This is a genomic window from Limnohabitans lacus (genome assembly GCF_030053395.1).
Lineage (GTDB): Bacteria > Pseudomonadota > Gammaproteobacteria > Burkholderiales > Burkholderiaceae_C > Limnohabitans_A > Limnohabitans_A lacus.
Genome location: NZ_JASGBH010000009.1, coordinates 52,255 through 107,129 on the forward strand (window position 1 = coordinate 52,255; position 54,875 = coordinate 107,129).

At 58.2% G+C, this 54,875-nt stretch carries 59 protein-coding genes, 1 tRNA gene, 2 pseudogenes and 1 riboswitch (2 of these 63 only partly in view); of the genes and pseudogenes, 30 read left to right on the top strand and 32 right to left on the bottom strand.

Features of this window, described 5'->3' with window-relative positions; translation table 11 throughout:
* Nucleotides 1-507, top strand: the 3' portion of a protein-coding gene (locus QLQ16_RS12360; RefSeq protein WP_283224968.1) for a hypothetical protein. It extends 447 nt beyond the left edge of the window; the window shows 507 of its 954 coding nt (coding positions 448-954); the start codon falls outside the window, past its left edge; its stop codon occupies nt 505-507.
* Between the two features lie 380 nt (nt 508-887).
* On the opposite strand, the gene QLQ16_RS12365 is transcribed toward QLQ16_RS12360, so the two are convergent.
* Nucleotides 888-1,679, bottom strand: coding sequence for a 4Fe-4S dicluster domain-containing protein (locus tag QLQ16_RS12365; protein ID WP_283224969.1), 792 nt, complete (start codon nt 1,677-1,679; stop codon nt 888-890).
* A 234-nt stretch (nt 1,680-1,913) separates the two neighbouring features.
* Between QLQ16_RS12365 and QLQ16_RS12370 the strand changes: the two genes are divergently transcribed.
* The 3 genes from QLQ16_RS12370 to QLQ16_RS12380 are packed head-to-tail and all read left to right on the top strand — an operon-like array spanning nt 1,914 to nt 4,465.
* A complete protein-coding gene (locus QLQ16_RS12370; RefSeq protein WP_283224970.1) occupies nt 1,914-2,291 on the top strand; it encodes a CidA/LrgA family protein in 378 nt (125 codons plus the stop codon).
* A complete protein-coding gene (locus tag QLQ16_RS12375; protein ID WP_283224971.1) occupies nt 2,284-2,970 on the top strand; it encodes an LrgB family protein in 687 nt (228 codons plus the stop codon). Before QLQ16_RS12370 ends, QLQ16_RS12375 begins: the two co-directional genes overlap by 8 nt.
* Nucleotides 2,971-3,022: 52 nt before the next feature.
* A complete protein-coding gene (locus QLQ16_RS12380; RefSeq protein ID WP_283224972.1) occupies nt 3,023-4,465 on the top strand; it encodes an aminotransferase-like domain-containing protein in 1,443 nt (480 codons plus the stop codon).
* A gap of 31 nt (nt 4,466-4,496) precedes the next feature.
* Here QLQ16_RS12380 and QLQ16_RS12385 read toward each other — a convergent pair whose 3' ends face one another.
* Both QLQ16_RS12385 and QLQ16_RS12390 read right to left on the bottom strand, forming a co-directional pair.
* Nucleotides 4,497-4,877, bottom strand: coding sequence for a c-type cytochrome (locus QLQ16_RS12385; protein ID WP_283224973.1), 381 nt, complete (start codon nt 4,875-4,877; stop codon nt 4,497-4,499).
* Between the two features lie 58 nt (nt 4,878-4,935).
* The gene (locus QLQ16_RS12390; RefSeq protein WP_283224974.1) at nt 4,936-7,158 is read right to left on the bottom strand and encodes a heavy metal translocating P-type ATPase; all 2,223 of its coding nucleotides are present in this window, start codon (nt 7,156-7,158) and stop codon (nt 4,936-4,938) included.
* A gap of 153 nt (nt 7,159-7,311) precedes the next feature.
* On the opposite strand from QLQ16_RS12390, the gene QLQ16_RS12395 reads away from it, so the two are divergent.
* From QLQ16_RS12395 to bioB, 6 genes are all read left to right on the top strand, one after another.
* On the top strand, nt 7,312-7,509 hold the full coding sequence (locus tag QLQ16_RS12395) for a heavy-metal-associated domain-containing protein (protein ID WP_283224975.1): 198 nt from the start codon (nt 7,312-7,314) through the stop codon (nt 7,507-7,509).
* Nucleotides 7,493-7,996 (top strand): Cu(I)-responsive transcriptional regulator, encoded by a 504-nt coding sequence (gene cueR / locus QLQ16_RS12400; protein WP_283224976.1) that lies wholly within the window; start codon nt 7,493-7,495, stop codon nt 7,994-7,996. The genes QLQ16_RS12395 and cueR overlap by 17 nt, the downstream gene beginning before the upstream one ends.
* Nucleotides 7,997-8,302: 306 nt before the next feature.
* Nucleotides 8,303-8,525, top strand: a riboswitch (cobalamin riboswitch).
* A gap of 67 nt (nt 8,526-8,592) precedes the next feature.
* Complete coding sequence (bioA, locus tag QLQ16_RS12405) at nt 8,593-9,912, top strand: adenosylmethionine--8-amino-7-oxononanoate transaminase (protein ID WP_283224977.1); 1,320 nt, start codon at nt 8,593-8,595, stop codon at nt 9,910-9,912.
* Nucleotides 9,902-11,125, top strand: coding sequence for an aminotransferase class I/II-fold pyridoxal phosphate-dependent enzyme (locus QLQ16_RS12410; RefSeq protein ID WP_283224978.1), 1,224 nt, complete (start codon nt 9,902-9,904; stop codon nt 11,123-11,125). The genes bioA and QLQ16_RS12410 overlap by 11 nt, the downstream gene beginning before the upstream one ends.
* Complete coding sequence (gene bioD, locus QLQ16_RS12415; RefSeq protein ID WP_283224979.1) at nt 11,122-11,814, top strand: dethiobiotin synthase; 693 nt, start codon at nt 11,122-11,124, stop codon at nt 11,812-11,814. Before QLQ16_RS12410 ends, bioD begins: the two co-directional genes overlap by 4 nt.
* On the top strand, nt 11,811-12,833 hold the full coding sequence (gene bioB, locus QLQ16_RS12420; protein ID WP_283224980.1) for a biotin synthase BioB: 1,023 nt from the start codon (nt 11,811-11,813) through the stop codon (nt 12,831-12,833). Before bioD ends, bioB begins: the two co-directional genes overlap by 4 nt.
* A gap of 322 nt (nt 12,834-13,155) precedes the next feature.
* Here the strand turns inward: bioB and QLQ16_RS12425 are convergent.
* Nucleotides 13,156-13,308, bottom strand: a pseudogene (locus tag QLQ16_RS12425) (IS5/IS1182 family transposase); the annotation flags it as partial.
* On the opposite strand from QLQ16_RS12425, the gene QLQ16_RS12430 reads away from it, so the two are divergent.
* From QLQ16_RS12430 to QLQ16_RS12445, 4 genes are all read left to right on the top strand, one after another.
* On the top strand, nt 13,303-15,573 hold the full coding sequence (locus QLQ16_RS12430) for a phage/plasmid primase, P4 family (RefSeq protein WP_431310416.1): 2,271 nt from the start codon (nt 13,303-13,305) through the stop codon (nt 15,571-15,573). The pseudogene QLQ16_RS12425 and the gene QLQ16_RS12430 sit on opposite strands and share 6 nt — an antisense overlap.
* A gap of 172 nt (nt 15,574-15,745) precedes the next feature.
* Nucleotides 15,746-16,219, top strand: coding sequence for a crossover junction endodeoxyribonuclease RuvC (locus QLQ16_RS12435; RefSeq protein WP_283224982.1), 474 nt, complete (start codon nt 15,746-15,748; stop codon nt 16,217-16,219).
* 1 nt (nt 16,220) lies between these two features.
* The gene (locus QLQ16_RS12440; protein ID WP_283224983.1) at nt 16,221-16,436 is read left to right on the top strand and encodes a hypothetical protein; all 216 of its coding nucleotides are present in this window, start codon (nt 16,221-16,223) and stop codon (nt 16,434-16,436) included.
* Nucleotides 16,429-16,803 (top strand): DUF6362 family protein, encoded by a 375-nt coding sequence (locus tag QLQ16_RS12445; protein ID WP_283224984.1) that lies wholly within the window; start codon nt 16,429-16,431, stop codon nt 16,801-16,803. Before QLQ16_RS12440 ends, QLQ16_RS12445 begins: the two co-directional genes overlap by 8 nt.
* 181 nt (nt 16,804-16,984) lie before the next feature.
* Here QLQ16_RS12445 and QLQ16_RS12450 read toward each other — a convergent pair whose 3' ends face one another.
* Complete coding sequence (locus QLQ16_RS12450) at nt 16,985-17,335, bottom strand: hypothetical protein (protein ID WP_283225093.1); 351 nt, start codon at nt 17,333-17,335, stop codon at nt 16,985-16,987.
* On the opposite strand from QLQ16_RS12450, the pseudogene QLQ16_RS15820 reads away from it, so the two are divergent.
* Nucleotides 17,240-17,437, top strand: a pseudogene (locus QLQ16_RS15820) (ParB N-terminal domain-containing protein); the annotation flags it as partial. The gene QLQ16_RS12450 and the pseudogene QLQ16_RS15820 overlap by 96 nt on opposite strands.
* Before the next feature lie 337 nt (nt 17,438-17,774).
* Here the strand turns inward: QLQ16_RS15820 and QLQ16_RS12460 are convergent.
* The 4 genes from QLQ16_RS12460 to QLQ16_RS12475 are packed head-to-tail and all read right to left on the bottom strand — an operon-like array spanning nt 17,775 to nt 20,072.
* Entirely contained in the window at nt 17,775-18,989 is a 1,215-nt protein-coding gene (locus QLQ16_RS12460; protein WP_108418391.1) for a site-specific integrase, read from the bottom strand.
* Nucleotides 18,990-19,036: 47 nt separating this feature from the next.
* Entirely contained in the window at nt 19,037-19,456 is a 420-nt protein-coding gene (locus QLQ16_RS12465; RefSeq protein WP_283224985.1) for a DUF3489 domain-containing protein, read from the bottom strand.
* Nucleotides 19,453-19,632 carry a DUF6900 domain-containing protein gene (locus QLQ16_RS15825; RefSeq protein ID WP_283225088.1) on the bottom strand — a complete coding sequence of 60 codons (180 nt, stop codon included), beginning with the start codon at nt 19,630-19,632 and terminating at the stop codon, nt 19,453-19,455. The genes QLQ16_RS12465 and QLQ16_RS15825 overlap by 4 nt, the downstream gene beginning before the upstream one ends.
* Nucleotides 19,596-20,072, bottom strand: coding sequence for a hypothetical protein (locus QLQ16_RS12475; protein ID WP_283224986.1), 477 nt, complete (start codon nt 20,070-20,072; stop codon nt 19,596-19,598). Before QLQ16_RS12475 ends, QLQ16_RS15825 begins: the two co-directional genes overlap by 37 nt.
* Nucleotides 20,073-20,090: 18 nt before the next feature.
* On the opposite strand from QLQ16_RS12475, the gene QLQ16_RS12480 reads away from it, so the two are divergent.
* The 5 genes from QLQ16_RS12480 (at nt 20,091) to QLQ16_RS12500 (ending at nt 23,004) form a co-directional block, all read left to right on the top strand.
* Complete coding sequence (locus tag QLQ16_RS12480; protein ID WP_283224987.1) at nt 20,091-20,351, top strand: hypothetical protein; 261 nt, start codon at nt 20,091-20,093, stop codon at nt 20,349-20,351.
* Nucleotides 20,344-20,877: an HK97-gp10 family putative phage morphogenesis protein gene (locus QLQ16_RS12485; protein WP_283224988.1), complete on the top strand. Its 534-nt coding sequence runs from the start codon at nt 20,344-20,346 to the stop codon at nt 20,875-20,877. The genes QLQ16_RS12480 and QLQ16_RS12485 overlap by 8 nt, the downstream gene beginning before the upstream one ends.
* A gap of 144 nt (nt 20,878-21,021) precedes the next feature.
* Nucleotides 21,022-21,432, top strand: a complete 411-nt coding sequence (locus QLQ16_RS12490; RefSeq protein WP_104801492.1) for a phage tail tube protein — start codon at nt 21,022-21,024, stop codon at nt 21,430-21,432.
* Between the two features lie 12 nt (nt 21,433-21,444).
* A complete protein-coding gene (locus QLQ16_RS12495; protein WP_283224989.1) occupies nt 21,445-22,491 on the top strand; it encodes a Fic family protein in 1,047 nt (348 codons plus the stop codon).
* A gap of 15 nt (nt 22,492-22,506) precedes the next feature.
* On the top strand, nt 22,507-23,004 hold the full coding sequence (locus QLQ16_RS12500; protein WP_283224990.1) for a DUF6933 domain-containing protein: 498 nt from the start codon (nt 22,507-22,509) through the stop codon (nt 23,002-23,004).
* Between the two features lie 194 nt (nt 23,005-23,198).
* Here the strand turns inward: QLQ16_RS12500 and QLQ16_RS12505 are convergent, their stop codons facing one another.
* The 5 genes from QLQ16_RS12505 to QLQ16_RS12525 form a co-directional block, all read right to left on the bottom strand.
* Entirely contained in the window at nt 23,199-24,542 is a 1,344-nt protein-coding gene (locus tag QLQ16_RS12505; protein WP_283224991.1) for a DUF3987 domain-containing protein, read from the bottom strand.
* The gene (locus tag QLQ16_RS12510; protein WP_283224992.1) at nt 24,539-25,417 is read right to left on the bottom strand and encodes a plasmid partitioning protein RepB C-terminal domain-containing protein; all 879 of its coding nucleotides are present in this window, start codon (nt 25,415-25,417) and stop codon (nt 24,539-24,541) included. Before QLQ16_RS12510 ends, QLQ16_RS12505 begins: the two co-directional genes overlap by 4 nt.
* Entirely contained in the window at nt 25,414-26,319 is a 906-nt protein-coding gene (locus QLQ16_RS12515) for a plasmid partitioning protein RepB C-terminal domain-containing protein (protein WP_283224993.1), read from the bottom strand. Before QLQ16_RS12515 ends, QLQ16_RS12510 begins: the two co-directional genes overlap by 4 nt.
* Nucleotides 26,316-27,875, bottom strand: a complete 1,560-nt coding sequence (locus tag QLQ16_RS12520) for a recombinase family protein (RefSeq protein ID WP_283224994.1) — start codon at nt 27,873-27,875, stop codon at nt 26,316-26,318. Before QLQ16_RS12520 ends, QLQ16_RS12515 begins: the two co-directional genes overlap by 4 nt.
* 134 nt (nt 27,876-28,009) lie before the next feature.
* A complete protein-coding gene (locus QLQ16_RS12525; protein WP_283224995.1) occupies nt 28,010-28,477 on the bottom strand; it encodes a hypothetical protein in 468 nt (155 codons plus the stop codon).
* Nucleotides 28,478-28,632: 155 nt separating this feature from the next.
* Between QLQ16_RS12525 and QLQ16_RS12530 the strand changes: the two genes are divergently transcribed.
* Both QLQ16_RS12530 and QLQ16_RS12535 read left to right on the top strand, forming a co-directional pair.
* A complete protein-coding gene (locus QLQ16_RS12530) occupies nt 28,633-29,811 on the top strand; it encodes a Fic family protein (RefSeq protein ID WP_283224996.1) in 1,179 nt (392 codons plus the stop codon).
* A 23-nt stretch (nt 29,812-29,834) separates the two neighbouring features.
* Complete coding sequence (locus QLQ16_RS12535) at nt 29,835-30,164, top strand: hypothetical protein (RefSeq protein ID WP_283224997.1); 330 nt, start codon at nt 29,835-29,837, stop codon at nt 30,162-30,164.
* A gap of 211 nt (nt 30,165-30,375) precedes the next feature.
* Here QLQ16_RS12535 and QLQ16_RS12540 read toward each other — a convergent pair whose 3' ends face one another.
* Nucleotides 30,376-31,575, bottom strand: a complete 1,200-nt coding sequence (locus tag QLQ16_RS12540) for an efflux RND transporter periplasmic adaptor subunit (RefSeq protein WP_283224998.1) — start codon at nt 31,573-31,575, stop codon at nt 30,376-30,378.
* Nucleotides 31,576-31,789: 214 nt separating this feature from the next.
* Nucleotides 31,790-32,167: a hypothetical protein gene (locus QLQ16_RS12545; protein ID WP_283225094.1), complete on the bottom strand. Its 378-nt coding sequence runs from the start codon at nt 32,165-32,167 to the stop codon at nt 31,790-31,792.
* Nucleotides 32,168-32,197: 30 nt separating this feature from the next.
* On the opposite strand from QLQ16_RS12545, the gene QLQ16_RS12550 reads away from it, so the two are divergent.
* From QLQ16_RS12550 to QLQ16_RS12570, 5 genes are all read left to right on the top strand, one after another.
* Entirely contained in the window at nt 32,198-33,757 is a 1,560-nt protein-coding gene (locus tag QLQ16_RS12550) for a S8 family peptidase (RefSeq protein WP_348534220.1), read from the top strand.
* Nucleotides 33,758-33,835: 78 nt separating this feature from the next.
* Nucleotides 33,836-35,923 (top strand): flagellar biosynthesis protein FlhA, encoded by a 2,088-nt coding sequence (gene flhA / locus QLQ16_RS12555; RefSeq protein WP_283224999.1) that lies wholly within the window; start codon nt 33,836-33,838, stop codon nt 35,921-35,923.
* A gap of 14 nt (nt 35,924-35,937) precedes the next feature.
* Nucleotides 35,938-37,236, top strand: coding sequence for a flagellar biosynthesis GTPase FlhF (flhF, locus tag QLQ16_RS12560; protein ID WP_283225000.1), 1,299 nt, complete (start codon nt 35,938-35,940; stop codon nt 37,234-37,236).
* Nucleotides 37,236-37,991 (top strand): hypothetical protein, encoded by a 756-nt coding sequence (locus tag QLQ16_RS12565; protein WP_283225001.1) that lies wholly within the window; start codon nt 37,236-37,238, stop codon nt 37,989-37,991. The genes flhF and QLQ16_RS12565 overlap by 1 nt, the downstream gene beginning before the upstream one ends.
* 1 nt (nt 37,992) lies before the next feature.
* Nucleotides 37,993-38,682, top strand: a complete 690-nt coding sequence (locus QLQ16_RS12570; RefSeq protein WP_283225002.1) for a FliA/WhiG family RNA polymerase sigma factor — start codon at nt 37,993-37,995, stop codon at nt 38,680-38,682.
* Between the two features lie 7 nt (nt 38,683-38,689).
* On the opposite strand, the gene QLQ16_RS12575 is transcribed toward QLQ16_RS12570, so the two are convergent.
* Genes QLQ16_RS12575 through QLQ16_RS12595 form a run of 5 tightly spaced genes read right to left on the bottom strand, consistent with a single transcriptional unit; the run spans nt 38,690 to nt 42,729 of the window.
* Nucleotides 38,690-39,079, bottom strand: coding sequence for a hypothetical protein (locus QLQ16_RS12575; RefSeq protein WP_283225003.1), 390 nt, complete (start codon nt 39,077-39,079; stop codon nt 38,690-38,692).
* A gap of 12 nt (nt 39,080-39,091) precedes the next feature.
* Nucleotides 39,092-39,406 carry a flagellar biosynthesis anti-sigma factor FlgM gene (gene flgM / locus QLQ16_RS12580; RefSeq protein WP_283225004.1) on the bottom strand — a complete coding sequence of 105 codons (315 nt, stop codon included), beginning with the start codon at nt 39,404-39,406 and terminating at the stop codon, nt 39,092-39,094.
* A gap of 8 nt (nt 39,407-39,414) precedes the next feature.
* Nucleotides 39,415-40,104, bottom strand: a complete 690-nt coding sequence (gene flgA / locus QLQ16_RS12585) for a flagellar basal body P-ring formation chaperone FlgA (RefSeq protein WP_283225005.1) — start codon at nt 40,102-40,104, stop codon at nt 39,415-39,417.
* Nucleotides 40,101-41,318, bottom strand: a complete 1,218-nt coding sequence (locus QLQ16_RS12590; protein ID WP_283225006.1) for a hypothetical protein — start codon at nt 41,316-41,318, stop codon at nt 40,101-40,103. Before QLQ16_RS12590 ends, flgA begins: the two co-directional genes overlap by 4 nt.
* Nucleotides 41,299-42,729, bottom strand: a complete 1,431-nt coding sequence (locus QLQ16_RS12595) for a hypothetical protein (RefSeq protein ID WP_283225007.1) — start codon at nt 42,727-42,729, stop codon at nt 41,299-41,301. Before QLQ16_RS12595 ends, QLQ16_RS12590 begins: the two co-directional genes overlap by 20 nt.
* Nucleotides 42,730-42,937: 208 nt before the next feature.
* On the opposite strand from QLQ16_RS12595, the gene QLQ16_RS12600 reads away from it, so the two are divergent.
* Nucleotides 42,938-43,264 carry a hypothetical protein gene (locus tag QLQ16_RS12600; protein WP_283225008.1) on the top strand — a complete coding sequence of 109 codons (327 nt, stop codon included), beginning with the start codon at nt 42,938-42,940 and terminating at the stop codon, nt 43,262-43,264.
* A 204-nt stretch (nt 43,265-43,468) separates the two neighbouring features.
* Here the strand turns inward: QLQ16_RS12600 and hemC are convergent, their stop codons facing one another.
* The 4 genes from hemC to QLQ16_RS12620 are packed head-to-tail and all read right to left on the bottom strand — an operon-like array spanning nt 43,469 to nt 47,592.
* Nucleotides 43,469-44,398 carry a hydroxymethylbilane synthase gene (hemC, locus tag QLQ16_RS12605; protein ID WP_283225009.1) on the bottom strand — a complete coding sequence of 310 codons (930 nt, stop codon included), beginning with the start codon at nt 44,396-44,398 and terminating at the stop codon, nt 43,469-43,471.
* A gap of 6 nt (nt 44,399-44,404) precedes the next feature.
* Entirely contained in the window at nt 44,405-45,415 is a 1,011-nt protein-coding gene (gene hemB, locus QLQ16_RS12610; RefSeq protein ID WP_283225010.1) for a porphobilinogen synthase, read from the bottom strand.
* Nucleotides 45,416-45,451: 36 nt separating this feature from the next.
* Nucleotides 45,452-46,360 (bottom strand): oxygen-dependent coproporphyrinogen oxidase, encoded by a 909-nt coding sequence (gene hemF / locus QLQ16_RS12615; RefSeq protein ID WP_283225011.1) that lies wholly within the window; start codon nt 46,358-46,360, stop codon nt 45,452-45,454.
* Nucleotides 46,361-46,398: 38 nt separating this feature from the next.
* Complete coding sequence (locus QLQ16_RS12620; protein ID WP_348534219.1) at nt 46,399-47,592, bottom strand: DUF3422 family protein; 1,194 nt, start codon at nt 47,590-47,592, stop codon at nt 46,399-46,401.
* Here QLQ16_RS12620 and QLQ16_RS12625 point away from each other — a divergent pair.
* Both QLQ16_RS12625 and QLQ16_RS12630 read left to right on the top strand, forming a co-directional pair.
* Nucleotides 47,583-47,900 carry a DUF1153 domain-containing protein gene (locus QLQ16_RS12625; protein WP_283225013.1) on the top strand — a complete coding sequence of 106 codons (318 nt, stop codon included), beginning with the start codon at nt 47,583-47,585 and terminating at the stop codon, nt 47,898-47,900. The two genes, QLQ16_RS12620 and QLQ16_RS12625, sit on opposite strands and share 10 nt — an antisense overlap.
* The gene (locus QLQ16_RS12630) at nt 47,897-48,718 is read left to right on the top strand and encodes an IS3 family transposase (RefSeq protein WP_283225014.1); all 822 of its coding nucleotides are present in this window, start codon (nt 47,897-47,899) and stop codon (nt 48,716-48,718) included. The genes QLQ16_RS12625 and QLQ16_RS12630 overlap by 4 nt, the downstream gene beginning before the upstream one ends.
* Nucleotides 48,719-48,849: 131 nt before the next feature.
* Here QLQ16_RS12630 and metK read toward each other — a convergent pair whose 3' ends face one another.
* From metK to QLQ16_RS12665, 7 genes are all read right to left on the bottom strand, one after another.
* A complete protein-coding gene (gene metK, locus QLQ16_RS12635) occupies nt 48,850-50,031 on the bottom strand; it encodes a methionine adenosyltransferase (protein ID WP_283225015.1) in 1,182 nt (393 codons plus the stop codon).
* Nucleotides 50,032-50,233: 202 nt separating this feature from the next.
* A complete protein-coding gene (locus QLQ16_RS12640; protein WP_283225016.1) occupies nt 50,234-50,860 on the bottom strand; it encodes a 50S ribosomal protein L25/general stress protein Ctc in 627 nt (208 codons plus the stop codon).
* Between the two features lie 100 nt (nt 50,861-50,960).
* A complete protein-coding gene (locus QLQ16_RS12645; RefSeq protein ID WP_431310417.1) occupies nt 50,961-51,938 on the bottom strand; it encodes a ribose-phosphate pyrophosphokinase in 978 nt (325 codons plus the stop codon).
* 42 nt (nt 51,939-51,980) lie between these two features.
* A tRNA-Gln gene (locus tag QLQ16_RS12650) sits at nt 51,981-52,057 on the bottom strand.
* Between the two features lie 27 nt (nt 52,058-52,084).
* On the bottom strand, nt 52,085-52,936 hold the full coding sequence (gene ispE / locus QLQ16_RS12655; RefSeq protein ID WP_283225018.1) for a 4-(cytidine 5'-diphospho)-2-C-methyl-D-erythritol kinase: 852 nt from the start codon (nt 52,934-52,936) through the stop codon (nt 52,085-52,087).
* 28 nt (nt 52,937-52,964) lie between these two features.
* A complete protein-coding gene (locus QLQ16_RS12660; RefSeq protein WP_283225019.1) occupies nt 52,965-53,435 on the bottom strand; it encodes a lipoprotein insertase outer membrane protein LolB in 471 nt (156 codons plus the stop codon).
* On the bottom strand, nt 53,432-54,875 hold the 3' portion of the coding sequence (locus QLQ16_RS12665; protein ID WP_283225020.1) for a tetratricopeptide repeat protein. The gene runs 293 nt beyond the window's last position; the window shows 1,444 of its 1,737 coding nt (coding positions 294-1,737); the start codon falls outside the window, past its right edge; its stop codon occupies nt 53,432-53,434. Before QLQ16_RS12665 ends, QLQ16_RS12660 begins: the two co-directional genes overlap by 4 nt.

Below are 54,875 nucleotides of genomic sequence, written 5' to 3' on the forward strand. Positions count from 1 at the left end.
CCCGCAGTGGCAGACAGGCTTCGTGAGCAGATTCGCCTGGAAAAAACCACCGAGTCCAGCGTCGTGCTCACCAGCACCGATTTGCCGCTGCCAGCGGCATCACCCATCGAGGGCTTTGATGTTCGCTTTCTGGGCATGGCCGCGCGCATCAGTCAGAGCCGGTTCGAGTTCTTTGGTGAGAGCGCGAGCACGGCCACACAGGTCATGGAGGAGGCGACGCCCACGACCACCCTGAAATACGTCGAGTCGCAATCGTGCGTCTGGATGGATGGCGAGCGCCATGAGCTCGAGCCCCGGCAGCGGCTCATCATCCTCGCGCTTTTGGAGGACCTGGACCACGAGCTGGACAAGGACGCCCTGCAGCGCAAGTGCGGCTCCCAGTCGCAAAGCTTCTCACCCAGCAAGGAGTTCGAGCGCAACAAATCGGTCTACAAGCGATTCATCCGCTACCTCCGGGACGATGAGCGCTACCAGTTGCTGATCCCGCTGGAGGATCAGCCCCACTGATTTCCATTGGTTTGCAGTTGCCAATGTTTCACCCGGTTCAGACACCCGTCTGGCCGGGTTATTTATTTATTGATTTTGATGACACTGGCAGTTGAAGAAAATGGCAGCAAACGACCCATTGCCGCCGCTGGGAACGTCCGCTATCTACATTACCGGGAGGCTTTTATCCGGACGCTTACAGGCGCGGTATCAGAAAGGTTGAAGGTTCGACTGTTGACGGCTCACCGGTATCACCTTCAAGTACCGCAACAAATTTGATGGGCAGGACTTCTCCTGCGCGTTGTAAGGCCTGCATGCCTGGCATGCGCACGGTCACCGTGAGGGTGGTGGCCTTCGCTGGCTCTAGTCTCGCTTTAACAGGCTGAATCAGGTCAAGCAAGTCAGCTGGAAGTACATTGATGGTGACCTTCCTTCGCAAGCCGGCGGTCATTTTCAACTGTTCCGCGCCGCGGCTCACCCCGCCGGTGATCGTAGGCCACGTTCAAGGTGTGCGCATCCATGAGTGACCCCTGAAATCGTCCGTAGGGACACATGTGCAGACACACCTTTTCGCGCAACAAGCCCGCATTCAGATAAGTGAACAAGCCATAGAACAAAATCCAGAATGTGGTCCATGGGCTGACTGTCATCGACAGGGCATCGGCCATCAGTGGGCGCATGGCAGTGAAGTAGCCAACAAAGGTGAAGCCTGTCCACAGACCAAAAACGACCCATGCCAAGTTTTTTCCACCCCGACGAAGCAGCTTCTCTGCTGTCCATCTGGTCTTATCCAAACGCTTGCGGTTCTGATGACTGCCTTCGCACTTATTCTCGACCCACATGAAGATGGCGGTGTAGACAGTTTGTGGGCAGGCAAAGCCGCACCAGACGCGCCCAACCACGGCAGTTGCAAAAAACAGCAGCAACGCACTGACGACCAACAAACTGGCCAAGTAGATGAGATCCTGCGGAAACAACACGGCACCAAACAGGTAAAAGCGCTTGGCCTCAAGGTCAAACAGCACGGCCTGACGCGAGCTCCAGTTCAGCCATGGAACGCCATAAAAGAAGGCTTGGGTCAGCCAGACCATGATCCAACGCCATCTTGAGAAAATTCCATCAATAGAGCGGGCATGAATTTTGTCGCTCGCAGCCACAGCGTCGACGGAATGGATAGGGATGATTTTCTGCATGATGGCCTCACGGGTTATTCGCATGCCCCCCATTCCGCGAAAGGCAAATGGTTTCGAGGCAGCGCGCCCGGACGAGGCTGTCGACCAGGCATGTGCCAATGTTGCCGTCGACCCTTCTGATGCGCAGGATTCAGATATGCAGAAAATTGACCGTATCAGATGAATACTGATCCGACCAGTTATGCGGGCGTCTGATACGCCTCCATCTCACGAAATGCTTGGACACTGCATCAGATGAAACGCAATTTTTCGATTCTTGTTGGTTTACTCGCCCTCGTTGGCCTCAAGCTACTGGGTGATGCTCTGTCCCAGCGGCTCGGGGTTCGTGTGCCAGGCAATTTCTGGGGCTTCCTGGCCCTGTGGGTGTTTCTCCATTTCAGGCAGGTGGCGCCTACAGCGCTTGCGGGTGCCAGTGCCTTCTTGTTGAATCACCTGACGCTGTTCCTCTTGCCCTCGCTGGTAGCTGCAGTCGTGGGCTTACGATGGGCGCCACGCGAGATGGCGTTGTTGCTGGTGGGCGGATTGCCCGTCACCTTGTTCATGGCCGCGGCTTGCGGACTTCTCATCGCAACACTGCAATGTACACCCCGAAAGAGCAACCACGATGCTTGAGCAAATTGCTGCACTGGTGCTTGCCGGCGTGTGTTATTGGGCATCCAAAGGTGTGTTCCGTCTGAGCCAACGTCATGTGCTCGCCTTACCGGTATTCGTATCCGTTTTCCTGGTCCTATGTGCTTGCGCCGTGTTCGGCTTGAACCCTTCCGATTTTTCCGAACGGATCCATCCACTGCGCACTGCCATGGATGCGGCCGTTGTGGCGATGGCGATTCCCCTTCATCAGGTCTGCCGAAAACTCGGCCCCCTACTTCCCCACTTGCTCCTTGGTCTGCTTTTGGCATCGGTGATTTCGGTGGCAGGGGTGCTGGTTGCCGGATGGATGCTGGACGCACCTTGGCTCATCACCGCTGCTGTGGCACCCAAGGCAGCCACCATGCCCGTGGCACTGTCCCTGGCGAAAAGCGTTGGTGCCGACCAGACCATTGTCGTAACCGCTGTTTTGCTCACTGGGGTAGTGGGCACCTTGCTGACGCCACCCCTGCTGCGTTGGCTGGGGGTACGGGATAAAAGGGTTCAAGCCTTTGCATTGGGTGTGAGTGCGCACGCCATAGGTCTCGTTCGCGCGCAAGCCGAATATCCAGACCACTTGGACCTGGCAGTGGCGGGCATGTGTGGGAATGCTCTGGTCACGACAATTCTGTGTTCATTCTTGCTGTTTTGGACCCATGGCTGAATTTTCATTGACTGGTATAGCATCAAGGCCTTCACTGGAGATTCTGGAAGACATGTTTGCTGTCCGCCTGACGCGTTACCAGCAGCTAGCCGATGAACTGGCGGCCAGCATCCGATCAGGGGCGCTACGCCCCGGGGATCGCCTGCCTTCGGTGCGTGATTTGCGAAGACAGCGTGGTGTGAGTCCATCGACGATCTTTCAGGCCTACGCACAATTGGAGTTACAGGGTTTAGTAGAGGCCAGGGTCCGATCGGGCTACTTTGTGCGGGCGCGGCATCATCTGACCAGATTGCCGCCCGATGCAGCGCTGCCCAACGGGCGTATCACACCGGTAGCCATCAGCGAGTTGGTCTTTGAATTACTGGGCTCCACGCGCGATGTCGATGTGGTACCGCTGGGTTCAGCTTTTCCTGCGGCGCAGTTGTTCCCCTTCGAAGAACTGGCCCGAAGTGGTGCCCGTGCCATGCGGCGTCTGGGGCCGGCTCAAATATCCGGAGCATTGACGGCCGGAGACGAGTCTCTGCGTGCTCAGATCGGACGGCGTTATGCCCTTAATGGAGTCCCCACGCGTGGGGACGAAATCATCGTGACCAACGGTGCCATGGAGGCGCTCAACCTTTGCCTGCAAGCTGTCACGCAGCCCGGTGATGTGGTGGTGGTCGAATCTCCCACTTTTTATGCAGCATTGCAGGCCCTGGAACGCCTGCACTTGAAAGCCGTTGAGGTCGAGACCGATCCTGCGGAGGGGGTCCGACTGGAGGCTCTGGAGGCCTTGCTCAAGCAGCAGAAGGTGGCAGCCTGCTGGTTCATGCCCACATTCCAGAATCCTCTTGGGGCTTTGATGCCCAATGCCAAAAAGCAGGCATTGGTGCAATTGCTGGCACGCTACGGCGTACCCCTCATCGAGGACGATGTCTATGCAGAATTGCATTTCGGCGCACGCCGGCCTTTGCCAGCCAAGGCCTTTGACCAAGAGGGTCTGGTGCTGCATTGCTCCTCGTTTTCCAAATCTCTGGCACCGGGGTATCGGGTCGGCTGGGCAGCAGCCGGGCGCTATGCCAAGGATGTTGAACGCCTGAAGATGATGACCTCGCTGGCTTCGCCGATACCACCGCAGCTGGCGATCGCCGAGTACCTCGTGCAGGGCGGATTTGATCGGCATCTGCGCCATCTGCGAGGCGCATTGCAAACCCAGCACACTGCGGCAAGAACACTAATCGAGCGCTGCTTTCCCAAGGGCACCCGGATGACCGAACCCCAAGGGGGCTACTTTGTCTGGCTGGAGTTGCCTGGGGGAGTGAACACCCTGGAAATTCACCACCAGGCCATGGCCCAGTCCATCAGCACGGCGCCTGGGGTATTGTTCTCGGCCGACCGGCGCTTCACGCGCCATTTGCGGCTGAATCTGGGGCATCCCGTGACCCCACAGATCAAGGCGGCCCTGAAGCTGCTGGGCACCTTGGCCAAGGCACAAGCACACCGCAACGCCCAGTGAGACGGATACAGCCCCGTCTCTGCAACAGGCTCTAACGAATACCCACCTTGCGCTGCTGCTGACGCACGTAGGCCGTGATGTGGACCACATCGTCCGCCGACAGCCCGGACACTGGCGGCATGTCGCCAAACTTCCAGTGGTGCGCCCGGCTGCCGTAGCGCACAGCCGCCTGAAAAGCAGCATCGCTGTGATGCGAAGGTTCATAGACCGGGTGCAGCAACGGTGGCCCCCGGTCAGAACCCTTCAAGTCCAAGCCGTGGCAGGCGGCGCAATGCTGCGCGAACAGCCGCTGGCCTTGGGCAGGCTGAGGCATCAGCCCCGGTGCAGGCTGGGGCAGCGGCAGGGTTTGCGCCAGCGCCATGTTCGCCGCCAAACTCAGCCAGAGGGTAAAGGTCTTGTGTGTGAAGTGCATGTTAAACAGGTTAGGATCAAAAGCGGCACGGCACGGCACGGTGGGGGGCCGTGGCCTTTCAGGGCCGCCAGCGCCGCAGCAGTAGGGCATTGCTCATCACGCTGACCGAACTCATGGCCATGGCCGCCCCTGCGATCACCGGATTGAGGTAACCCAGCGCTGCCAGCGGGATGCCGGCCACGTTGTAAATGAAGGCCCAGAACAGGTTCTGCCGGATCTTGGCCACGGTACGGCGCGACACCTCGAGCGCCGCAGCCACCAGGCGCGGGTCACCCCGCATCAGGGTGATGCCGGCTGCATGCATGGCCACATCGGTACCATTACCCATGGCCAGGCCGACGTCGGCTGCTGCCAACGCCGGCGCGTCGTTGACACCGTCGCCAACCATGGCTACCACGCGGCCGCCCTGCTTGAGAGCCGCCACCTGCGCCGCCTTGTCGCCCGGCAGCACCTCGGCCAGCACCTCACCCTCTTCCGGACGCAGACCCAGGCGTCGCGCCATGGCCTCGGCCGCGCCACGGTTGTCGCCCGAGATCATCAGGGTGCGGATGCCGCGCGCTCGCAGCGCCGCCAGCGCCTCCTGCGCGCCAGGCTTGGGTTCATCGCCAAAGGCCAGTAAGGCACAGGGGGTCAGCCCGGCAGTGGTTCGCTGCACCAACAGCGACAGGGTGGCGCCCTGCTGTTGCAGCGCTGCCGCGCGCGGCGCCAGTGGGCCCAGCGCCACACCCAGTTCGTCCATCCAGCGCAGGCTGCCGATCAGGTAGCTGGCCACGCCCACCTCGCCCTCGCTGCCGCGCCCGGGCACGGCGCGCACATTGTCCGGCACCTGCACGGCCAGCCCACGCGCCTGCGCGGCCCGCTCCACGGCGCGTGCCAGCGGGTGTTCGCTGCCGCTTTGCAAGCTGGCCACGACCGCCATCAGTGCCGGCTCGTCTTGCCCGTCGGCCACATCAAAGGCCAGCAGGCGGGGTTGACCCACGGTCAGGGTACCGGTCTTGTCAAAGGCCACCACATTCACCCGGTGCGCCAATTCGAGGGCCTGCGCGTCCTTGATCAGGATGCCGTGTTTGGCCGCCACCCCCGTGCCGGCCATGATGGCGGCCGGTGTGGCCAGTCCCAGCGCGCAGGGGCAGGCGATCACCAGCACCGCCACCGCATGGATCACGGCGGCCTCGGTCGGGGCACCGGTCCACAACCAGCCCAGCAGCGTGAGCAGCGCGATCGCCAGCACCACTGGCACGAACACCGCCGAGACCTGGTCCACCAGGCGCTGGATCGGCGCCTTCGCCGCCTGCGCATCCTCCACCAGGCGAATGATGTGGGCCAGCACCGTCTCGCCACCCACCGCGTCCACCTGCATCACGATGCGGCCCTCGCCGTTGATGGAACCGCCGGTCAGCCTGGCACCGGCATCTTTGGCCACGGGCAGCGGCTCACCGGTGAGCATGGATTCGTCGACTTGGGTGTGGCCTTCGAGCAGACTGCCGTCCACCGGCAGGCGCTCACCCGGGCGCACCACCAGGCGGTCGCCCACCAACACTTCAGCCACGGGCACATCCACCTCGCCTTCGACGCTCATCAGGTGCGCGACATCGGGTCGCAGCGCGTGCAGCGCGCGGATGGCGGCCGTGGTCTGGCGCTTGGCGCGCCCCTCCAGCCACTTGCCCAGCAGCACCAGTGTGACCACCACCGCCGAGGCCTCGAAATACAGGTGCGGCATGCCGCCATGCTCGGCGTGGCCGGCGAACAGCCAGAGCCAGACCGACAGCGCCCAGCCCGCGCTCGTGCCAATCGCCACCAACAAGTCCATGTTGCCGGTCAAGGCCTTGAGGGCATGCCAGCCCGCCTTGTAGAAACGCGCGCCCAAAATGAATTGCACCGGCGTGGCCAGTACAAACTGCAACCAGGGGGGCAGCATCCAATGCACGCCGACCAGATCGGCCAGCATCGGCAGCACCAGCGGCAGCGACAGCGCCAGGCCCACCGCCACCGGTGCAAAACCGGCCCAGGGCGACTCGTCGGCTTCTTGCGCCAGCGCGTCGGCCGCGCGTGGCTCGTAGCCGGCATCGCGCACGGCGCGCCGCAATCGAGCTTCGACCTGATCTCCGGGCGCAAAACGGATGCGCGCCGATTCGGTGGCGAGGTTGACCGTGGCTTCGGTCACTCCAGGCACTTTTTTCAGCGCTTTCTCCACGCGAGTGACGCAGGAGGCGCAAGTCATGCCGCCAATGCCCAGGTCAAGCGTAGCGGCAGGGGAGGAAGAAGGATTTGTCGTGTTCATGTATTCATTCTCAACCTTACCATGATGGTAGAGTCAAGTCCCTTGTCGTATCTGAGGCTGAATAAAGAAATCTCACCCATGACTTGACCTTCCCACCATGGCAGGGTTCAGGATATGCTTTCCTTCAATCTCTTTTACCCAAGGAAGAACACCATGAACCAGACCTTTACCGTGACCGGCATGCGCTGCGACCATTGCGAAAGATCCGTGACGCGCGCCCTGCAGCAGATCGACCCGCAGGCCGAGGTCAAGATCGACCGTAGCCAAAACCGGGTTGAAGTTCAGACCCAGCAGCCGCGCGAGGTGGTGGTCAAGGCCATCGCCGATGAAGGCTATGCCGTCGCTGTCTGAGGCCTGCACCATGCGCAGCGCACATTGGCCCGTCAACATCGGCACGGCCGCCGAACTCTCCAAGGTTTCAGCCAAGATGGTGCGCCATTACGAATCGCTGGGCCTGCTGCCGCGCGTAGCTCGCACCGACTGCGGCTACCGACAGTACAACGAGGCCGATGTGCATACCCTGCGCTTCATCAAGCGCGCACGCGATCTGGGCTTTGCCATGGCAGAGATCGGCGAGTTGGTGGCGCTGTGGCAAAACCGCCGCCGTGCCAGCGCCAACGTCAAGCGCATCGCACAAAAGCATGTGGATGAGCTGTCACAGCGCATCGAAGCCATGCTGGCGATGCAGCGCAGCTTGCTGCAACTGCTGCACCACTGCCACGGCGACGACCGGCCCGACTGTCCCATTCTGGACGATCTGGCCCGGCCGCCAGAAGATCCCTCAAAAACCCTGCCTCCGTGTTCAGCGGATACCGGACATTGCAGCGTTCCACGGTGAATCGGGGCATCTTGCCTGTCACACCAGTTGCAGGAAATACTTCGTGAGGCAGTAGCACCGTTTAGGGAAACGATCAGACCGCAACGGTCTTGAAATCTATTCAGCGTCCTTTTGCAGACTGCCTATTGGCGCTACGAGTCGCTAACGACTGCTATCGAGAGCGTCCCTAGCTGACGGCTCATGGCCGAATTGAGCCGTTGGCCCTTGACCGTCGCTGACCGACCCAAAGCGGTCGGCCAATAAGCGCAGGCAATGTCGGCGCAGCCACCACATTTCAGAACCAGCATGCGAATGTAGGTGTATGAGCTAAACTAAAAAGGTTGGTGCTCGCGGTGTATTTCACACATCGCAGTTAAACGGGAAGCAGGGAAGCTAACCCTTTCAGGGAAAATTCAACCTGCGCTGTCCTCGCAACGGTAAGTGGACGAGACTCACCTCTCACTCCTGTCATTAGCCACTGAGCATATTGCTCGGGAAGGCGACAGCAGCTTCCACCAGCCCGGATACCGGCCAACAAGGTGGCGCATCGCAAGGTGACGCTGTTTTCCCATTCACTGTCGAGGATGCCAGTGAGGGAGCGTTCAGATTCATACCTGATGAAATTTCACTCTGCTCAGCAAGGTGAGCTTGCCATTCGGAGCCTTGAGGTGGTGTGGCACCCTTGCACGCAAATGGCTCGCGCACAGAAGACGCCGCCTCTGCCAATCGCACGAGGCGAAGGCCCTTGGTTGTTTGACACGCAAGGAAGACGCTACTTCGATGCCAACAGCTCCTGGTGGGTCAACCTGTTCGGCCATGCGCATCCTGACCTCAATGCAGCCATCAAAGCCCAGCTCGATACGCTGCCGCATGTCATGCTGGCCGGTTGCACGCACGAACCTGCCGTTCGGCTGGCCGAACGGCTAAGCGCCCGAACGGGTGGCGCGCTGGGTCATGTGTTCTTTGCCTCGGATGGTGCGAGTGCCGTTGAAATCGCGTTGAAGCAAAGTTTTCACAGCTGGCGCAATCAGGGGCAAACGCTCCGGCGCGAGTTTGTCTGTCTTAAAAATGGCTACCACGGTGAAACCATCGGTGCGCTCGCCGTGACCGACGTGGCCATCTTCCGTGACGCCTACGATCCACTGTTGATGCATGCACACATCGTTGAATCGCCGGATAGCCGACTCAACAACGAGGATGCCGCGTTTTCTGCCTTGCGCAGCTTGCTCGATGAGCGGGGCGAGCACATTGCTGCAGTGATCGTGGAGCCGCTAGTCCAGGGGGCGGCCGGCATGGTCATGCACTCCCCCGAATACTTGCGCAAAGTGCGCGCGCTCACCCGCCAGCACGGTGTTCACTTGATTGCCGATGAGATTGCGGTGGGCTGCGGGCGCACAGGAACCTTTTTTGCCTGGGAACAGGTTGACACAGCGCAGTGGCCTGATTTCGTCACCCTTTCCAAAGGGATCACCGGTGGAACATTGCCCTTGTCACTGGTGCTGACCACAGAGGCTGTCTACCGCGCATTCTGGAGTGATGACGTATCCCGTGGGTTCCTGCACTCTCACTCCTACACGGGCAACGCTCTGGCCTGTGCCGCAGCCAATGCGGTGCTGGATCGATTCGATGCTGGACAGATACAGGCCAATCGAGTCCAGGCCTCTGCCTTGAGCGAAGCATTTGCAGTTTTGTCAGAGCACCCTCGTGTCAAGAACTTCCGCCAGCGGGGAATGATTCTCGCTTTCGACGTCACAGATTCCGGCGACCGATTCAGCGAACGTTTTCACTTGGCTGCACGGCATCATGAGTTGTTGATCCGGCCGATAGGCAGCACGGTCTACCTGATGCCCCCCTATGTAATCAACCAGGCAGCAGCGGATTTTCTGGCCCATGCCGTGGGCGTCACCTTGAACGAGGTTCTGCACCATGCTGCATGAGCATCTGACCCAGAAACTCGACGCCATAGCCCAGCAGCACTTGACCCGGGTGTTGCGCACCGCAGAATCGCCAACGTCGCCTCATCAAATCGTCCGGAGTACAAACGGCGTCGGCCAGCAGAGGCTGATGTTCTGTTCAAACGACTATCTTGGGCTGGCATCCCACCCGCGCATTGCCGAGGCTTTGGCGGAAGGCGCGCAAATTTGGGCTGGTGGCTCGGGCGCCTCACACCTGATCAGCGGCCACACGCTGGCGCACGAGCGCCTCGAAGACAGGCTGTCCAGCTGGTTTGCGCCTCACATTCCACAGGCGCGTGTGTTGAGCTTCAGCACCGGCTATATGGCCAATCTGGCGGTTACCTCGGCTTTGGGGGATTCCGAAGCCGAATTTTTCTCGGACGAACTCAACCACGCATCCCTGATCGACGGCATGCGCCTAGCCAAGGCACCCGTTCAGCGCTATGGCCACGCTAATGTGGCCGAGCTGCGCAAGCTTCTGGCGTCCAGCACGGCGAAAATCAAACTCATCGTCAGCGACACCATTTTCAGCATGGACGGGGACATGGGCCCCTTGCCGGAGTTGCTGCAATTGGCACAGGAGCACGATGCGTGGCTGGTCCTCGACGATGCGCACGGCTTTGGTGTGCTGGGGGAGCGTGGACGTGGCGCACTGGAGCACTTTGATCTGTCCAGTGAGCGCATCATTCTGGTCGGCACCCTGGGCAAGGCGGCTGGCCTGTCGGGGGCTTTTGTGGCCGCCCACGAACGTGTAATCGCGTATTTGATGCAGGCGGCTCGCACCTACATCTTCACCACGGCCTCCTTGCCTGCGGTTTGCCATGCCTTGTTGGCCAGTCTAGACCTCTTGGAGGGGGAAGTTGGCCAGCAACGCCGCAGACACCTGTTGGCACTGCAGCGACAATTGCGCAAGGGCTTGGGCGATTTGCTGGATCGCAATGCCCATTTGGGGTGGCAACTGGCCCCTTCATCCACACCTGTGCAACCGCTGATCGTTGGCTCCAACGACGCCACTATGGTCCTGTCATCGGCTCTGGAGGCGGCTGGCTTGCGTGTACCCGGTATCCGTCCGCCGACGGTTCCCGTGGGGCAGGCGCGATTGCGCATCACCTTGTGTGCCACGCACACTGCAAGTGACATCGACCGCCTTTTGGATGCCGTAGAGGCTGCAGTGCAACGCATGGAGGGCGCATGACAGCATTTTTTGTCACCGGTACCGACACGGAAATCGGAAAGACCGCCATCACAGCGGGGCTGACCCATTTGGCGGGCAGCCTCGGGCTGCGCAGCGCTGCCGTCAAACCCTTGGCGGCGGGCCAGGACATGGTGAACAACCGATGGGTCAACGAGGACGTGCTGCGCCTGCAAGCCGCTGTCAACATTGAACTGACCGATGCCCAGGTGGGGCCATTGCAACTGCGCACACCTTGCGCGCCTCATATTGCGGCCAAACTTGAAGGCATCACCATTGAGCCAGCAGCGTTGCTTGCAGCCGTGCAGCGGACGCTTGGACTTTGCGACATTGGGTTTGTGGAAGGTGTGGGGGGGTTTCGCGTGCCACTGACCGCTGGCTGGGACACCGCCGACATGGCGACAGACCTCGATTTGCCTGTCATTCTCGTGGTGGGCATGCGCTTGGGGTGCATCAATCACGCGCTGCTCACCGCTGAAGCCATTGAATCTCGTGGATTGCGCATGGCTGGCTGGGTTGCCAATGCAGTTGATCCTTCGATGGCCTATGTTGAAGATAATCTGGCCGCTTTATCGGCCCGACTGAATGCTCCTTGCTGGGGTCAGGTGCCTCGCCTGCCAGACCCCAATCCCGCGGCTGTTGCCGCTCACTTGAGCCTGAGCGCTTTGCGCGTGGCACTGGAAAACGCATGAACCTCAATCAAATCAAGACACTGACACCGACTACTGACGCGGACCGCCGCAACACCAAACCGTGGACGGTGGATGAAGTGGCAGCACTGTTTGAGCTACCGTTCAATGACCTGATCTTCCGTGCGCAGCAGGTCCATCGGGACAATTTTGACCCCAATGCGATTCAGCTCTCCTCGCTGCTGTCCATCAAAACGGGCGGCTGTGAAGAGGACTGCAAATACTGCCCGCAATCAGCCCATTTCGATACGGGCCTCAAAGCCGAAAAACTGCTCCCGCTGGAAGAGGTCTTGGACGCGGCCCGTGCAGCCAAAGCCAGCGGTGCCACGCGCTTTTGCATGGGGGCGGCCTGGCGTTCACCCAAGGAGCGTCACATCGAGCAGATTGGAGAGATGATCAGCGAAGTCAAAGCGCTGGGGATGGAGACCTGCCTGACCGCAGGCATGCTGGATGATGTTCAGGCCGAACAACTCAAGGATGCCGGACTGGACTACTACAACCACAACCTGGACACCTCCCCCGAGTTCTACGGCCAGATCATCACGACCCGAACCTATCAGGATCGACTCGATACCCTTGGACGTGTTCGCCATGTTGGGCTTAAAGTCTGCACCGGCGGCATCGTCGGCATGGGCGAAACGCGCCGTCAACGAGCCGGTCTGATCGTCCAACTGGCCAATCTGGACCCTTATCCTGAATCTGTGCCGATCAATAATTTGGTGCAAGTGGAGGGCACGCCTCTGGCAGGAACCCAGAGACTGGACCCCTTTGAGTTTGTCCGCATGATCGCGATTGCCCGCATCTGCATGCCTCGGGCGATGGTTCGTTTGTCGGCAGGTCGAGAAGAAATGCCTGAAAGCCTGCAATCGCTGTGCTTCTTGGCGGGTGCCAACAGCATGTTCTATGGGGATCGACTGCTGACGACCAGCAATCCTCAGGCGGAGAAGGATCGCCTCCTATTGAGCCGTTTGGGTATGCACTGTGCCACTGAAACGGAGAGCAAGGTGAAGGTCGTTAACTAGCTACTCGCTCCATTTTCACGGTTGGTCTTCTGGGTACCTGCAACGCAGGTCTCACTCTCCAGCGAGACGCCCAATTTTCTATATCGTGCGGGAACTGAGAGTCTGCTTATGGCCGATTGCTGCCGATCCCGGACTTTGCTTCGACTTTGTGAATCAACGGAGCATCCAATCACCTAGGGATGGTCTGCATAACCCCTGCCACAGCGCGAGTTGATGCGTGAATGTTCACATGGCGAAATCAGCATTGCATTTGCCGCCGATTTCTCGTTCCTTTGGCGTTTTGGCGCCCGTTCTCGGGCCCTTGTCCATGCTGCAGACGCACTCATGCCTGCAGCCCTTGCAATATTCGCTTGCGCACCATCCACAGGTTCGACAGTGCGAACATCACCAGCAGTTGGCTGGTGTTCTTGGCCAGGCCCCGGTAACGCACCTTGCGATGGCCGAACTGGCACTTGATCACGCGAAACGGATGAGAGCTGCTCTGATCGACAACGCCGAGAGCGTGCTCATGCATCTGCTGCCCGCAGGGGTGATCCGTCGCAACTGCTTTTATGTGGGCAACGTCTATGGCGCGGCAGGCGACAGCCTGGAAGTGGTACTGAGTGGCCCCAAGGCCGGACTGTGGACCGACAGGGCGGAGGGCACCGGTGGTGATTTGTTCCATCTGATTGCCGGTAACCGCCACCTGGACATCAAGACCGAGTTCTCGCGGGTTATCGAGGTGGCGCAGGAGATATTGGGCATGCCCAGGCTGGACATCCCCAAGGCAAGGGCCAAGAAATCGGGCCCCGCCGTCGACGAGCTGGGAGTGCCCACGGCCAAGTGGGAGTACCAGGACGCCAGCGGCAAGCTGATCGCCGTGGTCTCGCGCTATGAACCGGAACCCGGCAAGAAGGAGTTTCGGCCTTGGGATGTCAAAAAGCGCCGCATGGCACCTCCCACCCCCAGGCCGCTGTACAACCAGCCGGGCATGCTCGCCGCCGAGACGGTCATCCTGGTCGAGGGGGAGAAGTGCGCCCAGGCGCTGATCGATGCAGGGTACTGCGCGACCACCGCCATGCAAGGGGCCAACGCGCCAGTGGACAAAACCGACTGGCGCCCCCTTGAGGGCAAGGCGGTGCTGATCTGGCCGGACAAGGACGCACCAGGCTGGAGCTACGCCGAGTCGGCCGCCAAGGCGGCCCTGGAGGCCGGGGCACGATCGTGCGACATCCTGATCCCGCCCGATTTCAAGCCCACAGGCTGGGACGCTGCAGACGCGCTGGCCGAGGGGGCAGGGCAGGGCGATGCACAAAGCGATGGCGCCGCTTTTGATGTGGATGGCTTCATCCTCACAGGGCACAGGCTGCCCATTGCCAAGGACCCGGATCCGTCGGAGATGGACACATCCTCGGTCGACCTGGTCGATGGCGTGAACTGGAGCACAGAGGACGGGCTGGCGATTGCATTCACCAACCGCTATGGCATCGACCTGCGCTACTGCGCCCAGCTGGGCAAGTGGTTCTGGTGGAACGGCAAACGCTGGATCGAGGACAAGATGCTCTATGTGCAGCATCTCTCGCGGGGCATCTGCCGCGCCGCCTCGCGCAAGGCCGACACGCCAAAGCTCAAGTCCAAGCTGGCCAGCGCCTCCTCCATCGGGTCGGTAGAGCGGATCATCCGCTCCGACCCCAAGCACGCTGCCAACATCGAAGAGTGGGACCCCGATCCCTGGCTACTGAATACGCCCGAGGGGGTCATTGAGCTCAAAACCGGCTTGCTGCGACCACACCAGCGCATCGACCGGATGACCAAGATCACGACCGCCAGTCCCCGTGGCGAGTGTCCGCAGTGGCTGGCGTTTCTGAGTCAGGTCACGGGAGGCGATGCAGAGTTGCTGGCCTATCTGCAACGCATGGCGGGGTACTGCCTCACGGGCCTTACCACCGAACACGCACTGCTGTTTCTCTATGGCACCGGTGGTAACGGTAAGTCGGTGTTCGTCAACACCCTGTTCACCATCATGGGGGACTATGCCGCCAATGCGCCCATGGAAACCTTCATGGAGTCGCGCAACGACCGCCACCCCACGGATCTTGCCGGGCTCATGGGCTCACGCCTGGTCACGGCCACGGAAACCGAGCAGGGCAGGCGCTGGAACGAATCAAAGATCAAGGAGATTACCGGTGGTGACCGGGTCTCTGCGCGCTTCATGCGCCAGGACTTTTTCACCTATGTACCCGCCTACAAGATCGTGATCTCGGGCAACCACAAGCCCGCCATTCGCAACATCGATGAGGCGATCAAGCGGCGCATGCACCTGATCCCTTTCACGCTGTCCATTCCGCCCGAAAAACGCGATCACCAGCTGCAGTCCAAACTCCTGAAGGAGCGCGACGGCATCCTGGCCTGGGCCGTGCAGGGCTGCCTCATGTGGCAGCGCGAGGGCCTGAAGCAGCCCACCTCGGTGACGTCTGCCACCAACGAGTACTTCGAGTCCGAGGACGTGATGGGTCGCTGGATCGAGGAGCGCTGCGTGCTGGTGAGCAACGCCAAGTCCCTGACGTTCGAACTTTTCAACGACTGGAAGCAGTGGGCCGAAACGAACGGGGAATACCAGGGCTCGCAGCGGCGGTTTTCTGACCTGCTGATCTCCAAAGGGGTGGAGCGATGGCGCAACTCAAGTGGTGTACGCGGCTTCCAAGGCATTGGTTTGAAGCAGGGCGCACCCGTTCGCTTCACGCCCCACGAGGTCGACTGAGACCAAAAGCAAACCGAAAACAAACTCAAAAGAATTCACTTTCAGACACACGACTGACGCATGACACAGCTCGACGCTGTTTTCCTATTATCGACGTCTCACGCGTACGCGTAATAGAGGGAATATAGAAAACAACGTCGATATGCGTCGGTGCGTCAGAGCAAGGACCACCATGACACTCAAGACGATTTTGGCCCTCGATCTGGGCACGACCACGGGATGGGCGCTTCGCGATCAGGCAGCAGCCATCACACACGGCTTTGCCAGCTTCAAGCCCCAGCGCTTTGAGGGCGGCGGCATGCGATTCTTGCGCTTCAAGCGCTGGCTCACAGAAATCAAGGGCACCACCGACAACGGCATCGACGCCGTGTACTTTGAAGAGGTGCGCCGTCACCTCGGCGTGGACGCCGCGCATGTCTACGGCGGCCTCATGGCCACGCTCACCGCCTGGTGCGAGCACCACCAGATCCCGTATGAGGGGGTGCCCGTGTGCACCATCAAGCGCCACATCAGCGGCAAGGGTAATGCTTCCAAGGACGAGGTGATCCGGGCCGTCGGTGAGCTCGGGTTTCACGTGAGCGATGACAACGAGGCCGATGCCATCGCGTTGCTGCACCTGGCCATGCAAAACCACGAGGAGGTGTGAGATGAAGATCCCGGCTCCTCGCTACCCGTCTCCGCTGGGCCGTGCCCAGCCCATCCCGATGGATATCGAACGCACCAAGAGGGACGGCTGGCAAAACAACCACCTGCTGGTCATCTCCTCGAGTGATGCGCGGCTTGATTTTCTGGAACAACAACTCATCGAGCGCATCGGCAACCGGCTCTATGGGTCAAAAAGCAAAGGGGGAAAAATTGGATGAACACACCATCGAGAGCATCGGCGAGCGCTTTCGGCAGGCCGCCCGCACGGCCTACCGGCTGCCCGCTGTCCGGGTGCAGGGCTACGTCAGCTACTGGCCCGAGATCAAGGCCACAGGCACGGAGCGCAGCGCCTTCGAAGAACGCCGCTACATCAAATTCCCGCCAACACCCCAGGAGGTGGACGAGATGCTGGAGGTCATGCGCTGGATCCAGTGCCTGGAGGTGGAGCAGCGAAAACTGGTGTGGATGCGCGCCCGGCGCTACGGCTGGCGTGACATTGGCCAGCGCTTTGGCTGCTGCTCACGCACCGCGCAGCGCCACTGGCAGTACGCCATGCTGCAGGTGATCCACCAGATCACCTCGTGAGGCAGGGATGCTGGAGTATTGCCCGGGACCATGATTGGCAATTTTGGGCAATATTTCCAGTGGGTTCAGGCGCCTGCGGTCAGAGTGACGGTGATTGCGTAAATTGGCCGAAAAAAGGGTGTCGCATTTCGGCGGGAAAAAAGATAAATTCTCGATACCTTGGGAATCAAAGCATCTTGATTCAGCAAAGCACCACAAGGTCCTGCTTCACAAATTCCTCGAGCTTGTCCAAATGGATGAATCCGGTGAGGTCAGCGGAAACGGTCACAGCCAGGTACCCATGCTCAGCGGGGCCTGAAACCTCGTAGGTCCCCACGTTCAAGGGGACAAATCCTTCGTCTTTGAAATCCTTGCCCAACCTGCGGGCGAGGACGCCTTTCTTTACTTCAATCTTCATCTGACCTGCTTTCGATTGCAGGTCATTGTAGGAACTCGCATGAGCCAAGCCCAGATTCGCCCTGAAATTCGAATCACGCCTGTGGATAACCTGATTCCCTACGCCCGCAATGCCCGCACTCACAGCGATGAGCAAGTGGCGCAGATCGCGGCCTCCATTGCGGAGTTTGGCTTCACCAACCCCATCCTCACCGACGGTGCCTGCACATGCGATCCACGCAGGATCGCTGTGGCTCGCATCAAATCCGCAATTTCCTGCGCGGTGTAGAGATATGGCGTTGCGCGACGCCCTCGTGCCGGCAGAAGTTCTCTGGGCGGCACCTCGGTCATTGGATCGAGTGTTTGCATGTGCCGAGCAAACAGACGAACATCGGCCAGACGTCTGGAGGTCCAAATCACGTCTGCACCGCAAGGGAGATCCGCCCAGGCTAGCGCCGTTTCGGTCCGAACATGGGTCTCACCGCGATCTTCGGCGAAGGTGACGAACTGGCCGAGAAGCCGCTCTGCCTTGTCCATCTTGTAGCCGAGGGCGCGCCTCATGCTCAAATAATCAACAAGGTAATTTCGTAAGTTGCTCATAGCGCGCCCTCCGGCCAAGGGCGTGCGATCAGACGTAAGTTGTCACGGTCCACCTTGGCGTAAATCGCCGTGGTCGCGGTGCGGCGGTGGCGCAAGAGCTGACCGATCTCCGGCAAGGATGCACCGGCTCGTAAAAGCTCTGTTGCTGCGGTGTGGCGCAGGCGATGCGCATGCACTCGCCCAAGGCCAGCGCGCCGAGCGACGTCCGCTACGATGGTGCTCACACGGGTCGTGCTGAGCGCGTGATGTGGTGCCAAGTGCCTGACGAACACGGTCCGCTCTTTGGCATGCGTCGGTCGGCCGTGTTGCAAATATTCGGCGACTCTATACCCAACATCGGGGGGCAGGGGCACTTGTTCATAACAATTGCCCTTGCCGTGAACACTGATCGTACCTGCGCGCCAGTCAATATCGTCAAGCCTGAGCCTAGCAACCTCTCCGCGCCGCAAACCGAACCGGACCAATAAGGTCAAGATTGCCAGATCACGGCAACCGACAGCGGTGTCGACATCGCAGGCGGCAAGCAAGCGACGCACCTGATCGGGCTCAAGCCCCTTGGGCAGACCGGCCAGCCGACGGCGGAGCACCTTTGGTGCAGCGTGGACGAGCGATCGCTCCGTGACGCCATCGAGATGCAGGAAGCCAAGGAACGAACGCAGCGCTGTGACCGTCAGTTTTGCCACGCCAGCGTTCAGTTGCGGACACCTCGCAACCACGAAGGCGGTGACATCGGCCGATTTCAGATTCCGGAGATCGAGACCACCTTCAAGTACCCTTTGGGACAGGAATGGACGCAGGCAATCGATATACCGCGCGGCCGTTACCATGGCCAAGCTGCGTTCTGCCGTCAGGAAGATTCGGTATCGATCGAGAATTGCGCTTGCGGGGTTTGGGGATACTGGCGCCTCAAGAGGAGGCGTGATCTTCAGCCGACAGAGATAGTCCAGGATCGGACGCAGTGTTTCATGCGTCTTGTGTCTAGAGTAGCCAGCAGAGCGGCGATCAAATAAGAAACGATCCACCAGTTGGAACGATAGATCACCTGCGGATAGTTCGTGGACCTGCAGCCAATCGTTCAGATCAGCAAACAACTTCTTCTTTTTGGCAACGGTACTTGGTTTGTATCCTTGCCGAAGTAACTCAACTTCAAAATCCCGCAAAAGATCATCGCGGGCGCATACAGCTTGGGCTTCTAGGGGTTTGATCGACATGAGAACTCCTTGAAATAGGGGCTCTCATCATGCGCGTGACATCTTTTTTATGCCGACTTCATCGCAACTCTTTCCGCTACACAGGCCGGATTTCCGACGCAGGTCGGCATAACCAGGACATCGGCGTAATGCGCTTGCCAGCCGGTGGCCTGGACCATCTCGGCTAGGCTCACGCCCTCTGGGCGTTTGAGCAACTCGATCAGGGTGGCCTGTTTGGTGCCCTCGCGCTGCTTGGGTGGTTGCTGGGGCTCCAAGCCGATCGCTTGCAGGCCTTCAGGGGTAATGACCAACTGCATGCTGCCCTCGGGTGCATTGGCGTATCGGGCAGCCAGTCCTGCGTTGCCCAGGGCGGTGAGCACCTTGATGAGTGCGCCGCCTTTGAGGTTGGCCGGAAAGTCGGTCAACAGTTTTTGAGGATGCCTGGCCGCTGCTTCGAGCAGGCTGCGCTGGGTGTCCGTGAGTTTCATTTCTTTCCTTTCGATGTTGTTGATGTGTTTTGTGCTGCTGCGACACCTGCGGCGTAGGCGGCTTCAAGCGCGCTCTTGACCGCCCAGACCGAGACGTCGTGAAAGTCCAGCCGATCGCGGTGCTGGGTTTCCAGCGTTTCTATGAACAGGTGGCCTGCAACTGCCTCAATATCAATGCCGAATCGACCTTGGTTTTACTCTCATCGCTGAAACCATTGGGCATGCTGACCTGCACCGAAACCGAGTGTGCTGAGCGATTGGGTGTCTTGGAGACACGGATCCCCAGTTTGACCTGCGCCACGATGTACCCACTCAGGTCCGAAATCCGGTGAATCTGGTCTGCCACTTCGAAAATGTCGCGGCTCTCGAACCTGTGACGCTTGAGGATCAGGGCGTTTTCGATCCGCCTGTTGATCTCTCGCCCCTGGCTGAAAACGCTTTTGATCTCGGGTTTGAACACGGTCAGTGACCGGATCTCGATGGCCTCTATGCCTTCAATTCGGTTGATCTTCAGTCTGGACAGGATCGCTGGAGTTGAAAACCCCGTCAGATCAAATTCCCAAATGGGCATTTTCTGGATGTCACTGCCACCGCCCATGCCAATGTCGCGAAACATCATTGCCAATTCACTGCGGTGATCGATTTCCTCGCAGTAAACACCCAGTCCCGCCGGTACCCGATCTACCTGCCCACGGGCATGAACCCGGGTGGCATCCAGGTCTCGCCCTACGGCATGTTGCTTGGCCGCCCAGTCTTCGTCTCGCAACACGCCAACACCTTCTCTTCTGCGGGTGACGTGCTGCTGGCCGATCTGTCGTACTACCAGACCATCACCAAGGCCGGTGGCATGCAAACGGCCATCCTTTTGGCCAGCGAGGGGCTGGACGATGGCTAAACATGAACGCTTCAAGGTCGAGGGCCTGGCTGAATTGGCCAAAGCCCTGCGCGAATTGCCAGACCGGGTGGCGAAGAACGGCCTGCGCGTCTCGGTCTATGCCGGAGCGAAGGTCATCCGCGACGAGGCCCGTCTGCGGGCGCCCAAGGCGGCCGAGGTTCTGGGACCCAATCAGCCGCCACCTGGAACGCTGAGGCGCTCGGTGATCATGAAACAGATCCCCGAACTCTCCAGTCTGACGCGTCAGACCTTCTTCGTGACGGTGCGTCACGGCAAGAAGTACCGCAAGCAGGGCAAGAAGGGCAACCTGTCGCAGGACGCCTGGTACTGGCGATTCGTTGAGTTCGGCACCCGCAAGATGCGCGCGCGGCCATTCCTGCGGCCTGCCCTGGAGGCTACACGCCCGTCGTGCAGGAGCACATCTTTGGCATCGATGGGCCACATAACTTGCAGCGCGCCCGCGTGCAAGTCGACACCTACGCCAGAACGTACCAGGAGGCCCTGCATCTGCAGGACCAGGTCCTGACTGCGCTTCTGGCTGACAAGAGCACCGTCGCCGATGTGCGCATGGGGCTCAGTGAATTTGAAGATCAGGCCCGGCTGTACCGGGTGAGCGTGGACTACACCTACTACCGACAGGGCAGTTCAATTTGAAAACAGGAGAGAGTGCATGAGCAGCACCGCAATCACCGCGCAAGGAATTGCCATTGCCCGGTTTGGCACCACCGCCTTTGAAACCATCCCCAACGTGGTCTCGTTCCAGGGCCCGGGCGGGCAGGCCGCCGTCATTGACGTCACCAATCTGGCCTCCACAGCCAAGGAGAAGCGCGTGGGCCTTCGTGACGAAGGGCAGTTGTCTCTGACCCTGCATTACAACCCCGACGATCTGGTGCACCAGGGCCTGAGAACCGACCGCGCCAACCGGGTGCGCCGCCAGTTCAAGATCACTTTCACCGACACCAACCCTGCCACCTGGACCTTCTACGGCTATGTCACGCACTTCAGCGTGCAAGGCGGCGTGGATGCGGTTGTGCAGGCCTCCGTGACCATCGAGATCGATGGCGACATCACAGAGGCTTAAGGAGACAGCCCCATGTTGACCCGTGAACAAATCCTCCAATCCGACGATCTGCCCCGTGAAACCGTGCCCGTGCCCGAGTGGGGTGGCGAGGTGCAGGTGCGCACCATGACCGGTACGGACCGCGACGCCTTCGAGGCCAGCTTGATTGGCAAGGAAGGCCGCCTTGAGAACGTCCGTGCCCGCCTGGTCTCGCTCACCCTGTGTGACGAGACGGGCAACCGCCTCTTCACCGACGGTGACATCACAGCCCTGGGTGGCAAGAGTGCCAAGGCACTGGATCGGGTGTTTGCTGACGTCACGCCAGGAGCTTATCGCCAAAAGACCGTGCAGATCTCCAAGTCAGACCACCTGCCACCCGATCCCGTTACTGTTCAGCAATACATGGCCGAGTTGGTTGGGTTCATCAATCGACCCGACCCCGCAAAATATGACCTGATCAAGGTGGCATTGGCGCACCATCGTTTTTCGTGGGTGCATCCATTCAATAACGGAAATGGTCGTGTGGTGCGACTGCTCACCTACACCTTGCTCATCAAATATGGGTTCAACGTGAGGGCAGGGGGCCGTGTTCTTAATCCCACGGCTGTTTTCTGCAACGATCGAGATCGCTACTACGCCATGCTGGGTTTGGCCGACACGGGCTCTCCCGTGGGCCTTGAGAAGTGGTGTGTGTATGTTCTCAGTGGCATGCTCGAAGAGTTGCGCAAGGTCGATCGACTGACCGATGCTGGCTACCTCATTGAACGGATCTTGACGCCAGCATTGCACTATGCCCGCCAGCGTGAGTTGATCACAGCACTTGAGGAGCGAGTATTGTTGGCGACTGCCCGTCTTGGCATTGCCAAGGCCAGTGACTTGAAAGAGCCAATGCATGAATTGTCAGAGCGGCAGCGTACCTACTTGATCAGCAAACTGGTGGAGCGTGGCATGCTGGCACCGATCCGTGAAGGGGCGCGGCAATATACGGTCGGGTTCGCCAACAATTTCTTGATTCGAGGTGTCATCAAATCGCTGTCTGATGAAGGCTTTATTCCCGACACATTGCATAAACCGCACTGAGGCGGGTGGTCGATCATGTTTAATTTGCATTGCACAAAGAAATTGCTGGACAGGATCAAGCCTGATGTTCAGGTGGCCGTTGGCTGCTCGACGATCCTGGGTGACTGGTATGCCACTGCATTGTTCTGGAAACCTCAACTGGCGCTGCTGGTCAATGAACGGACCTTGCTTCCAGTGGTCATCCCGCTGGCTCCAGCCACAACTCTTGCGCAGCGTTTTCCCGATGCATTGGCGCAGGTCTTGCTGGCGCTGGATATCGGACCGGACAAGGTGAAGTCCGAATTGGAAAAGATGGGGAAGGTGACCTACTGCAAGACATCGAACCGCAGTGTCTTGGGCATCATGAACCAATTTACATTCCAAGCGGAAAGCTACCGCGACCATTTTGGTTTGATTGATCCCTTGGCTCTATCAGTGAAACTTGCTGGTACCCCTTGTGGCCCCTTGTACAAGGGGGCAATTTGTCCGGACTTGGCCGTCAGAGAAGTCATGGCAGAGGGTATCGTGCATTGATGGAGTTGGGCGTTGGTGACTTGACGCCAATGGTTGCAGTGAATGCCGAATTCAGCCCCATCTCAGTTGCCCGAGTTGGCCTGCTTTTGTGTTTTTGCTGCGAAAAGTGCGAACAATTGGAATGATGTTTTAAATCAATGGTTTAAGCCAATTTTGACGCTGCGAATGGTTGCGAATAGTAGCGAACAATTGCATCAAACCAAGCTGTACATGAGCGCCGCAGGGCCGGGTTTTCCTTCAACACGGGGTACCTGTCTGATCTGTATTTGAGGGGGCGATGTGTTCAGGAGATGGTCCAGGCAGGCGTCAATTTCGAGCTTGCTCAAATGCCCCTTGAAGCACTCCCTCAGGATGTCGCTCCTGGAGGATTGGCCCCGATCGGTCAAATACTGAAGCAACAGATGTGAATTTCTGCTCACGCGTTCTGTGAGTGCGGATTCCTTGGCGGTAGAGAACACGTATTGGACCGAGTCTGAGCAGAAATTGATCCACGCAAGTGCCGCATCGAGGTGCGCGATCTCGATCTTTGTGCTCAGGTCGCACAGAGCAAAAACGATCGCAAGGCGGAGCAGCATAGGCGCTCTGCGCTCAAGAATGGCGCTGACCCGTTCGTTGCCGAGATCCTGGGCCAGGATATTGCGGTACATCTGCCCGTAGTGCCACTTGCCGGGGGGACTCAACTCCATCTGAAGCCAGTTGTTTTCCAGGTACGAATCTGCCTTGGCAAAGTTCAGAACCTCTTGAGTGCGGGTCGCCAGGTATTCGATCTCCTTGGGTGGTGTCGGCTGGGGGAAAGCTGTGATCTTGGTGCGCTCGGCCCAGATGATCAGGAATCGGTTGGCGAAACCATTGCTCAGGTCTTTGGAAGACATCAGCGCAGTCAACTCGTTGGGAGTGATGGCTCCACTCAGACACACATGGGGATTGCTTGCAAAGACACGGTTGTTCTTTGTGGTGGGTTTGATGCAGACGCCGTCCCAGCAATCTCGCAAAGCCGTAGACAGGGTATTGCCTTTGCGCCGTGACTGCTGAAGCACGTTGGCAAATTCAGACTCCACGACCCACAGTCGCTTGTCTTCAATGGCGGGGACTTCCTGGCTTCCTTGCTGGAACCCGTCGTGAATCAGAGCGGCAAGTCCTTCGCGTGATGACAAGCCGCCTCGATGGATCTGCGGGCACAGCACGGGCGATTGCGCCCGGATGAACTCATCGAGTTTCATGACCAGGGCCAGGGAGTCGCCTTTCCTACCCCTGCCCGAGCGACCCACATGCAGACTGAAAATCCTCGGGTGATGCTCCGTGTTTCCGATTTGCAGGAATGTTCCGCGCCCAATGGCGCATGACAGGTAGGCCAGAAAGTTCGTGGCAATGGCATACGGATTCGATTCGTTGCCCTTGCTGCCAGCCCTGGCCACTTCGCCAACAAGACCATACAGGCAGGCCGGGTCGGGCACTGGTGCATTGCGGTGGAGATCGGTCTCATCACTTGCGAATGGATGCTCGGGAGCGGAGACAGGTGGCTGGCCCGGATGCATCATTTGTCCATGGAAACAGTCTCAACGATGCTCAAGAATTCGGAGAACACATCGGGCTGGTTTTGCTGGATGTAGCGGGCCACTGAGTTGTTTTCAAGCAAACGGACCAGGTAGCCCTTGGCCAGCACCAGGTTCAGAACATCCTGTCCGTAGGACTCTTCGACCAGTTTGTACTGTTCCTGCAGATTGGTCATCTCGCGCTCCATCCTGAGCATCTGCTCTGCGTTGACCCCACGAACTTTCTTGGGTTTGACACCTCCGATCAGGAGATGAGCAGGGGAGGCCGCAAGCAAGGCCTCGGCATAGGGGATGGTGATGGTGTTGGCCGAAATCATCAACTCCACGCACTCGACCTGCCGGGTTGGCTTCATCCGGCGCAAGACATCGCTGAGCTTTGCCGAGAACACCTGGTCACGCAGCAACTCGGCCGCCTCCGCGCAGATGCCATCGAGCAGCTTGACCTTTTTCATGATGTGCTCGATGTCCACATGCAGGCTCTTGGCCAACTTCTCTGGCGACACCCCCCGGTTGATTGCCCGTTTGATCATCATGTGCTCTTGCACTGTCGAGAGGCGGTTGATCCTGTTGTTGTAGGTGTAGGTCTCATCATCCGTGGAGATCAGGCAAAGACATTCCGTCAGGCCGAGTTCTTTCATGGCCAAAAGACGGGTGTGCCCGTCGAGGAGAACATGCGTGCCATCACCAGATGAAGGGCTGATGGTCAGCGGTTCGATCAACCCGACCGAGCGCAGTGACTCGATGATCTGCTTGTACTTCCTCGAATTGGTGACGTTTTCTGGCAGTTTTCGGCTTGGCAGCAGTTTCTCGAAGGTGACGGTCATCGGGTCAGGAATGAACCCTAGTGCGATCTGGCTCATGTAGCCACTCCGTTGGGCCAAACGCGCTCGGCCAGGAATGTTGGCAGGGTGTCCAGGCCTTCAGCCCGCAGAAGGTTGGTGAAGTTCTCGTTGGTCAGCAAAGAGCGCAGGGCGCCAATGACGAACATAAGTCGTTGCTGGGCAAAGTCGGATTTCTTGATGATGAGTTTTTGTCGATCGACCTCTTTCTGGTAACTGCGTACCAGGCTCAGCGAGGTAACGTCTCCTGTGGTTCTTGGCCTGACACGGTGACGAACTGACCTGCCAAGTGTGTGACGCTTTTCAACCACCCGCCTGGCCATGATGAGTTGTTTGCCTCGTAGGTGACCGGATTCGTAGGCATCTTGAAGGGCTCTCTGGATGGCCTTGTCATCGTTGTTTGCCTTGTTGATTTCCATGGCAACGTAGAGTGGAATCTTGCCTGACTCAACTGCAATCAGTAGTCGATCTTCTCCGCTTTCAAGAAGTTGCAAGATGCCATGGATGTAATCGACACTCAGCCCCGTTTTCTCGGCAATGGCTTTCTTGTCGTACCCCTGATCCTTGAGTCGCAGAACACCAGCCAGCAGTTCGATGGAACGCCCTTGCCGTCGTGCGATGTTTTCTGCCAAGCTCATGATGAACGCGTCATCATCATCTACCTCGATCACCATGGCCGGGATCTCGGTTTCACCGAGAGTCATGAAAGCCTTCATGCGACCCTCGCCACAAATGAGCAGATAGTGCTCCTCCCCGTTCGGGTTGGGGCGGTTTGTGACCGTGATGGGCTTTTTCAGGCCAATCTTGCTGATGTTGCCAACGATGTCATCAAAGACCCGCTGGTTTCGCTCTCTGGGGTTCAGTACCTCGATGGAACTGATCGGGATCATCTTCAGTTGTGGTTTCTTTCTGGACTCACTCACGCTGCTCTCCTTACTCTTGTTCGCTCTGCCATCCCGTACAGGTAATCGAGGTTTTCAAATCGGTAGGTCTCGAACTCGATCCCGTTGCGATCGGCCAGGGTGAAGCCCTTGTTGCCAAAGTCCAGACTTGGCAGGAGGTAGTAGTCCAGTGCCGACTGATTTGATTCATCCAGACGCACGGCCACAGTGATGTCTGGTTGAAGGCTGCTGTCAAAGCGAACCTTCCATCGCCTCGTGCCCGTCTCATAGACCTGGCAGCGGGACAGAACGATCGAGACCGTGAATTCACGGTTGATGTTGAGCAGGTCGGTGCTGTTGTCCCGCTCGGTCAGCCCGCCAATCTCCCTGATCTTTTGCTCGGTCTCCCGGATGATTTGCGGGTGCATCTGGCGCAAGAAGCGATTGACCTCCAGGTAGCGGTAGTCCCGATCCGGGTTGAACCCCACGGCTTGATAGGCACGCGTCAGGCTGCCAAAGCGGTGGATGTAGGCAGACGTCGATGGCATGCCCTCTGTCTCATTGATGATCAGACCGGACAGCAAGCCTCGGCTTTGGTACAGGCTGCGCAGTTTCTCGATGAGTTCTTCATCCGTGAAGCGGTGATTCCTGGCTCTGATCATTCCCTGAACCGTGTAGAACGCTTCGCCCGGGACGATGGCCTCGAAGGCGGATTCTTTCTTGATCCACATCTGGTGGTCGTTCACAACCCGGTGTTTCTTGAGCTTGAAGGAAATCCGGTTGTAGACGTTGTTGCCGATGTATTTCTCGTTGGTGAGCACTTGATGGACCGTGGCTCGGGTCCAGGGTCTGTCTAGATCGGTGGTTACCCCCTGTGCATTGAGGCGCTTGGCAATCTCCGCTTCCAGGACACCGTCGTTGATGAACCAGTCATAGATCTGGTTGACGATGCGCACCTCCTCATCAGGGCCGGGCATCAGAATCACTCGATCGGTCTGCAGGCTCTTGTGCTCGCCACGGGAGAGTTCGCCCTTCATGGAGCCAGTTTGATCGATCAGCACGCGACGCAGGCCATAACCTGCGGGGCCGCCCTGGCGATAACCGAGTTCGATCAGGCGGCACTGCCCGGCAAAGACCTTGGTGGAGAGCTCCCGGCTGTACTCACCGGCCATGGCCCGTTTGACGCCCTTGACGATGGTGGAGACGGGGGAGCCATCGTTTTCGAATTGCTCTGCACAATAAGTTACCGTGATGCCTTTGCGCTTGCAGATGTACTCGTAGTAGGCGCTCTCGTCCGCATCCTGGAACCGCCCCCAGCGGCTGATGTCATAGACCAGGATGATCTGAAAATCCGCCTGTCCGGACTCGACGACCCGGATCAGTTCCTGCAGCCCAACCCGCCCCTCGATGCGCAGGCCGCTTTTGCCTTCATCGGCGTAGGTCCGAATGATCTCGATGCCACGGCGCTCGGCGTACTCGGTGATCTTGTCTGCTTGATTCTCAGTGGAGTACTGCTGATGCTCGGTGGACATGCGGACGTACTTGACCGCCTTGAAGATGGATTTCTGGGTTCCGCCCCCGTCGTGTTGTTGTGCCATGTTGCATCGTTGTCCATTGTTTTTGTGGAGAAATTGACCCGGCCAGCCCCCTTCGGGCGCATCTCGGTGCGCAGTAGGGGGAGGCCAGAAGTACTCCCTGCCATAAGGTAGCGGGAGTACTCGCGTCTGGCTATCTAGTCATCTCTTGATGAATCCAAAATCGGGCTGTAACCCGCATGGATGCTGGAAAGTTCAACAATCCACACGTCCATCTTGACGTTTCGAGGTTCGGCAAGCACTTTGATGCGGAACACCCCGTCAAATAAGGCTTTTTTGAGGTTTTGGGGTTCAGTTAACGAATCCATCTTGATCGACGCTTGCAGGAGCTCCCGACCAAGAAAATCTTGTTCTGCGGGGTCTGAATTCCCATAATCGGGCCCGGTTTGACGCAGTTCGCGCCAATAGTCGGGGTTCTTTTCGGTCCAGGCCTTCTGAGCACGTGACTGATTGGCCCTGTAGTCGGGGTCCGATTGCAGGCGGTTTTTCTGCCATTGCTTGCGGCGCTCTTTCTGGCAATTGGGCTTGGAGCAGTAGGTCTGTTTGGGCACCTGTGGCGCAGGCGTGAACAGGTCATTGCAGTGGGCACAGCGAAGTCTTTGCATGGAGGGTCTCCAGTAGTTGATGGACTGGAAACATTGCTCGGACAGTGCCAACTCCATTAGGCATGTTGAGGAGTTGTTAAAGATCGTTTTAATTGCCTTGCGCAACATTAAAGAAGTCTTTAAAATGAAAGAATCAAATTAAAGGAACCTTGTTCATGAAGCGGGCCACCGGAACCTATGTCGAATCCACCACCCTTGGTGAGGTGGTGAAGGCGTTCGTCCCGAATGCACTGCCGCCGAGCAAGCCAGCGCTGGAGCCAGAGGTCTTTGCGGAGCTGAACCACCGGGCTGAGATGGCCCTGGCTCGCCTGTCGGGCGTCTCGGGATTGGTTCCGTCTGTGGACTGGCTCCTCTACAGCGCGATCCGTAAGGAGGCCTTGCTGACCTCCCAGATCGAAGGAACGCAAGCCACGATCACGGACCTGTTTGATGATGAGGCTGGGATTGAGGTGAGCAATACCGACGACGTCGAGGAAGTCACCAACTACATCGCTGCCTACCGGCTGGTGAGGGACAACCTGCGCGACCCCAAAGGGTTGCCCATCAGCGTTCGACTACTCTGCAAAGCCCACAAGCTTCTACTCAACGGAGTTCGTGGGACGGGCAAACAACCAGGCGCTTTGCGGCGCTCTCAAAACTGGCTCGGTGGAACCCGGCCAGGCAACGCCGTTTTCGTGCCTCCGCCAGCGGACAAGGTCCAGGTCCTGATGAGCGATCTGGAGAAGTTCATTCATGACCAACCGCGCAAGGACGAGGAAGTTTCTGGTCAGGGCAGGGGGCTGCCGCCTCTTGTCGGGATTGCACTTGCCCACGCTCAGTTCGAGACGATTCACCCGTTCCTGGATGGCAATGGCCGTATCGGGCGTCTGCTGATTTCGGCTCTACTGGAAGACTTGGGACTTTTACCTGAGCCGCTGATGTACTTGAGTGGCTACTTGAAGGAGCACCAGAGCGAGTACTACCGCCTGCTGTCCGGGATCCGGGTAGACGGAGATTGGGAGTCCTGGGTTCGCTTCTTCCTGGAGGGCGTCCAAGTCGCTGCCAACCAAGCCGAGGAGAACATCGTCAAGATCGCCTCTTTGGTTGCCGCAGACCGCAGGAAACTCCTGGAAGCGACAAAGAGCGGAGCGGCCGCATATCGCCTTTTTGAGATGCTGCCGATGATGCCTCGCTTTACGGTAGACCGGGTGAAGACCGCTCTGGGGACGACCTTCCCAACCGCCAATGCAGCGGTGAAGACGCTAGAGGAATTAGGCCTGATCACGGAGACGACTGGGAACAAAAAGAACCGGAGTTTCAGCTATGACCGCTACATTAAGTTGTTGTCAGCCTGAGTGGTTAATTTCGAAATATGGCGATGCAAAAGATGAACCCGGATGAAGAGATTGCTCTCCTGCGAGATGCGCTAGACCATATTTCGAGGATTGCAAACGCAGCTCGGCAGCCAACCAAAAGACTGGATTGGATTTCCCTGCGAGCGCGAGAGGCGCTGCGCGGCGTTTCTTGGAATCGAGAGTACCTTCCTGAGCCAAAAAAGGCTTCAATGGAGGAGGTGCATGATCTGCGCGGAACGATACTTATGCTTGTGAAGGCTTGCGAATCCGATAATCTGACTGCAATATCTGCAGCGGTTGAAGAGGCAAGAAGTCAACACCCGTCGCTCTTACGCAAAATCGATGGCGTCTGATCGGTCGCTCTTGCTGTTAGCGACTAGTTGAAAATTTCTGAACCGCATTGATGGTCCTTTTCTGAGCATGTCCCTAGACATTGGAGCATTTCTCTAGACATGAGGGAGCGGTGGACTCGGGTTCAATTGATCAATTGGGCCACCATTTGCAAGGGCTCGGAAATTCTCCGAGCCCTTTTCATCGCTCAAACTCTGAGTTTGGAAGAGGGTTTTAAAACCCAATTTCTCTGACCAAAACCATGAGCATTTGCCTCGCATACCGGGCGATGGGGCTTTGCCAATTGGCATGAATAATCAGCTGGCCACGCCATGTCAGCTGTTTAAGCTCATCTGGCATCTGCAGCACTTCCAGCGTGACGCGATATACCGCGCGCTCTGGTATCAGTTGGCCGCTCCTCTCTCGTGTCATGACATGTCCGCCCAGCAAACTTGCCAACTCTCGGCGGGGCAGAACGCGTGCGGCATCTTTGTCCACAGATATCACCTTGAGATCCACGATCGGAGACGTCGGTCCATCGGTCAAAAATTTCGCTGATTGGCCAACTCGTACACGGGCCACATCGTCTTCGTCTAACCAGGTTTCTACTCGCCAAGGACTGGATTGGTGAACCAGCAATGCCAAATTGTCCTTTTTCCCTATCCATTGGCCCACTGTCAGGTCAGGATCAGCCAACAGAAATTGACCGCCAAAAGGAGCTGCAGGAGCATATTGGTGTTGCTCTGCTTGCACGCCTTGCAGCTCTGCTTGGGTCGCCAGGGCGGTTTGTTCAGACACCATCCAGCGTTTGCGTAAATCATCATTAAAGGCCGAGGTCTCGGCCAGATAACGCTGTTGATCCAGTCTCAGTTTCAAGGTTTTTGCACGGCTGGCCAGCTCTGGAACGTAAAGCTGCATCAAAGTCTGTCCAGCTGGAACCCAATCGCCATGCTTGAATGGCATGGCTTCAATCCGCGCGCCTGCTGGCACATAAATCGGCCACGATTCTTGTGGTTTGAGGACCGCACTCACGCTGATGCGGCTTGGCAAAGGCAGCAGCAAAATGATGCACAGCAGTGCGGACCAGACTGCTGCTCGTCGGCTCCGTGAACGTAAAACGATGCGAGGCCACAAGGTGCGCCAAACAGCCAACTCCGACGCAAGTGGCTTGGCCACAAACCAAAGAATCTCTACAAAGAATAAAAAGATTCCCACCAATTTGACAAAGAAGTGATAGACCAGAATTGCAATGCCCAAAAACAACACAAGCCGGTACAACCAGGTCGCCCAGGCAAATGCGATGATCAAGATGGCTCTGGAGCGAGACCAATGTTCGGGTGGTTCATCACCCAAGTCAAACAGCCATTCGCGCAACTTCCAGCGAGCCAGCGCAAAACTTCGTGCATGAAGATTCGGCAAATCCAAGGCGTCCATGAGGATATCAGATCACTGCGCAGCTGGATGTCAAACTGGCATGCGGCCAATGAATTTCTGGTGTATCAAATTAGCAATCGTGCACCGTGCGCTTGCACGGTTCAAGCACCAGGTCATCTTTCTCTTGATAGCAGGTGTGCTCAGCGCATGCTCCGGCGGCAACTCCTCATCGGATGCAACGGGCTCAATGATGACCGGTGTCGGCGCTCAAATTTCAGAGTTGATTGGTCGCGCTCAAGACAACGAAACTGGCACCGTTTCTGTCCTGATTGATCTGGATACGGCCAACAACATCTCTGTCGCTTCTACACCAGACACGCAAGCACAATTTCTCAATCGCTTGGGTGCTGCCGTCCTCTCGGCGGGCTGCTCTCCCATCAGTGCCAGAGCACAGTCTGTCCGGGTGCCAACCAGTGCCGCTGTGGTGGGTGTTGTACTCAACGCGTGTGAGCTGGCTGCGCTGCGCACGCTGCCAGAGATCGAATCCATTGTGGAAGAAGTGACGTTGAGCCACCAACTCAGCGCCATCGATCAAGCGGTGATCGACTCCTACAACGGCGTTGAAGCTTGGCCTGCCCAGATCGGTGGGCAAGCGGTCAATTTTTCAGGCGCTAACCGTTTGGTGGCTGTGCTGGACACCGGCACAGAAGCCAATCATTCGGCTTTGAATGGCCGCGTAGTGCAAGGCACCTGTTTTTCAACACGTCTGGCTCCTGCACCTTCGGTCAATCAGATGGGGTTCTGTCCCAACCAACAAGCGCAAGATTTGCTCAGTGCCAATGCGGGGCAACCGTGCACACAAGTGCTCCCAGCAGGAAGCTCGGCAGCCAACGTTGGCGCTTGCGGTCATGGCACTGCGATGGCAGGTGCTGCGGCCATGGGCAGTGTGCTCAACCAAACAGAAGGAGGCATAGCCAAAAGTGCCAGCATCTTGCCTGTTCAAGTGTTTCGATTGGTCAATGGTGGCGTGACGGCTGGTGGGACAGACATTTTGATGGCACTCGATTGGGTGGCTGCACAAGCGGAGCTGCGCCGACAAAACAATCTCCCTCCGATCGTCGCTGTGAACATGAGTCTGGGCGGCGGCTCTTATGCGCAATCTTGTGACAATGCGCCCGGAATGCGACCTTTTGTGAATGTCATGAATCGACTCAAAAATGCCCAGGTCCTCACCATGGTCGCGACCGGCAACGAAGGCCTCAGGGGATCGATTGCATTTCCAGCATGCATCAGCACTGCTGTCAAAGTTGGGGCTTCCACTTTGGGTGCCCAAGGTGTAGCGGCTTTTTCCAATGTGAGCAATTTGGTGGATATTTTTGCCATCGGCGGTCCCTACAATCTGCCGATTCCCGGACAGTCGTGGAATGCCAGTTTGCGAGGCACGTCGCCAGCCACCGCATTGGTTTCAGGTGCAGTCGCAGCGTTGAGCACAGCTGCGCCCAATGCCAGCGCGACACAAATTCAACAAGCCCTGACCACTGGCTCCAATCTCACCGTCACAGGCTTTGATGTGACCAAGCCAGGTTTGCACATCACTTCAGCGGCGCGAACGCTCTTGAATTTGCCACCAGAGCCACCCATCGATCCCGTCGTCCCGCCAACACCGTCCCCCCCCGCACCTGCGCCCATCACCACGTCCACGGGTCAAGTCTGCTTTCAACGCGGTTCAGATTTAGGTGCCCGAACCGACTGCTATGTGACGGGTGTGACCCTGTCGATCTTCAGTGCCTATTACTCCGCCATCACCACCAACAGTGTGGGCATTGCCACAGTTTGTCCAAAGTCGACACTGAGTAACCTCAACACCAATCCCGCAACAACGCCATGCATCAGCGTGATGCCCAATCAAATCCGTGCATGGGGTGATCTGTTCATGACCTTGTTTGCGTCTTACCGAGTGCAGACGCTTCACAGCAACGAGGCTGTTTGTTTGTCCGCCGACGCAACACGCCAGGGAAATCAACTTTGTTTAGGCGCCTCGGGCAGCTTGAGCCATGTCGCCACACAGTTTCCAGGCACTGCAGAACACCTGTTTTTGCCCAGCCCGCAATATGCTGCGATTGCTTACGCACAAAACAACCTCACAGGCACCAGTCGCCCACTGACCACTTCGCAAAGGGTTTGCGGGCTCCTTTTCAGTGCCCTCAGCTACCGTTACGGCCATCCCCTGCAAAGCGTTTAGCCTTTTATGTTGGGAAATGTCGCTTTTCGTCGTTTCAAGTTCAATAAATTGCTAATATCAAGAAAATTGAACTTATAGATGAACTCTTTCTTGTCCAGACTCGGGGGGCTGCGCTTGCCCACGGCCCAGGCCGCTGTGCCGGTGATGGTGCTGCTCATCTTGGTGATGATGCTGGTGCCTTTGCCCGCCTTGTTGCTGGATTTGTTGTTCACCTTGAACATTGGCATGGCGATCATGGTGCTGATCGCGGCGCTGAACATCAAGAATTTCAAGGACTTTGTGTCCTTTCCCACCCTGTTGCTGGTCACCACGCTGATGCGGTTGTCGCTCAACGTGGCCTCCACGCGCATTGTGTTGCTGGAAGGACATTCGGGCACCGATGCGGCAGGCAAGGTCATTGAGGCGTTTGGCAAATTCCTGATCGGCGGCAACTTCACTGTGGGGGTGGTGATTTTCATTGTGATCACCATCATCAACTTTGTGGTGATCACCAAGGGTTCGGGTCGGGTGGCCGAGGTGTCGGCGCGCTTTGCCCTGGATTCGATGCCCGGCAAGCAAATGGCGATCGACGCTGACCTGAACGCTGGCCTGATCAAGCAGGAAGAGGCCAAACAACGCCGCGCCGAAGTGGCTCAGGAAGCCGACTTCTTTGGCTCCATGGACGGCGCCTCCAAATTTGTGCGCGGCGATGCGATCGCCGGCATCATGATTTTGTTGATCAATCTGATCGGTGGTCTGGTGACCGGCGTGATCGCGCACAACCTGAGTTTCAGCAAGGCGCTCACGGTCTATGGCACGCTGACCATTGGTGACGGCTTGGTGGCCCAGGTCCCGGCGCTGATCATTTCGACGGCGGCTGGCATTTTGGTCACCCGCGTGGCCACCGAAGACGATTTCTCAGAGCAGTTGTCCAAGCAACTGAGCAACAACCAGAGCGCTTTGTTGGTGGCCGGTGGTGTCCTGGGCTTGCTGGGCTTGTTACCGGGCATGCCGCACCTGACTTTCTTGGCTTTTGGTCTGCTGTTCGGAGGGCTGGCCTATTTGATCCGACGCAAAGCCCTCAGATCAGCCAATCAATCTGCTGTGCAGACGCAAACCGAAGCCACCCGCCAGGAATTGGGTTGGGCCGATGTGCCCGTGGTGGAGCCCTTGTGTCTGGAGTTGCCTTACCGCTTGATCCCCCTGGTGGACAAGGGCGAAGACAGTGACCTCATCAAGCGCATCCGGGCCATTCGCCGTAAGTTCATCAGCGATGTCGGTTTTCTCACACCGTCGGTTCACATCCGCGACAACTTGCAGCTGCCTGCGGAGACCTACCGTTTCATGGTCTATGGCGGCGAGGTCGGCCGTGGTCAGTGCCTGCCCGATCGCTTGCTGGCCATCGCCCCCGAGGGTGTGGAGCCCATGCCAGGCTTGCAGGTGCGTGACCCATCTTTTGGCATGCCCGCCACCTGGATTGAGCGCGGCGCGCGCGAAGTGGCCATCAGCCGTGGTCACACGGTGGTCGAGCCAGCAGTGGTGATGGCCACGCACCTGGACACCTTGATCCACCGCCATGCGCATGAATTGTTGGGACGCCAGGAAACGCAGGAACTGCTTGACCACTTCAAGGGGAGCTTTCCCAAGCTGGTGGAAGAGGTGGTGCCCAAGGTGGTCACGCTGGGCCTTTTGCAGCGCTTGTTGCAGTTGCTTTTGGAAGAAGGTATTCCGGTCAAAGATTTGCGCACCATCCTTGAGGTGGCGGCAGAGCATGCCCCCAAGAGTGCTGAGCCCTTGGACATTTTGCCCATGGTGCGCCAGGCATTGCGCCGCACCATCGTGCAGCAAGCCTTGGGTGAAAGTGCTCAGGCCCGTGTCTTGGGTGTTCAGCCCGAGTTTGAACGTTTGATCGAGCAAGCCATTGGTGCGGCGCCTGTGGCCCCAGATGGCGTGATCGAGCCTTCACTGATGCGCTTGCTGGTGCAAGAGATCTCAACCCATGTCGATGCCATGGAGGCCAAGAATTTGCCGCCCGTCATTGTGTGCAACCCGCGCACCCGTCTGACGTTTGCGCGCATTGTCAAAAAAATACGCAGCCAGGCCCATGTGCTGGCCCTGACCGAATTGCCGCTGGACACGCAGCTGAGTTTCGAGCATTTTTTGTGCTCTCAAGCCAGTCCGGCATAAATGTGGAGTGAGATATGGGCCCCCAGAAATTCATTGCAGCCAACACCACCGAAGCGCTCAAGCTGGTGCGCCAGCAAGTGGGGGGCGATGCGATGGTGCTGTCCACCCGGGACACCGCACAAGGTGTGGAAATTGTGGCCATTTCCCCGGAGGCGCTGAGCAAATTGTCTCAGCGACAAGATGACAACGTCTCCGCTGCCGCAGCCAAGCCGGTGCTGTCTGCGGTATCGCCCGCAGCGCCCGGTGCATGGCCCGCGCCCGACAGTCAAGCCCCGGGTTTTGATCTGGAGCCGGCGAACACAGCCCCTCGCACAAAAGCGCAACCCAGTACGGCAGACATGCAGGTTGAGCAATTGCTGGCTGAGTTTTCACAGGTCAAGCAACTGTTGCAAACGCATTTGTCCGCCCGTGCATGGGACGATCTGCAGGCACAGTCAAGTGAGAAGGCCGAGGCCTTGAGAGTGTTGCTCAATGCAGGGTTTTCTCCTCAGCTGTGCGCAGAACTGGCGGATGGCCTGATGGCTCAGCCAGCAACGCCCGATACGCGGTTGGTCGATCGCTTGCAAACCTTGCTGGAGCCCAAGATCCAAACGCTGGAGCCTCTGTCGGTCTTTGATCCCGGTGGTATTTTTGCTTTCATCGGTCCAACGGGCGTTGGTAAAACCACGGCCATTGCCAAAATTGCAGCGCGCTGCGTGCTGCGTTATGGGCGAGATCAATTGGCTTTGCTGACCACCGACACGTTCCGAATCGGCGCTCAAGAGCAGCTGAAGGTTTACGCCAAGATCATTGGCGTGCCCGTGGTGTCGCTGCGTGACAGCGATGATTTGGCAGCCAAGCTCAGCAGCATGGGTGATCGCCGTGTCATCTTGTTGGATACCGCAGGCGTGAGCCAGCGTGACATCCAGATGCTCGAGCAATCACAGTTGTTGCATGAAGGTGCGCCTGCACTCAAGCGCATTTTGGTGATGAGCAGCACAACCGATCTGCGCACCCAGGAAGATGTGATCTTGATGCATCAACAAGCGGCGCAAAACGAGCAAACCCGCGCCTTGATCGCGGCCATCATTACCAAGACCGATGAGGCCGCACAAATTGGTCCAGTGCTCGATTGCCTGATTCGCCACCAATTGCCCTTGATGTTTCTGGCCAACGGACAACGCGTTCCTGAGGACTTGAGTCAAGCCAACACGGCTTATCTGTGCCACCGTGCGCTGCATCCCCGCGTGCTGTCCAACCGCATGGAAATTCCAGATGAGCACATTCCGCTTCTGATGGCCGATCAACTCAACGACTGGGTGAAAACTTCGTGATGGATACGGCGCAAACACTGGATGGCAAAGACCAAGCCACGGGGCTGAGACATTTATTTGGTCATGCAGCTGCGCCAGTCCATGTGCTGCATTGCCCGGCACGGCCTGCCCTGAGCCTGCCTCTGGCACAAGGGCTGGGCAAGGATCTGGCCGAGCGAGGGCATACCGTGATGTGGGTCGATGAGATCGGCTTGACGGACAGAGAGTCTTGGCCCTTGCCTTGCAAAGTGAAGTTTGATTTGTCCAAAAGTCTGCAAAACCATGTGGCACTCGACCAAGGGGTGACGCCTTTGTCATCTGCGCTGTGGTACGGATTGTCTTTGCACACTGCGCGCATTGCACACCCAACGCCTGTTCTGGCCGAGCGTCTGTTGAGCAGCGGCATACGTTTCGACTCCGTGATCGTCTCGGGTGGCGCTGACCAAACGCAGAGCTTGCCTCACTATGCTTCAACACTGCATTACACCGTGATCACCGAATGTGATGCACCGGCTTTGCAACAGACCATGGGCTGGATGCAATTGGCGCAAGCCCAATGCCCTGCGGCTTCCTGGAGTGTGGTGCTGGTGGGCTCTAAAACGCGCTTGGCCAATGGGACTAAATGGATCGAGCAAACCGCCAGCGCTCATTTGGACAAAGCCGTGAAATTGTTGGGGTCAGTGGACGCGAAGTTGATGTCTGCGCCGCTGTCCAGTGCTTGGACCAGCACGCCAGACCTGACCGATTTGCTGATGCACCACTTGTTGATCGGCTGAGATGCCTCCGAAGTACCAGCAAGACCTTGGTGAACAGCTCAAGCAGTACCAACCCCTGGTGCGCAAAATTGCTGGACACATCGGCTCGCGTCTGCCGGCCAATGTCATGTTGGATGACTTGATTCAAGAAGGCATGACAGGCCTGCTGGATGCTTTGCAACGCTACAAACCACAGCCAAACCAGAGCTTTGAGGCTTATGCAAGCATGCGCATCCGAGGTGCCATTTACGATGCCTGCCGCAAAGAAGACATCTTGCCGCGCAACCAACGCGACCGTCTCGATGAGTTGGAAAAGATCACACAGCGACTTGAGCAGCAGTTGGGGCGGCTACCTTCCGAGCAAGAAATTGCTGCCGCTGCAGGCATGGGCATGAACGACTATTTCCAGGTGATCGACACGTTGGTGAATGTTTTGCCCATTGACGATGTGCCTGAGAATTTGCTGCCCTCAGACCCGTTTGCCGACCCACTCGAGAAAGTGGCAGGCCATGAATTTCTCGGGCAACTGGTGGAAGTGCTGAAAAATTTACCTGAAAAACAACGCTTGATGATGGCTTTGCATTACCAAGAAGACTTGTCCTACAGGGAAATCGCCGTTGTGATGGACCTGACGCCGGGTCGCATCAGTCAAATGCACACGCAAGCGATGATCTCGATACGTGCCTTGTTGGGCGTGGATAAATTGATTTGAGCCGCGTTCAGAACTTGCCGAGCAACTGGCCGCCACCCAGGAAAGACACCCCGCCCTCACTGGAGTAGGTCGCCGCAGCAGAAGACTGGGCTGCGTAGGCTTGCAAAGCTGCATTGCGCTGCAAGGCCAATCGGATCAACTCACCGTTGAGCAAATGATCCTGCCTGGCCTGCTCCAGTTGATCATTGAGTTGTTTTTGCTGGTCTGCCGGAAAAGTGGCTATCAGCTGACGCAAGCCCGCCACACCACCAGGATGCTTGTCCAAGGCCTGCAAGGCCATTTGTGTGTTGAGTATGGCCGCTTCAAGGCCAGGTAATTCGTGTTTTTCAAGTGTGCTGCGCAACTGAGCGACAGCTTGTGCAACTTGCTCCACCAGGTCGTAGGCAACAGCACTCATGAACAGCCAGATTCAGCGGTGGCCAGCACGGACGGCCGCTACGGCATTGCCCAGAAGGTTGTTGGCCACTTTTTGGTAATCGATCTCGAAGGTGCCCTGCGCAATGCGCTCGCGGATCTCCTGCACCAAAGCCATGTCCGGCGTGTCGGCTGCCACTGCCAAAGGCAATGCTTGGGTGGACTTGGCTGCTTCGCTCAGGCCGATGCGGGCCGCAGGTTCGGACTTGCCGCTGTCGGCGGGTTTCGAAGGTGCAGCAGACGAGCCGCCGCTCAGGCTTGGTGCCTGCGCTTGACCCAATCCTCGAACATCGTTGATTTTGAGAACCATGTTTGACCTTATTCCAGCACAACCTCTACCGACCCAGACGAAACCGCTGTGCCTTGCAGAATTTTTCCTTCTGCTGTACGAACCCGAACTGTACCACCAGCAGATGCATCAGCCAAAGCCTGACCTGTGGCACTGACGGCAAATCCACGCCCAAGCAATGTCACTCGAACCTGATCGCCTGACTTGATTACGGTCATTGATCGGAAATCGTTTAATCGCAATGGATTTCCGGCCTGTTGAGGGCGAATCAACTCCATGCCCTTGAGCTGTTCGGGATCATCCATGGCCGACTCACCCAATTTGGCCAAATCACCATTCGCCCACTGCCAATCTCCGGGCATCAGCGCTTGGCCTGCCCGCAAGGGCTGAGCTGCAATCAAAAAACGCCCCTTGACGGCCACATAAATACTCACCGGACGCGTCCAAGGTCGTCCAGCTTCGCAACGCAAACTCAAAAAAACCTGTCCCCAGGCACGCTCACGGCCTTGCAAAGTCACTCGAGGCGCATGTTCGCAAATCGGAAAATCCACCCTGGGATCGGCCCATTCCACCGTGAAAGTCCGGCCTTCTAGAGAGGGGTGGGCAGACAAAAATCGCTGAACCGAATCGCGCGTCTGGGGCGTCCATCCTGCTTGGGATGGCAAAGTCAGGCAGCTCAACAAGGCCACCAACACACGAACAAGGTCCAAGGATTTCATTGAGGGGTTACACAAAAATAAGTCTCGCCAGCCCCATCCAGGGCCACGCCGGACAGCCATTCTGGCCGATCGATGCCCTGCGGCAGTTCAAAAAGGTTCATGTTTTCTGCAGGCAAAACGCGGTCAACCTGCAAAGATTTGCTGTCTAAACCTGAGCGCAGGATGAGGCTGCCTGCGGCACCCGCCTCGTTTGTGTCTGCCTGAAACTGTAGGAACTGCGCCCCACCAACGGCATAACGCTGTCCTTTGAGGATGAAGGGGATCACCCGCATGCGCGTGAGGCTACTTGGGAAAACCAGTCGATAACCCTGATCGATGCGCTTGATCTGGCCGCAGACCACGCGAAGGCAACGCCCGATTTGCTGGTATTCCTCGTCAGACAGGCTGAGGCCCAGCCATTCGACATAGATGATCAAACTGCGCGATTGTGCTTGTATCTGTGTGGCTCGCAAACTCAGGGCGCGCAGTGGCTCGAGACGGTCCAGTACAACTGCGTCCAGCCAAACATCGGCGACGGCCGAACTCGCCTGAGAGAACAATCGTGACAAGGGCTGTTGTCCCACACGCAAAGACCAGTCCTGGAGTTCGCTCAGAAGTGCATCCATTTGACGGACAGTTCGTTCGTCATCACGTTGGTTGACGATGCGCGCGTTTTGGATGAGGTTCAGGCCGTGCATGCGCAGAGCACGAAAGCCTGGATCGGCCTCAGTGACGACAGAAGCGCTTGGCACATCATCTGAGGCTGGCGCTGGCCAGATGGCAGCCGAGGCCACGGGTTCCGGATCGGGGGCGGGTAATGGCGCCGAAGACGCCTTGGGCACCACGGCTTCAAAATTATTCAATGGCACGGCATCACGTGACACCAAGACTTGAAGCTTGGACGACCAGGGGCCCCAGGTCTCAACTTGTGCATCCGACTCGGGCACATGACCGAGCTGAATGTCTTTGACCGCTTGGGCGATCAGGGGGATCAAGTCTTGCGCCACATCCAGCACACTGGGTTGCCCCAATGTCATTTGTCGCCCGACGTCATCGACCAAACCAGCAGCAGCATCCAAGCCCATCGTGGACAAGGCGCTCGACAAGTCACGAGAATGCAAAGCACCTTGCGACATGCCAGCAGTGCCGCGCTGCAAACTGTGGACCAAGCCATCCAAACTGCGCTCGGCATCGGCGGCGACCAAAGACAAATGGTCAAACTGGGGTATTGCCACGCAACCTCCCTTGTTCATCTCTGGTGGGAGAGAACTCAAAACGTCGGCCTTCTGGAACGTCTTCCACCGCCACTTGCAGGCGCCCTGACAAGTCGTGGAGTTGTATGGCCGTGCGTTTGGTCGCATTTTTCAAAGCATCGACTTGGCGAATGGCGACGTCCATCGCCTCATCGCTGTCCATGGCGACATGGTGACTCAAACTCTCTTTAAGTAATTCGATCGATCGCCCCAGGTCGCGTGCTGAATTTGAAATGGTATCGATAGCCTCGGTCGTGAAAGCCAAGTCGTACACCAAATTTTCACGTGTCGTTCCACTGCAAAACTGAAGGTGAATGTTGAGCAGCTTTTCTCGCAGCAGCGTCAGTTCACTGTCCAGATCTCGTTGCATGCGCGCGGCATGGGCCCAGGCATCATCTTGCAATGAGTGCTCTGCTGGAACAGATTGCCATGATTGACGAAGCTGGCGCAGTTGTTCCTGGACAAGGGAAAAGTCGGCTGACAAGGTTTCGATTTTTGTTGCAGCAGTCGACAGTGGTGCATCTACACCACGAACGGCGTTTTCCAGTTGCTGTGTCAAGTTCAGCCATCGATCCGACAGTGATCGCAGGTTTTTGTGACGAGCCCAAAGGCCGCCAACTTGCAACACAAGCGCCAGCAGCAAAAGAGCCACGCTGATGCGTATGCCATCGGCCGTACCTCCGGGATAAGCCAGCCGCTTCCAAGTCCATGGGGCTTCTTCAGGAAGGGCGATGGGCAGGGGAGGGAGCTTTTCCAGCGAGGCGCGTGCGCGCTCAAGAGCCAACCAGGTTTGCGTCCATGAGCCGTCAGCACGGCTGATGTGTTGCGACAGCTCGCTTTTGTCCAAGGACGACAGCAAGTCTTGCGCAATTTTGCCGCGGCCCGTGTCATCTTCAAGTTTCGCTTCAACTGCCAACGCGGCGACTTGGCTGTTGAGTTGGCGCCAAGCAGGCTTGCCTTTGGCCAGCAAACCCCAAGTCATCTTGGGTGCCGACAAATCGGGCGTGGTCGCCTGCGCCCATTCCAATGATGTCAAATAAAACCCGCGTGTCGCAGACAACTCTGGGAACCGTAAAGGATTAACGCTGCCCCTTGGTTTGTAAAGGCCAATGACCGCTTCGCGCAGATTCAAAACGCCAAGCAGGGATTCTTTGGCACTGACCAAAATTTTCAACTCATCCACAATCAAATTGGCACGGCCTGGCCACGCTTGAGGATCGCGGGATTGGGGATCCACACGCAGGCCATTGGCAGAGGTGCGGGCAAACTGTTCCAGCGGCGAACTCAGTTCCGACAAGCGTTCAAACAGGTCGGCATTGAGTTCTTGTTCATTGCCAAGGAGCCTGACCAATTGACCTGCCGCCGCGACTGCTGGGGCATGGTCTTGAACCATTTTTTCCTGCGAAGCGTCTGGTTGGGGCAAACCAAACACCACACCCACCCAAACACTGCACATGAACAAAATGGCCGCCAGTGCGCTCAACAAGGAAAGCGCAGACCATACGCTCAAGCGGCCACGTCGCTGAAGTTCATCGCTGAGTTTTCGGGCTTCAAGCATGGACCCAGCCTTGAGGCCTTACCAGCGACCAATCACGTCCTGAATGCATCACGCGATCGGCCATCGCTTCGGCCCAAAAAGGGCCCACGACTTGGTGGACCCGACACCCAATGGGCGACGCCCCCTGCGACAGCAGTGTCACGACCCAACGGCGCTCTTCATCGGTGTCTGCTTGCTTGGCCTGAGTTGTCAGGTCAAAACATGCTGCGAAAGACCTGACAAAAACCGCAGCTCCTGCATGAATTTCGATATCGAGGAGTTTTTTTTCTGCCAGCTGTTCGGCATGTTCTGCCCTGAAAACAGCGCCAATGCTGGACAGAGGCAAGGCATAGCGGCCACCCTGCCACTCAACACCTATCCATTGAATTGACGCTCCCCGTGATGGGGGGGCAGCATGAACGCCAGAAGCCAAAGTTGTCTCCATATGCAAGGCATTCTAATGCGCAGCAGCGCAAGGCCAAGGACTTCTTCACAGCCCCCTTGTCAGTTGCCTGAACACCTGGATGGGGCAATCCGGCTCAGGGGGCCATGAAACTGGGCCAGCTGACAGGGGAAGTTCAAATTCGGCACCCCGTCAATGAGCCAGCGCGCCTTGGCTGATCAATTGTTGCGCCACACGCTTGCCCAAGTCGGTGGCTTGCGACAGGGCATCGGGCGCTGAAGTGTCCAAAGTGCACTGTGCTCGCGCATGGATCAGGGGCGTGTTTTTCAGCTGCGGGTCGCCCCACGTTGCGTGGATGGACAGTTGACCCGATGCCAGTGTGGCGTGCGCTGCCAAGGGCATGGAGCAACTGCCGCCCATGGTTCGGCTGACGCCTCGTTCGGCGTACACCTGCACGGCAGTGGGCAGGTGGTTCAAGCTGGACAAAATGCGATGCAGGTCCTGGCGGTCAGCGCATATTTCGATGCCGATGGCGCCTTGGCCAGCGGCGGGGGTCATGGTGTCCAAAGCAAAAGCATGCCGAATGCGGTCCTTCAAACCCAGTCTTTTGAGGCCCGCACTGGCCAGCACGATGCCGGCGTACTGTCCTTCATCGAGCTTGCGCAAGCGCGTGTCCAGGTTGCCGCGCAAGGGCTCGATTTTCAGGTCTGGCCGCAGCGCTTGCAGCAGCACCGTTCGCCGCAAGCTGGAGGTGCCCACCACGGCACCTTCGGGCAAATGCGCCAGGCTCTCAAAGTGGGGCGATACCCAGGCATCCCGTGGATCTTCTCTTTCGAGAATGCAGGCCAATTGATAGCCCTCGGGCAAGTCCATGGGCACATCTTTGAGCGAATGCACCGCAATGTGCGCAGAACCATCGGCCAAGGCCACTTCCAGTTCCTTGATGAACAAACCTTTACCGCCCACTTTGCTCAAGGGTTGGTCCAGGATTTGATCGCCTTGCGTCGTCATGCCCAGCAAAGAGACGGTGTGCCCCTGCATCTCCAGCAAGTGCTTGACATGGTTGGCCTGCCACAGGGCCAGTCGACTCTCGCGGGTGGCAATGATCAGATGGGACGTCATGGGATTTCAGGCGTGAACTTTGGAGGCCAACAAATGCTGGGCTGCATCGATCGCAAAATAGGTCAGGATGCCATCGGCGCCGGCGCGTTTGAAGGCCAGCAGACTTTCCATCATCACCGCGTCGTGGTCGAGCCAGCCGTTTTGGGCCGCGGCTTTGAGCATGGCGTATTCGCCTGAGACTTGGTAGGCGAAGGTCGGCACCTTGAACTCGTCTTTCACGCGGCGAACAATGTCCAGATAAGGCATGCCGGGCTTGACCATCACCATGTCGGCGCCTTCGGCAATGTCCAAGGCCACTTCGCGCAAAGCTTCATCCGAATTGCCGGGGTCCATTTGGTAGGTTTTTTTATCGCTCTTGCCCAGATTGGCGGCCGAGCCCACGGCATCGCGGAAGGGGCCGTAAAACGCGCTGGCGTATTTGGCGCTGTAGGCCATGATGCGGGTGTGGATGTGTCCTTGAGCTTCCAGAGCTTGGCGAATGGCCCCAATGCGGCCATCCATCATGTCGCTGGGGGCAATGATGTCGACCCCTGCTGCTGCATGCGTGAGCGCTTGTCGCTGGAGGATTTCCACCGTCTTGTCATTGAGGATGTAACCGTTCTCGTCCAGCAGGCCATCTTGGCCATGGCTGGTGTACGGGTCCAGTGCCACATCGGTCATGATGCCCAGTGAGGGAAAGTGTTGCTTGAGGGTGGCCACCACCTGGGGGATTAGCCCTTGGGGGTTGGTCGCTTCGATGCCGTCGGGCGTCTTGAGGTGGCCGCTGATCACGGGAAACAGCGCCATGACGGGAATGCCCAAGTTCACACACTCTTGCGCAACCTGCAGCAGCAAATCCAGGCTGAGGCGCTCGACACCCGGCATGGAAGCCACCGGCTCCCTTCGGTGGGTGCCTTCCAGCACAAAAACGGGATAGATCAAATCGTTCACGCTCAAGGCGTGCTCGCGAACCAAGCGTCGGCTGAATGCATCGCGGCGCAGACGTCGTGGTCGGCTCAGTGGAAAGGGTGTGGTCATGGTCAATGGTTGTGGTGTTGGAGGGATCGGGCAGGCTCAAAGCCAATCGCGCCGAACGATGAAGTCCTGCATCAATCGGTGCTCCGGCGTGCCGGGTTCTGAGGGGGGCTGGTAGGACCAGCTGGCCAAAGGCGGCATGGACAACAAGATGGATTCCGTGCGCCCGCCTGACTGCAAGCCAAAATGGGTGCCACGGTCCCAAACCAAGTTGAATTCGACATAGCGACCGCGCCGGTACAGCTGATGGGCTCTTTCGCGCTCGCCGTATGGGGTGTTCATTCTTTTTTCAACGATCGGGACATAAGCGCCTAAAAAAGCATCGCCCACGCTTTGCAACACGGCAAAACTTTTCTCTCTGCCCAGCTCGGAGAAGTCGTCGAAGAAGATGCCACCAATGCCGCGTTGCTCGTTGCGGTGCTTCAGGTAGAAATAGTCATCGCACCAGGTTTTGAACCGCGGGTGCAGGTGCTCACCATGCGGCGCCAGCGCCTCGCGGCAGCTTTGGTGGAAATGAACGGCATCCTCTTCAAAGCCGTAATAGGGGGTCAAGTCCATGCCGCCACCAAACCATGCCACGGTCTCGCCGTCGGCGGTTCGGGCCGACAACATGCGCACATTCAGGTGCACGGTCGGGGCATAAGGGTTGCGCGGATGAAACACCAGCGAGACGCCCATGGCTTCAAAAGGCGCGCCCGACAGTTCAGGCCTGTCGTGGGTGGCCGATGGCGGCAGGCGGGGGCCTGTGACGTGCGAAAACCCGCAGCCTGCGCGTTCAAACACTTGGCCGTTTTCGAGAATCTTGGTGATGCCCTGGCCTTGCAAGACGTCGGTGGCTGGCTTTTCCCAAGGGTCGGTGTGAAAGCGCTGGCCGTCCAGGTCTTCAATCGCTTGTGTGATGCGGTGTTGCAATCCCAAAAGGTAGTGCTTGACGTCACCTGTATCCATGAATCACCTTGTGGTTGGAGGGGTGCGCTGAATTTGCTTCAGACGCTTTGCAAGCTGCGGTGGATTTTTTGCACCATCCGCCAGCAGACGAACAGCACGATGGGGGTGCTGAAACCTGCCAACATTTCGGGCGACACATTCACCCCAGAAGCCTGCAAGGCTTTGCCCAGGTACAGGGTCAAGCTGACCACGTAATAGGAAATCGCCGCGATCGACAGGCCTTCCACGGTGGTTTGCAGTCGCAGCTGTGTGGCCTGCCCCTTGGTGAGTTTTTCCAGCAGTTCCTGGTTGTGGTTTTCGCTGGCGATGTCGACGCGGGTACGCAAGAGGTCGCTGGCCCGTGCGATGCGCTCGGCCAGTGCAGACAGGCGCAAGGAGGTGGCATTCACGGTGGTCATGGCAGGCGCCAATCGGCGTTGCATGAATTCGCCCACCGTCTGGATGCCCGACAAAGGTTGCTCGCGCATTTCGGCGATGCGCTGCTGCACGATCGCATCGTAGGCCCGCGCCGCAGAAAAGCGGAAACTGTTTTCTGCCGTGGTGCTTTCGACTTCTGCGGCCAGGGCCGTCAAATCGTCGAGCAGCAATTCGTCCTTGTCCATTTTCTTTTCAAGGCGGTCGTTGATTTCAACCAGCCTCAATTCGCTTTGTGTCAGCTGGCTCGCCAAAGTTTTCGCCAAGGGCAGGCTGAGCAAAGACATGATCCGATAGGTTTCCAGCTCCAGCAGTCTTTGTGCAATGCGCCCTGATCGGTTCTCGGAGGTGTCGGGTGCAGCGAGCACCAAGATGCGCTCAAACCCATCGGCCCCAATGCGCAGATGGGTCATCAAATGCGAATGCGACTGGCTGCCTGATGCGCGGCCCATCTTGGAGCCAATCACGGTGCCTTCGCCCAGCCATTGCCGCGCTTTGGCAAAGGCATCGGGGTCCTCCATGCCCTCGTTGAGCATGGTCAGGTGGATGGCGGTGATGGTTTGGCCCGGGATGTTGCGCAGCCACTCGGTGCCGGTGGCCACGTAGGGCGTGAGCTCAGGCAAGCTGCTGCCCCATTGGGCATGAGGAGGCAGAGACTGAAAGATGGAATAGCGGGTGAATTCCGTGTGCCGCTCCCAAATCACTTTGTAGCCGGGGCACTGGATTTGCAAAAAATTGCCTTGCGTCGCTTCGGGCTGTATTGACCCAGTGAAAAACTGCTCAGGTGTTATCTTTGAAGGAAACACAAATGAGCACACTGATGGAAGACGACATCAAACGCTGGACAGCCAAGCGCAAAGCAGCCTTGGTCATGGAAATCATTCTAGGCAAAACGACAGTGGCAGAGGCCAGCCGATCGTTTGACTTGCCTCCCTCGGAGATCGAAGAGTGGGTGGACGATGCCAAGAAGGGTATGGAGAACGCCCTGCGCGCCAAGCCTTTGGATATCAAGGAGCAGTACGAGCGCCAGCTGGCTGACTTGCAATCAGCCTATGGCGAAGCGATGTTGGAGTTACGCGCCAGAAAAAAGCTGGCTTCCCTGCTGGGCAACGAGGACGAGAAATGATCCTGGGCCTTCAGCAGGGATTGAAGGAAGACGGCATCGAGGTCGGCTTGGTCAAACTTTGCCAGTGGTTTGGAGTGGCCCGGCGCACGGTGTTTTACCGCCAGACCCAAGGGCAACCCAAGCTGCAGGAGCAGTTTGTCAAGCCCATCAAGGCCATGATTGAAGAGAACCCGTCGTTTGGTTACCGCACGGTGGCGCATCTGCTCGACTTCAACAAGAACACGGTGCAGCGGGTGTTTCAGCTCATGGGCTGGCAAGTGCGCAAGCGCCCGGTGGGCTTCAGGCCACGCATCCAAGCGCTGCCGTCAGTGGCCAAAGCACCGAACGAGCGCTGGGCAACCGATCTGTGCAGAGTTTGGGCCGGCAAGGATGGTTGGTCTCATCTGGCGCTGGTCATCGACTGCCACACGCGTGAACTGCTGGGCTGGCACCCGAGCCGCAGCGGCCGTTCCAAAACGGCAGAGGCTGCGCTGGAGCAGGCATTGATCACTCGCGACGGGTGCCTGGGCCGAGTCACCAAGCCGTTTTTGCTGCGCTCGGACAATGGGCTGGTATTCACCAGCCGGAGCTACACAGCCCTGCTCAAAAGCTATGGGCTGGAACAGGAGTTCATCACGCCCTACAGCCTGGAGCAAAACGGGATGGTCGAGCGGGTGATCAGGACGCTCAAGGAGCAGTGCGCACACCGCCACCGCTTTGAGAGTCTGCAACACGCCAGTCGGGTCCTTGGTGACTGGATTGGCTTTTACAACCACCAGCGCCCTCATCAGGCGCTGGGTATGAAAACGCCTGCTGAGGCTTATGCTTTAGCAACCTGACCTGTGCAGTTTCCGATGGGTCAATACAGTTTCCGATGGGTCAATACACGATCGCATTGAAGGCCAGCAAAGGCACATGAAAAAGCCGCGCACCTTGCGGTGGGCGGCTCCTTCAAGATGGGCGATGTGGCTTACAGGCCAGCCGCCGCACGCAGCGCAGCAGACTTGTCGGTGCGCTCCCAAGTGAAGTCGGGCTCGTCGCGGCCAAAGTGGCCGTAGGCGGCGGTCTTGCTGTAGATGGGGCGCAGCAGGTCCAGCATCTGGATGATGCCTTTGGGGCGCAGGTCGAAGTGTTCGGCTACGAGAGCTGACAGTTTTTCATCCGAGATCACGCCCGTGCCGGCGGTGTTGACGGTGATGTTCATGGGGCGGGCCACGCCAATGGCGTAAGCCACCTGCACTTGGCACTGCGTGGCCAAGCCTGCGGCCACGATGTTCTTGGCCACGTAGCGTGCGGCATAGGCGGCTGAGCGGTCCACTTTCGATGGGTCTTTGCCGCTGAACGCGCCACCACCGTGAGGGCAAGCGCCGCCGTAGGTGTCCACGATGATCTTGCGGCCCGTCAGGCCGCAGTCGCCTTGGGGGCCGCCAATCACAAAGCGGCCTGTCGGGTTGATCAGGTACTTGGTGTCTTGCAGCCACTCTTTGGGCAACACGGGCTTGATGATTTCTTCGATGATGGCTTCGGTGAAGCTGGCCTTCATCTTGGTCGATGTTTCAGACTGATCGGGGCTGTGCTGGGTGGACAGCACCACGGTGTCGATGCTGTGGGGCTTGCCGTCCACATAGCGCATGGTCACTTGGCTCTTGGCGTCAGGACGCAAGAAGGGCAGGCGGCCATCTTTGCGAAGCTGGGCTTGGCGCTCGACCAAGCGGTGGGCGTAATAGATGGGGGCAGGCATCAGCTCGGGGGTTTCGCTGCATGCGTAGCCGAACATCAGGCCTTGGTCGCCCGCGCCGATGTTGAGGTGGTCGTCAGACGCGTGGTCCACGCCTTGGGCAATGTCGTTGGACTGCTTGTCATAGCAGACCATGACGGCGCAGCCTTTGTAGTCTATGCCGTAGTCGGTGTTGTCGTAACCAATGCGCTTGATGGTGTCGCGCGCAACCTGAATGTAGTCCACATGCGCGTTGGTGGTGATCTCACCAGCGAGCACGACCAAGCCGGTGTTGGTCAGTGTTTCGGCGGCCACACGGCTGCGGGGGTCTTGCTCGAAGATGGCGTCCAGGATCGCATCAGAGATCTGGTCTGCGACTTTGTCGGGGTGACCTTCCGAGACGGACTCGGAGGTGAAGAGGAAATCGTTGGCCATGAAAAAAGCTCCTAAATTTTCAGAGGTTTATCGGCGTTGCCGACCCTGAAAACCCGGAGCCTGGCGAACGCTTTAGCAGGTTTTGTGAATCGCCCTGCAAGTAGTTCAGTTAACTCGGCGATGTGCGGATTATAGCGGCACAAAAAAGGCCCGCATGCGCGGGCCTTGAGGCAGCAGGGTTTTGAAACCCCAAGCGAGAAGATTACTTCTTGCCTTTTTTGCCCTTCGCGTCTTCAGCAGGAGCGGCAGCAGGAGCGGCCACCACTTCTTCCACCGGAGCGACCACGGACACCAGAACAGGGTTCTTCTTGCCATGGGTCACGGGCTTGCAGCCAGCAGGCAATGTGATGTCGTTCAGGTGCAGGGAGTTGCCCTTGGTCAGGCCTTTGAGGTCCACTGCGATGAATTCGGGCAAGTTGGCTGGCAGGCAAGCCACTTCGATTTCGGTCACGACGTGGTTGACCAAGCACTTGTCGGTCTTGACAGCTTCGGATTCTTCTTCACCGCTGAAGTGCAATGGCACTTTCATGTGCAAAGTGGTGTTGGCATCGACGCGTTGGAAGTCGATGTGTTGCACCAGTTGCTTGTAGGGGTGCATTTGGTAGTCACGCAGCAGCACTTGGCTGGCTTGACCATTCAATTCCATCTCGAGGATCGAAGCGTGGAAAGCTTCTTTCTTCAGGGCGTGCCACAAAGCGTTGTGGTCCAGCTCAATGAGTTGAGGGGCCGATGTGGAACCGTAAACGATGCCAGGTGTGCGGCCGGAATTGCGCAGACGGCGGCTCGCACCCGTACCCTGCTTGGAACGCTCAAAAGCGACGAATTTCATAACTATCTCCATCAAAGGGCTCACCGCGACCAGTGATGCCCTGACTCAAAAAAGCCTGCCTGTCCATTTGGACGGCAGGCCGCGTGTGGCCCGAAACGGATCAGATTTGATCCGAGAACAGGCTCATCACCGACTCTCCGTTGGCGATCCGGTGCATCGTTTCAGCGATGAGCGGGGCCACAGACAGTTGGCGAATTTTGCTGCAGGCGGCAGCTTGTGCCGTCAGCGGAATGGTGTTGGTCACGACGACTTCGTCCAGGGCGTCGCCCTTGGAGATGCGGTCGATCGCCGGGCCCGAGAAGATCGGGTGTGTGCAATAGGCGTAGACCTTTTTGGCACCGCGCTCTTTGAGCACTTCGGCGGCTTTGACCAAGGTGCCTGCGGTGTCGATCATGTCGTCCATGATCACGCAGTTGCGGCCTTCGATTTCGCCGATCACGTGCATGACTTCGCTCACGTTGGCCTTGGGGCGGCGCTTGTCGATGATGGCCAGGTCGCAACCGAGTTGCTTGGCCAGGGCACGGGCGCGCACCACGCCGCCGACGTCAGGCGACACAACGATCAGGTCTTCGTAGTTTTTCTGGCGCAGATCGCCCAGCAAAACAGGAGAGGCGTAAATGTTGTCGACCGGAATATCAAAGAAGCCTTGGATCTGGTCAGCGTGCAAGTCCATGGTCAGGACGCGGTCTACGCCGACGGCTTGCAACATGTTGGCCACCACCTTGGCCGTGATCGGCACACGCGAAGAGCGTGGACGGCGATCCTGGCGGGCATAGCCAAAGTAAGGGATGACGGCGCTGATGCGGCCAGCCGATGCGCGTTTGAGCGCGTCGACCATGATCAGCAGTTCCATCAGGTTTTCGTTGGTCGGGGCACAGGTGGACTGCACCACAAACACTTCACGTGCACGCACGTTTTGCTTGAGCTCGACGGTCACTTCACCATCAGAGAAACGGCCCACATCGGCAGCGCCCAATTGGGTGCCCAAGTGGTGCGCGATCTCGGCAGCCAAAACAGGGTTGGCATTGCCGGTGAACAGCATGAAGTCGTGGGTGTGAGAAGCAGGCTGCATGGGCATTCCAGCGATCAGAAAAATGGGGCCTGTACGAATGAACGTATTTGGCAGGGGAGAAAGGATTCGAACCTTTGCATGCCGGAATCAAAATCCGGTGCCTTAACCAACTTGGCGACTCCCCTACACAGGTGGACTGCTGAAACAGCGGCCTACCGATAATTGTCGCTGGGTGCCCAACCTACGAGAGGGTGAACATCCAAATTGCTGCATTTGCGCACTTGCCAGTGGTCTGGGACCGAAACCGGCGCTGAGCCTGGTGTGCAGTGGGCAAACACTGCGCTGCCAGAACCTGTCATTTTGCCGTTCAGTCCTGCGTCGCGGAGCACTTGGAGCGCTTGCTTCACGTCAGGGCAGAGGGTTTCTGCGACAGGTTGCAGATCATTGTGACCAAAGCCATATGTGTCTGCAGCGAAGACCGCTATTGTAGCAGGGTTTGTGGCACGTTGGAGCTGGGGTGAAGCAAAAATTTGCGCAGTTTCGATCCCGGCGCTCGGTTTGATGACCCAAAACTGGGCTGGCAAGAGATCGATGGGGGTGATTTGCTCGCCCACACCTTCGACCCAGGCATTGCGCCCACGCAGGAAAAAAGGCACATCGGCGCCCAGCTGCAGGCCCAGCTTTTCGAGGGTTGGCAAATCCAGATTCAAATCCCACAAGCGGTTAAGCGCCAGCAGGCAGGTGGCCGCATCGGAGGAGCCGCCGCCCATGCCTGCTTGGGCCGGGATGCGTTTTTCAATCGCGATGTGGGCGCCTGCTGTGCAGCCAGTGTGCTGTTGAAGCAAGCGTGCAGCGCGGGTGATCAGGTCATCGGCTGGCAGCGGCAACGTGAGGTCTTCGCGCGAGATCTGGCCGTTGGCACGTTTTTCAAAGTGCAGGGTGTCGCACCAGTCGATCAGCATGAACACCGATTGCAGCAGGTGGTAGCCGTCAGCGCGGCGACCGGTGATGTGCAAAAACAGGTTCAGTTTGGCAGGTGCCGGAACATCGTGCAGCGATTTCATGGGCTTGATTATCACCAGAGCCGATGGCCTATTGATCGAGCACGATGCGCAAGGTGGCCGCAGGCGAAGGCTGCAGGCGCTGCGCCGTCAGGCGTCCTTGGCCGTGGCCTGACAGGTCAGCTTGCCAGCCAGGTGCATCGGAGGGCTTGCCCAGCAACCAATCGAACAAAGCCGCCACGGGCAAGGCAGTGCCGCTGAGGCGTTCACTCAGCTGTGCCAAGCTGGCGCCTTGCAGGGTGCGGCCGCCTTGCTCGAGTTGAGCCGCGCGGGGTGTCCAACTGAGCTTGGCCAAGCTGGTGCCAATCGGGCTGAGCAACAACAATTCGCCTTGATCGGCGTTGCCTTGCAACTCGAAGTTGGCAAACCATTGTTGTGCGGGTTCGGACTGGACCTGCAGTGCCAAGCGACCCGACCAGAAGGCGGTGCTCGGTGGTGTACGGGGTGTGGCGCAGGCGATCAAACCCAGGGCGCACAGCAGCAGGGCAGCGCGGCGCATCATGGTTTGAAGTTCAGGCGCTTGAGGGTCTCGAGCAAGGTCTCGTTGTCGGCCTTGAGCAGCAGGCCTTCACGCCAAACGGTGCCAGCCTCTTGGGTTTTGCCCATGACCCAAAGCACCTCACCCAAGTGGGCAGCGATCTCGGCATCGGGTTTAGCTTTGTAGGCCGCTTTCAAAACTTTTTGAGCTTCCTCCAGCTGACCTTGCCGGAAAGCCACCCAGCCCAAGCTGTCCTGAATATAGGGGTCTTTGGGCGCGAGGGCCACGGCTTTTTCGATCAGGGTGCGTGCTTCTGCCAGACGCACATTGCGATCGGCCAGTGAATAGCCCAAGGCGTTGTAGGCCTGCGGGTCTTGGGGGCGAATTTTCATGACCTGCCGCAGCAGGCTTTCCATCTCGTCGTAGCGCTGGAGCTTGTCGGTCACCAAAGCCAACTCGGAGGCCAGGTCGGCATCGTCGGGGCTGGCTTTGAGTGCGTCTTTGAGCAAGGGGTAGGCATGGGACGATTGACGGTGCTCGCGCATCCACTGCGATTGGGCCAGCGTCTTGCGCTTGGCTTGTTCGGGCGTGTTGGTCTTGATTTGGGAGAGGACCAAGCGGGCTTCGTTCATGCGACCTTGCTGCGCGAGCAGGTCCGCTTGCCGGCTGGCCAGCTTGATCGGGTCGGCGCTGGGGGGCATTTGCGCCAGCCATTTTTGGGCTTGCTCCAGTTGGCCTTGGTTTTGCGCCATTTGTGACAGGGCCATCAAGGCTTCGGCTTGGCCCGCTTGGTTTTCAGGCTCGGTGTTTTTAGCATTGAGCTGCACGTAGTGACTCAGGTGCTGAAGCGCCTCGGGTGTTTGCCCCATGTCTTGCAATAAGAGACCTCGAATCAGCCAGCCTTCCAGAAAATCAGGGTGCTGCTGGTTGAGCGTCACCAGCTGCTGCAGCGCTTTGGCGTAAAGCTGTTGGGTGATGAGCGTGCGGGCATAGCCCAAGCGCAAATCGGGCAGGGCAGGGCCTTGCATGGCGTCTTCGAGCATGGCCAACAGGGCAGCGTTGCCACTGCCCATCAGGGTCAAGCCCAACACAATGTGTCCTGCAGACGCTTTGTTGGCGGCATGGGCTTTGAGGGCGGCCTGAATGGCCAAGTCTTCTTGGCCCGCATCGCGGCGCATGCGCCCGATGGTGGTCCAGGCGGTGGCGGCCGTGGAGGCTTGCCCGACGAATTTGGCCAAGGCCTTTTCCACCACATCGGCGGCGCGTTGCTTGTCTTGCAAAGGCGCAAACAAACGGGGCACCGAGGCGATCGCACCGATATGTTCTGCCGCGGGCAGGTCATTGAGCGACACGGCCAAGGCCTGGCCCGCTTCGTCAGCGCGGTTCAGGGCCAGAAGGATTTGCAAGATGAAGCGGTTGGGTTCGGTGGCTTGCGGCAGTTCACGCTTCCAACTTTGTGCGGCT

Bases quoted from the DNA above. Each gene is read 5' to 3' on its own strand.
- QLQ16_RS12540 (WP_283224998.1), bottom strand. From the start codon at position 31,575: ATGGACGCCTTGGATTTGCCGAATCTTCATGCACGAAGTTTTGCGCTG.
- bioA (WP_283224977.1), top strand. From the start codon at position 8,593: ATGAAATTTCACTCTGCTCAGCAAGGTGAGCTTGCCATTCGGAGCCTT.
- QLQ16_RS12640 (WP_283225016.1), bottom strand. From the start codon at position 50,860: ATGAAATTCGTCGCTTTTGAGCGTTCCAAGCAGGGTACGGGTGCGAGC.
- QLQ16_RS12370 (WP_283224970.1), top strand. From the start codon at position 1,914: ATGAAACGCAATTTTTCGATTCTTGTTGGTTTACTCGCCCTCGTTGGC.
- QLQ16_RS12435 (WP_283224982.1), top strand. From the start codon at position 15,746: ATGACACTCAAGACGATTTTGGCCCTCGATCTGGGCACGACCACGGGA.
- QLQ16_RS12660 (WP_283225019.1), bottom strand. From the start codon at position 53,435: ATGATGCGCCGCGCTGCCCTGCTGCTGTGCGCCCTGGGTTTGATCGCC.
- QLQ16_RS12495 (WP_283224989.1), top strand. From the start codon at position 21,445: ATGTTGACCCGTGAACAAATCCTCCAATCCGACGATCTGCCCCGTGAA.
- cueR (WP_283224976.1), top strand. From the start codon at position 7,493: ATGCCGTCGCTGTCTGAGGCCTGCACCATGCGCAGCGCACATTGGCCC.
- flgM (WP_283225004.1), bottom strand. From the start codon at position 39,406: ATGGTTCTCAAAATCAACGATGTTCGAGGATTGGGTCAAGCGCAGGCA.
- bioD (WP_283224979.1), top strand. From the start codon at position 11,122: ATGACAGCATTTTTTGTCACCGGTACCGACACGGAAATCGGAAAGACC.
- QLQ16_RS12510 (WP_283224992.1), bottom strand. From the start codon at position 25,417: ATGAGCCAGATCGCACTAGGGTTCATTCCTGACCCGATGACCGTCACC.
- flhA (WP_283224999.1), top strand. From the start codon at position 33,836: ATGAACTCTTTCTTGTCCAGACTCGGGGGGCTGCGCTTGCCCACGGCC.
- flhF (WP_283225000.1), top strand. From the start codon at position 35,938: ATGGGCCCCCAGAAATTCATTGCAGCCAACACCACCGAAGCGCTCAAG.
- QLQ16_RS12625 (WP_283225013.1), top strand. From the start codon at position 47,583: ATGAGCACACTGATGGAAGACGACATCAAACGCTGGACAGCCAAGCGC.
- QLQ16_RS12525 (WP_283224995.1), bottom strand. From the start codon at position 28,477: ATGCAAAGACTTCGCTGTGCCCACTGCAATGACCTGTTCACGCCTGCG.
- QLQ16_RS12505 (WP_283224991.1), bottom strand. From the start codon at position 24,542: ATGATGCATCCGGGCCAGCCACCTGTCTCCGCTCCCGAGCATCCATTC.
- QLQ16_RS12530 (WP_283224996.1), top strand. From the start codon at position 28,633: ATGAAGCGGGCCACCGGAACCTATGTCGAATCCACCACCCTTGGTGAG.
- QLQ16_RS12430 (WP_431310416.1), top strand. From the start codon at position 13,303: ATGAGAGCTGCTCTGATCGACAACGCCGAGAGCGTGCTCATGCATCTG.
- QLQ16_RS12575 (WP_283225003.1), bottom strand. From the start codon at position 39,079: ATGAGTGCTGTTGCCTACGACCTGGTGGAGCAAGTTGCACAAGCTGTC.
- metK (WP_283225015.1), bottom strand. From the start codon at position 50,031: ATGGCCAACGATTTCCTCTTCACCTCCGAGTCCGTCTCGGAAGGTCAC.
- QLQ16_RS12595 (WP_283225007.1), bottom strand. From the start codon at position 42,729: ATGGTTCAAGACCATGCCCCAGCAGTCGCGGCGGCAGGTCAATTGGTC.
- QLQ16_RS12375 (WP_283224971.1), top strand. From the start codon at position 2,284: ATGCTTGAGCAAATTGCTGCACTGGTGCTTGCCGGCGTGTGTTATTGG.
- hemB (WP_283225010.1), bottom strand. From the start codon at position 45,415: ATGACCACACCCTTTCCACTGAGCCGACCACGACGTCTGCGCCGCGAT.
- QLQ16_RS12440 (WP_283224983.1), top strand. From the start codon at position 16,221: ATGAAGATCCCGGCTCCTCGCTACCCGTCTCCGCTGGGCCGTGCCCAG.
- QLQ16_RS12630 (WP_283225014.1), top strand. From the start codon at position 47,897: ATGATCCTGGGCCTTCAGCAGGGATTGAAGGAAGACGGCATCGAGGTC.
- bioB (WP_283224980.1), top strand. From the start codon at position 11,811: ATGAACCTCAATCAAATCAAGACACTGACACCGACTACTGACGCGGAC.
- flgA (WP_283225005.1), bottom strand. From the start codon at position 40,104: ATGAAATCCTTGGACCTTGTTCGTGTGTTGGTGGCCTTGTTGAGCTGC.
- QLQ16_RS12520 (WP_283224994.1), bottom strand. From the start codon at position 27,875: ATGGCACAACAACACGACGGGGGCGGAACCCAGAAATCCATCTTCAAG.
- QLQ16_RS12365 (WP_283224969.1), bottom strand. From the start codon at position 1,679: ATGCAGAAAATCATCCCTATCCATTCCGTCGACGCTGTGGCTGCGAGC.
- QLQ16_RS12500 (WP_283224990.1), top strand. From the start codon at position 22,507: ATGTTTAATTTGCATTGCACAAAGAAATTGCTGGACAGGATCAAGCCT.
- QLQ16_RS12410 (WP_283224978.1), top strand. From the start codon at position 9,902: ATGCTGCATGAGCATCTGACCCAGAAACTCGACGCCATAGCCCAGCAG.
- QLQ16_RS12390 (WP_283224974.1), bottom strand. From the start codon at position 7,158: ATGAACACGACAAATCCTTCTTCCTCCCCTGCCGCTACGCTTGACCTG.
- QLQ16_RS12570 (WP_283225002.1), top strand. From the start codon at position 37,993: ATGCCTCCGAAGTACCAGCAAGACCTTGGTGAACAGCTCAAGCAGTAC.
- QLQ16_RS12380 (WP_283224972.1), top strand. From the start codon at position 3,023: ATGTTTGCTGTCCGCCTGACGCGTTACCAGCAGCTAGCCGATGAACTG.
- QLQ16_RS12465 (WP_283224985.1), bottom strand. From the start codon at position 19,456: ATGAAACTCACGGACACCCAGCGCAGCCTGCTCGAAGCAGCGGCCAGG.
- QLQ16_RS12475 (WP_283224986.1), bottom strand. From the start codon at position 20,072: ATGTTTCGCGACATTGGCATGGGCGGTGGCAGTGACATCCAGAAAATG.
- hemC (WP_283225009.1), bottom strand. From the start codon at position 44,398: ATGACGTCCCATCTGATCATTGCCACCCGCGAGAGTCGACTGGCCCTG.
- QLQ16_RS12485 (WP_283224988.1), top strand. From the start codon at position 20,344: ATGGCTAAACATGAACGCTTCAAGGTCGAGGGCCTGGCTGAATTGGCC.
- QLQ16_RS12645 (WP_431310417.1), bottom strand. From the start codon at position 51,938: ATGCCCATGCAGCCTGCTTCTCACACCCACGACTTCATGCTGTTCACC.
- QLQ16_RS12490 (WP_104801492.1), top strand. From the start codon at position 21,022: ATGAGCAGCACCGCAATCACCGCGCAAGGAATTGCCATTGCCCGGTTT.
- QLQ16_RS12395 (WP_283224975.1), top strand. From the start codon at position 7,312: ATGAACCAGACCTTTACCGTGACCGGCATGCGCTGCGACCATTGCGAA.
- QLQ16_RS12565 (WP_283225001.1), top strand. From the start codon at position 37,236: ATGGATACGGCGCAAACACTGGATGGCAAAGACCAAGCCACGGGGCTG.
- hemF (WP_283225011.1), bottom strand. From the start codon at position 46,360: ATGGATACAGGTGACGTCAAGCACTACCTTTTGGGATTGCAACACCGC.
- QLQ16_RS12460 (WP_108418391.1), bottom strand. From the start codon at position 18,989: ATGTCGATCAAACCCCTAGAAGCCCAAGCTGTATGCGCCCGCGATGAT.
- ispE (WP_283225018.1), bottom strand. From the start codon at position 52,936: ATGAAATCGCTGCACGATGTTCCGGCACCTGCCAAACTGAACCTGTTT.
- QLQ16_RS12535 (WP_283224997.1), top strand. From the start codon at position 29,835: ATGCAAAAGATGAACCCGGATGAAGAGATTGCTCTCCTGCGAGATGCG.
- QLQ16_RS12600 (WP_283225008.1), top strand. From the start codon at position 42,938: ATGCATCACGCGATCGGCCATCGCTTCGGCCCAAAAAGGGCCCACGAC.
- QLQ16_RS12385 (WP_283224973.1), bottom strand. From the start codon at position 4,877: ATGCACTTCACACACAAGACCTTTACCCTCTGGCTGAGTTTGGCGGCG.